This is a genomic window from Streptomyces sp. NBC_01244 (assembly GCF_035987325.1).
Lineage (GTDB): Bacteria > Actinomycetota > Actinomycetes > Streptomycetales > Streptomycetaceae > Streptomyces.
This window is the reverse complement of the sequence record NZ_CP108489.1, coordinates 225,353-283,023: the sequence shown is the minus strand read 5'-3', so window position 1 is coordinate 283,023 and position 57,671 is coordinate 225,353. Positions and strand designations below refer to the sequence as shown.

At 72.4% G+C, this 57,671-nt stretch carries 24 protein-coding genes (2 of these 24 running past the window's edge); 7 read left to right on the top strand and 17 right to left on the bottom strand.

Annotated features, from left to right (window positions below; translation table 11 throughout):
• The 4 genes in view from OG247_RS43520 to OG247_RS43505 are tightly spaced (each overlapping or abutting the next) and all read left to right on the top strand, a layout consistent with a single transcriptional unit that may run on beyond the window.
• Positions 1-17: the 3' end of a DUF3375 domain-containing protein gene (locus OG247_RS43520; protein ID WP_327258045.1), read on the top strand. It extends 1,453 nt beyond the left edge of the window; the window shows 17 of its 1,470 coding nt (coding positions 1,454-1,470); its start codon lies off the left edge, out of view; the stop codon is at positions 15-17.
• Positions 14-604, top strand: a complete 591-nt coding sequence (locus OG247_RS43515) for a DUF4194 domain-containing protein (RefSeq protein ID WP_327258044.1) — start codon at positions 14-16, stop codon at positions 602-604. Before OG247_RS43520 ends, OG247_RS43515 begins: the two co-directional genes overlap by 4 nt.
• Entirely contained in the window at positions 601-4,035 is a 3,435-nt protein-coding gene (locus tag OG247_RS43510) for an ATP-binding protein (RefSeq protein WP_327258043.1), read from the top strand. Before OG247_RS43515 ends, OG247_RS43510 begins: the two co-directional genes overlap by 4 nt.
• Complete coding sequence (locus OG247_RS43505) at positions 4,032-5,210, top strand: Wadjet anti-phage system protein JetD domain-containing protein (protein ID WP_327258042.1); 1,179 nt, start codon at positions 4,032-4,034, stop codon at positions 5,208-5,210. The genes OG247_RS43510 and OG247_RS43505 overlap by 4 nt, the downstream gene beginning before the upstream one ends.
• Before the next feature lie 232 nt (positions 5,211-5,442).
• Here the strand turns inward: OG247_RS43505 and OG247_RS43500 are convergent, their stop codons facing one another.
• Positions 5,443-6,318 carry a hypothetical protein gene (locus tag OG247_RS43500; protein WP_327258041.1) on the bottom strand — a complete coding sequence of 292 codons (876 nt, stop codon included), beginning with the start codon at positions 6,316-6,318 and terminating at the stop codon, positions 5,443-5,445.
• A gap of 349 nt (positions 6,319-6,667) precedes the next feature.
• Here OG247_RS43500 and OG247_RS43495 point away from each other — a divergent pair, with 349 nt between their 5' ends.
• On the top strand, positions 6,668-7,411 hold the full coding sequence (locus OG247_RS43495; protein ID WP_327258040.1) for a class I SAM-dependent methyltransferase: 744 nt from the start codon (positions 6,668-6,670) through the stop codon (positions 7,409-7,411).
• Between the two features lie 162 nt (positions 7,412-7,573).
• Here the strand turns inward: OG247_RS43495 and OG247_RS43490 are convergent, their stop codons facing one another.
• Positions 7,574-8,212 carry a sensor domain-containing protein gene (locus OG247_RS43490; RefSeq protein WP_327258039.1) on the bottom strand — a complete coding sequence of 213 codons (639 nt, stop codon included), beginning with the start codon at positions 8,210-8,212 and terminating at the stop codon, positions 7,574-7,576.
• A gap of 181 nt (positions 8,213-8,393) precedes the next feature.
• Here OG247_RS43490 and OG247_RS43485 point away from each other — a divergent pair, with 181 nt between their 5' ends.
• Together OG247_RS43485 and OG247_RS43480 are read left to right on the top strand one after the other, a co-directional pair.
• The gene (locus tag OG247_RS43485; protein WP_327258038.1) at positions 8,394-8,666 is read left to right on the top strand and encodes a hypothetical protein; all 273 of its coding nucleotides are present in this window, start codon (positions 8,394-8,396) and stop codon (positions 8,664-8,666) included.
• A 64-nt stretch (positions 8,667-8,730) separates the two neighbouring features.
• Entirely contained in the window at positions 8,731-9,441 is a 711-nt protein-coding gene (locus tag OG247_RS43480; protein WP_327258037.1) for a DUF4097 family beta strand repeat-containing protein, read from the top strand.
• Positions 9,442-9,502: 61 nt separating this feature from the next.
• On the opposite strand, the gene OG247_RS43475 is transcribed toward OG247_RS43480, so the two are convergent.
• The 15 genes from OG247_RS43475 to OG247_RS43405 form a co-directional block, all read right to left on the bottom strand.
• Entirely contained in the window at positions 9,503-10,555 is a 1,053-nt protein-coding gene (locus tag OG247_RS43475; protein WP_327258036.1) for a serine hydrolase domain-containing protein, read from the bottom strand.
• The gene (locus tag OG247_RS43470; protein ID WP_327258035.1) at positions 10,548-21,233 is read right to left on the bottom strand and encodes a non-ribosomal peptide synthetase; all 10,686 of its coding nucleotides are present in this window, start codon (positions 21,231-21,233) and stop codon (positions 10,548-10,550) included. The genes OG247_RS43475 and OG247_RS43470 overlap by 8 nt, the downstream gene beginning before the upstream one ends.
• Positions 21,217-22,500, bottom strand: coding sequence for an MFS transporter (locus OG247_RS43465; protein ID WP_327258034.1), 1,284 nt, complete (start codon positions 22,498-22,500; stop codon positions 21,217-21,219). Before OG247_RS43465 ends, OG247_RS43470 begins: the two co-directional genes overlap by 17 nt.
• Positions 22,497-23,420 (bottom strand): TauD/TfdA family dioxygenase, encoded by a 924-nt coding sequence (locus tag OG247_RS43460; protein WP_327258033.1) that lies wholly within the window; start codon positions 23,418-23,420, stop codon positions 22,497-22,499. Before OG247_RS43460 ends, OG247_RS43465 begins: the two co-directional genes overlap by 4 nt.
• Positions 23,417-24,178, bottom strand: coding sequence for a 4'-phosphopantetheinyl transferase family protein (locus OG247_RS43455; protein ID WP_327258032.1), 762 nt, complete (start codon positions 24,176-24,178; stop codon positions 23,417-23,419). Before OG247_RS43455 ends, OG247_RS43460 begins: the two co-directional genes overlap by 4 nt.
• A 7-nt stretch (positions 24,179-24,185) precedes the next feature.
• Positions 24,186-25,118, bottom strand: coding sequence for a TauD/TfdA family dioxygenase (locus OG247_RS43450; RefSeq protein ID WP_327258031.1), 933 nt, complete (start codon positions 25,116-25,118; stop codon positions 24,186-24,188).
• A 31-nt stretch (positions 25,119-25,149) separates the two neighbouring features.
• Positions 25,150-25,935, bottom strand: coding sequence for a thioesterase II family protein (locus OG247_RS43445; RefSeq protein WP_327258030.1), 786 nt, complete (start codon positions 25,933-25,935; stop codon positions 25,150-25,152).
• A complete protein-coding gene (locus tag OG247_RS43440) occupies positions 25,928-27,307 on the bottom strand; it encodes an MFS transporter (RefSeq protein ID WP_327258029.1) in 1,380 nt (459 codons plus the stop codon). Before OG247_RS43440 ends, OG247_RS43445 begins: the two co-directional genes overlap by 8 nt.
• Complete coding sequence (locus OG247_RS43435) at positions 27,304-28,260, bottom strand: ornithine carbamoyltransferase (RefSeq protein WP_327258028.1); 957 nt, start codon at positions 28,258-28,260, stop codon at positions 27,304-27,306. The genes OG247_RS43440 and OG247_RS43435 overlap by 4 nt, the downstream gene beginning before the upstream one ends.
• Before the next feature lie 34 nt (positions 28,261-28,294).
• The gene (locus OG247_RS43430) at positions 28,295-48,508 is read right to left on the bottom strand and encodes a non-ribosomal peptide synthase/polyketide synthase (RefSeq protein WP_327258027.1); all 20,214 of its coding nucleotides are present in this window, start codon (positions 48,506-48,508) and stop codon (positions 28,295-28,297) included.
• On the bottom strand, positions 48,505-53,571 hold the full coding sequence (locus tag OG247_RS43425; protein ID WP_327258026.1) for a non-ribosomal peptide synthetase: 5,067 nt from the start codon (positions 53,569-53,571) through the stop codon (positions 48,505-48,507). Before OG247_RS43425 ends, OG247_RS43430 begins: the two co-directional genes overlap by 4 nt.
• Positions 53,572-53,621: 50 nt before the next feature.
• The gene (locus tag OG247_RS43420; RefSeq protein ID WP_327258025.1) at positions 53,622-53,837 is read right to left on the bottom strand and encodes an MbtH family protein; all 216 of its coding nucleotides are present in this window, start codon (positions 53,835-53,837) and stop codon (positions 53,622-53,624) included.
• A gap of 95 nt (positions 53,838-53,932) precedes the next feature.
• Entirely contained in the window at positions 53,933-54,934 is a 1,002-nt protein-coding gene (gene sbnB, locus OG247_RS43415; protein ID WP_327258024.1) for a 2,3-diaminopropionate biosynthesis protein SbnB, read from the bottom strand.
• Between the two features lie 6 nt (positions 54,935-54,940).
• Positions 54,941-55,924 carry a 2,3-diaminopropionate biosynthesis protein SbnA gene (sbnA, locus tag OG247_RS43410; RefSeq protein ID WP_327258023.1) on the bottom strand — a complete coding sequence of 328 codons (984 nt, stop codon included), beginning with the start codon at positions 55,922-55,924 and terminating at the stop codon, positions 54,941-54,943.
• 197 nt (positions 55,925-56,121) lie between these two features.
• On the bottom strand, positions 56,122-57,671 hold the 3' portion of the coding sequence (locus OG247_RS43405; RefSeq protein WP_327258022.1) for an MMPL family transporter. The gene runs 733 nt beyond the window's last position; the window shows 1,550 of its 2,283 coding nt (coding positions 734-2,283); its start codon lies beyond the right edge, outside the window — the gene reads right to left on this strand; the stop codon is at positions 56,122-56,124.

Sequence of the window (57,671 nt, the reverse complement as noted above, 5' to 3'; positions counted from 1 at the left end):
AGGCCGACCCTCGATGAGCGATGCCCTCACCGCCCCCGTGGTCCACCTGCTGAAGGCGGGCGTGCTCTACCAGGGCGACACTCCGCTGGTGTGGGAGCAGATCCTCGCCCAGCAGGCGGCGATCGGCGACTACCTCGGCGTGATCGGCCTCGATGTCGTCGTCGACCGCGCCGAGGGCTACGCCTACGTGCGCCAGCAGGACAGTGAGGCCCGGGACGACGGGACCACCGTGCCGAGGCTGGTCACCCGGCACCGGCTCTCCTTCCCCGTCAGCCTGATGCTCGTCCTGCTGCGCGGGCGGCTGGCGGACAGCGACGCCGGCTCCGTCGATCCGCGCCTGGTGCTGAGCCGCCAGGACCTGGTCGAGATGGTCCGCAGCTTCCTGCCCCCACGCGGCAACGAAGCCCAGCTCGTCGACCAGATCGACGCCCACATAAGGAAGCTCGTCGACCTCAAGGTGCTGCGCCCGACGAAGCAGACCGCAACCTACGAGGTACGGCGGCACCTCAAGGCCCTGGTCGACGCCCAGGTTCTGAGCGATTTCAGCGACCTCCTCGCCACCTACCGCAGCGCTGTCTCCACCACGGTCAAGGACGACGCATGACTCTCACCACCGGCCCGGCGGCGCTCATCCCCCACCAGACGGCGCCCGGCCCGGCACACACCTACGACGTCGGCCCCGGATTCCGGCTCGCCCGCCTGGAGGTGCTGAACTGGGGCACCTTCCACCGCACCACCCGCACGTTCGCCGTCGACGGGCACAGCGCGCTGCTCACCGGCGGTGTCGGTTCGGGCAAGTCCACCCTGGTGGACGCGATCACGACACTGCTCCTGCCCGCCCACAAGATCGACTACAACAAGGCGGCGGGTGCCGAGGCCAAGGAACGCGACCTGCGCTCCTACGTCCTGGGCCACTATCGGAACGAACGTGTCGAAGCAACGGGCAGTACGCGCCCCGTGGGGCTGCGCGGCCATGCCTCCTACAGCGTGATCCTGGGCGTCTTCACCAACTACGCCCTCGGTACCCACCTCACACTCGCGCAAGTCTTCTACTGGACCTCTCCTACCAGTACCGGGCAGCCGGAGCGGTTCTATCTGACCGCCGAGCACCCGCTGTCCATCGACAGCGACTTCACCGGCTTCGGCACCGACATCACCGACCTGCGTCGGCAGCTGAAACAGCGTGGTGCCACCCTCCACGGCAACGCGTACACGCAGTACGGCAAGGCGCTGCGCCGCGGCCTGGGCATCCCCGGCGAGCAGGCTCTGGAGCTGTTCCATCAGACGGTGTCGATGAAGGCCGTGGGCAGCCTGGACGAATTCGTCCGCGAGCGGATGCTGGAGCCGTTCGACGCGCAGGCAGCCGTCGACAAAATCGTCGCTCACTTCGACGCACTCACCGCCAGCCACAACGAAGTGGTGCGGGCCCGCCAGATGATCGAAGGCCTGACCCCGATCGTCGAGGCGTGCACCCGGTACGACAACCTCCAGGAAGACCTCACCATCCTGGAAAGGCACCGCGGCGCCGTCCCCGCGTTCTTCGCCGGTCATCGCCAGCGCCTCCTCGGCGCACGCCACACGGCCCTGCGTGCCCGCACGATGGAACTGGAGGAACTTCAGTCCACCCGCGCGCGACAACTGGAGCAGCTGCGCGGTGCGGCCGACGGTCTGCAGCGCCGCATCGACGGCGCCGGCGGGGAGAAGCTCGTCCTGCTGACCGGCCGGATCGATGAGTTGGGCCGCGACCGCAAGCGGCGCCGAGACCGCGCCAGCGAGTACAACGACTGGCTCGCGCAAGCAGGCATGGACCCGGTCACCGACTCCGCCTCCTTCCACGAGCGCACGGAGCAGATCGCCGCCGCCCGTACCCGGGCCGGGGAACAGGAACGGCAGAGCCGCGAGGAACTGGACGGCCTCGCCGTCGCGCGCCGCGACAACACCGCCGCGACCGACGAGATGCGACGCGAGATCACCAGCCTGCAGCAGCAGCGCTCCAGCATTCCCGCCCATCTGCTGGACCTGCGCCGCGAACTCGCCTCCGCCACCGGCGTCGGCATCGACGTCCTGCCGTTCGCCGGCGAGCTGATCCAGGTCCGCGACGACGAGGCCGCCTGGGCCGGCGCCGCCGAACGCGTCCTGCGCGGGTTCGCCCTGTCCCTGCTGGTCCCGCACACTCACTACGATGCGGTCTCGTCCTGGGTCAACGGCCGTCACCTGGGAATCAGGATCGTCTACTACGAGATTCCCGCCGACACTCCGCGCACCGTGCTGCCCGACGACCGCACTCTGCTGACCGGCAAACTCGACCTCAAGTCCGACAGCTGGGCACGCGACTGGCTCGCCGCACGGCTACGCGCCCGCGCCGATTACCTGTGCGCCGAAGACCTGGACACCTTCACCCGCGCCACCCGGCCCGCCGTCACCCGGCAAGGCCTGGTCAAGGCCGGCGGGGGCCGCCACGAGAAGAACGACACCCACCGCATCGACGACCGGCGCAACTGGGTGCTGGGCTGGAGCAACCAGACCAAACTCGACGCCCTCCTCGCCGACGCCGACCGCCTCACCCGCGAGAGCGCCGCCCTCACCGCCGCCACCCGCGAACTCGAGACGCGGCAAAAGGCCCGCGCCAAAACCAACGGCGCCCTCACCCTCCTGACCAGCGTCACCGCCTACGCGGAACTCGACTGGCCGGCCAGCGTTGCCGACATCGAAGAGCTCGCACGGCAAAAACGCACCTTGGAGGCCGAAGCAGGCCTGGACGCGCTCACCTCTCAGCTCCAGCAAACCAGGAACGACATCAAGCAGAGCGAGGAGGCCTTCGGCCAGGGCCAGGAAGAACTGGGCGCGCTCCGCCACGACACCGAGGGCACCACCACGCTGCTGGAGAAGACCACGAGCCTGCTGGCGAAGTGCGACCTCGACGCCCTGGCGGAGCACGAAAGCGCCCTGAGCCGGTTCCTGCCTGCGGCCGGCAGCGAAGACAGCCGCCTGGAGGACCTGGACACCGCCGAGCGCGACGCCGAAGCACAACTGCAGCGCACGATCGGCAGACGCAACGACGCCCTGCGCCAGGCGAGCAACCAGGCAATCGGGCTGATGACCGCCTTCCGCGGCAGATACCCGGCCCACACCACCGAACTGGACAACTCCATGGAGTCGGCCGTCGGCTACAGATCCCTGCACCGCCATCTCACCAACGAGGACCTGCCCCGCTTCGAGCAGCAGTTTCTCCTCTACCTGCGTACGAATGTCATCCGGGACATCGCCTCCTTTCAAGGCCGGCTCACCGCCCAGGAGCAGCAGATCCGCGATCGCATCGACGTGATCAACGACTCGCTGGCCGGCATCGACTACAACCCGGGCCGCTACATCCAGCTGAACGCCGCCCCCACGCTGAACAGAGAGATCCGCGAGTTCCAGCACGACCTGCGAGCCTGCAGCAGCGAAGCGCTCTCCAACGACACCGGCGACGCCTACACCGAGGAGAAGTTCCTCCAGGTCAAAGCGCTCCTCGATCGGTTCAAGGGCCGTGCCGACCACACCCGAGTCGACGCCGGGTGGACCGCCCGGGTCTCCGACGTGCGGCGCTGGTTCGTCTTCTCCGCCAGCGAGCTCGACCGCGGCACCGGCAACGAGCACGAGGTCCACCCCGATTCCGGCGGAAAGTCAGGCGGCCAGAAGGAAAAGCTCGCCTACACCGTCCTCGCGGCCTCCCTCGCCTACCAGTTCCGCATCGACCCCACCACCGCCAAGGCCAAGACCTTCCACTTCGTCACCATCGACGAGGCCTTCGGACGCGGAGACGACTCCTCCGCCCACTTCGCCCTCGACCTGTTCCAGCGTCTGGGCCTGCAGCTCCTTGTCATCACCCCGCTCCAGAAGCTGCACGTCATCGAGCCCCACGTCACCCGCGTCGGCTACGTCGACAAGCCCGACGAGACCCGCTCCCGCCTGGTCAACCTCACCATCGAGGAGTTCCGCGCCCACAAACAAGCGGCCCGGCAGGCCCACCAGCCGCCCGCGGAGCAGTCATGACACCGGCCGGGTGGAGCCGCCCCGAGGACGTTGTCGAGACCCTGCGTCGCAAGTGGACCAGCGGCCGCTACCTCGCCGCCGCAGCAGGCGGACACCCCTTCGAACCCATCGCCGTGCCGCTCAAGGGCCCGACCGCAGCCGACACCCTGCACCATTACGAGCAGGCACTCGCCTGGGCGCAGTCCTGGGCCCCCGGCCTTCACCCCCAACTGCGCCTCCAGACCAGATCCATCGGCGGCCGCAACGGCCTTCCCTCCCACACCGTGCCAGCCCGGGCCTGGGTCGACACCCGCCTCGCCCTATGGGCACTGCTGGGCGTCACCGACCTGGTCGACCGCTTCCACACCCTGTACGAGCACACCGCACTTCATTACCCCGGCCTCGCCCGGTGGATGACCGACCACCCCATGAAGGTCCTCGTGCACACCGCGGCCTGGCACCAGCTCGTGCGCACCGTCCGCTGGATCCGCGACCACAGCGCACAACAGGTCTACCTGCGCGAGATCGACGTCCCCGGCGTGGACACCAAGTTCATCGAGACCCACAAGGCGATCCTCGCGGAGCTCCTCGACCATGCCCTCCCCGAGAACCGCATAGACACCGGCGCCCCGAAGAATGATCTCGCCGCCCGCTACGGCTTCCGCACCAAGCCCGTCTACATCCGCCTGCGCTACCTCGGCGCCTCTCCCCTGCCCTTCAGCGAACTCACCGTCCGCGCCCAGGAACTGGCCGAGTGGCCCCCGAGGGTACGCACGGTCTTCGTCCTCGAGAACGAGATCACCTATCTCTCGCTCCCGCCGGTCCCCGACGCCATCGCCATTCTCGGCTCCGGATACGCCGCTGCCCTGCTGCGTCACCTGCCCTGGCTCGACGACGTCGACCTCTGCTACTGGGGCGACATCGACACCCATGGCTTCGCCATCCTCGACCAAGTCCGAGCATGCTTCCCGCACACCACGTCACTACTCATGGACCGCGCCACCCTTCTCGCACACAAGTCCCACTGGAGCCAAGAGAAGACGCAAGCACGCGACGGCCTGACCAACCTCACACCCGAGGAGGCCCGCCTCTACCAGGACCTGCGGACCGGCACCTACCGGCCGCACCTACGCCTGGAGCAAGAGCGCATAGCCATCACCACCGTGCGAGAGGCACTGATGCGGCACCGGGGGTGATGCCCGGGGGCTGTGGACACCCGACTGCAGCAACCGGGGGCGATGGGCGTGAGCGTCTCCGGCACGGGGCACGGCGTGCATCCGGAACGACCCGGCGTCCTGCGGCACCTGCTCCGGGAGTTTTGCCTCAGGGCGTGGGAGCGGAAGGGGGCCGTGCCGGCAGAGTGTCGGCCGGGACGGCCCCTTCGGGGTGGTGCGGGTGGGGTGTCGGTCGGGGCGGGTCAGTGGGTGATCAGGCGTGGTTCCAGACCGGGGCGGTCTGACGGGAGATGCCGTAGACGAAGTTGGAGAGGGTGCCGTTCGCGTTCAGCACGATGATGGTGTTGTTGTCCTGGAGGATCGCGGGCTTGCCCTTGGCGAAGTAGGTCCAGTTGCTCCAGGAGCCGTGCGAGGTCATCTGGACGCCGTACAGACCGTCCTTCTTCACCAGGCGGACCTTCGTGCCGCCCGCGACGTTGTAGACGCCGAGCTTCGGGGAGGTGGTGGTGGCGCCGGTCCAGGTGTGGATCTCGCCGTCGACGGTGAGGCGGACGTAGCGCTCGCCGACCTTGCGGACGTCCTGGTAGGCGTTGCCCACCGGGTGCAGGAAGCCCACGCGCTTGCCGTTCTCGATGAGGTGCGAGCTGAAGAGCTGCGGGCCGGCCTTGTAGGTCTTGACGGTCAGGCTGCCGTACTTCGTCGTGGAGTAGAGGCTGCCGGCGGTGTTGCAGGCCTTGGGGAGCTTCGGGAACGCGGTGGCGGTCCACGGCGTGTCGCCGCCCTGGGTGCGCTGCTTGAAGACGGGCGCGGTGGACAGCACGCCGTCGATGCGCAGGCCGTTGGACAGGTCCTGCGGCTTGGACTGGTCGACCGTGGCCAGCACCTTGCCGCTCTCGTTGCGCAGCTGCGCCTTGGCGCCGGTGTGGGCGCTGTTGGTCAGCTTGACGGTGTAGCCGTCGAACAGCGAGGGGATGACCTGGCTCTTGATGCAGTTCTCGGCGACCACCTGGGTGCGCGCGGGGGAAGCCGCCTGGGCCGGGGAAGAGGCCGCGAACGCCGTGGCGGGGGCGGCGATCGCCGCGCCGAGGAGGACGAGGGCGGTGGTGGTGGCGCGGAGGGCGGTACGCATGACGACTCCTTGAAGCGGTGCACTGGGTGAAGGAGAGCCGTATGCCGTGGTCTCTTCCGGTGGAGGCCGTCGAGTTCGGGCTGCTGGCTACGGAATGAAAATTAGTGATCTTGTGTGGGTGGAATGGTCCGGTCCGCGTCACAGGCGTGTGACAGAGCATCGGGAAGCACTCGCTCTGCGGCAGGCGCCGGTGGTCGTAGAGGCGGGACGGGCCGCTGGTTTTCGTGGTTTTCGCCAAGGCTGGCTGGCCGGGCGATAGGGAGAGACTGCCAGGTAGAGGGCTCGGTCCGGCTCGATTCGGGGCGGGCGGCGGGGTCCTGACGGTGGAACTTACGGGGAGGACGGCACGGTGAGTGCACAGCAGCAGTACGACGAGATCGGTGAGGCTTACGAGGGCTTCAAGGCGCTCCCGCTGGAGCAGTACGCGGTGGTGCCGGGGTTCCTGGCACTGGTCGGGGATGTGAGGGGGAAGTCCGTTCTCGACCTGGCGTCCGGTACCGGCTTCTACAGCCGGGAGTTCAAGCGGCGGGGCGCCGGCGATGTCCTCGGGATCGACATTTCCGGTGAGATGGTCGCCGTGGCGCAGTCGATCGAGGAGCGCGATCCGCTGGGTGTGCGGTACGAGGTGGGGGACGCGGCGGAGTTGCGGGCCTTCGAGGAGCCCTTCGACATCGGGCTGGCCGTGCAGTTGCTCAACTACGCGTCGGACATCGCCACCACGGAACGGATGTGCCGCAACGTGCACCGGAGCCTGAGGCCCGGCGCGGAGCTCTTCCTGCTCAACCAGTCGCCCGACTACCGGTTCGACGGGCCGACCCCGGAGAAGTACGGCTTCCGTACCCAGCTCACCGGTGAGGAGGTCGAGACCGGGCGGCAGGTGCGGACCACTGCGCTGCTCGACCCGCCGGTCTCCTTCGTCGCCAACCTGCCGCGCCGCGAGGTCTACGAGAGCTGTCTGAAGGCGGCCGGGTTCAGTGATCTGCTCTGGACTCCGGTGACGGTGTCCGAGGCCGGTCTGCGGGAGTTCGGCGCGGAGCACTGGGCGAACCTTGCCGACAACCCCCCGCTGGAGATGCTGCGCTGCCGCGCCTGACGACCCGGCGTCGCCGGCCCCTCTGACGGGCCCCGAGGTCGGAGGGGAGGGGCAGGGTGTTGCCATCGCAGGGTGTTGCAGGGCGACACTCCCGGCGTGGGACTGCGTCGCCACGTTGAATTGATCGACGTGAGCGACGCAGAGCGGGGGCCCGTGGGCGGGTCAGGTGAGAAGGGTGCGGGCCCAGTGGGCGCGGGCGCCCGCCAGAGCCGTCAGGGCGTAGACCGCGGCGGGGAGCAGGAGGAGGCCGAGTGCGGCCATGCCCCAGGCCTCCGGGTAGGACGTGACCGCCCACTGCTTGAGCGCCATGGTGTGGTCGCCGTCACCGTAGGCGGCCAGCAGGTACGGGGTCGCCATCAGCCCGACCGGCACGGTGAAGGCGAAGACCACTGCCAGCAGGTCCAGCGGCCAGAGGACCGTCACGAACAGCAGTGTGTACGCGAGCTCGCGCCAGCTGGCGGCCTCCCTGAGTCTGGTGGCGGCCCAGGGCCGCAGGCCGGGCGCGTCGGGCAGTTCGTGCGGGGTGTGGACCTCCCGCCGGTCCAGGAGGCGCAGCCTGCGCCGCTCCACGGCCCCCATGGGTACGCCCGACAGGGCCACCGCGAGCAGCAGCGGTACTCCGACGAGCACGATCGCGAGCGCTCCGCCCACCGCGACCGCGGCGGTGATCGCGATGAGGCCGAGCAGGCCCACGGGGACGCCGCTGAGCAGGTACGCCATGGCCCGCCAAGGCCAGGACGACAGCAGGAAGGTGGGGCGCTTCAGCGCCGCCCAGAGTGTTCTCGATGCCATGGATGCCATGGATCCACCGTAGGAACGACCTGGTACCCGGGCCCAGCAGCCCAGTTCTACTTCGAAGGTATGCCTGGCCCTACCCCGAAGACTCGGTTCCGCCGCAATGTGCCGACCCCCCTGCAGACGGTTTTGTTGTGTCAGCAGTCGGAGCGCCGCAGCAGCGACGCCGAGTCATCCGGGAGAGCAGATGTCCGCAGCCGAGAACAGCCCGTGCTTCGTCGACGCGAGCGGTCCGCGTTCCGTGGCCGTCGGCCGGCTGCCGGCCGGTGTGGACACGCTGACCGTGGTGTTCTCGGGCCCGCTGCCCGGCACCGGCTCCACCCGCTCCGTCGTACGGGCTCAGGTGTTCGGCCGGGTGTGGATCGCCCGCACCCCGGGGGCGTTCTCGTACGCCGCCGGCCATCAGGCGTGCGGCCGGCGCAGCGCCGTGACCCTCCTGCCGGCCCCGGCCGCCGCCTGAACCGTCCCGCCCCCAGTTCCTTTTCCGTACGCCTCACCCCAGAACACACAGAGAAGAGTCAGCCATGAAGCTCGGCATCCGCCGCATGACGCTCGTCGCCACCGCCCTCACCGCCGGCTTCCTGATGACCGGCTGCAACGTCGACCAGGAGGGCTCGAAGAGCGAGAGTTCCTCCTACGAGATCACGGACAAGGTCACCACGCTGGACGTCCGGACGCCGGGCGGGGACATCAAGGTCGTCGCCGGCGACCAGGACACCATCCGGGTGACGGAGAAGCTGACCTACAGCGGCGACAAGCCGAAGACGCAGCACACCGCGTCCGGCGGCACTCTGAAGCTCGGCGCCGGCGAGGGCTGCGGCAAGGAGGGCGAGGCGTCCAAGTGCAAGGTGGACTACACGCTGGAAGTGCCCAGGGCCCTCGCCGCCGTGCTGGACAGCCGGGGCGGGAACGTCCAGGTGACCGGGCTGGCCGGCTCCCTGGAGGTCAAGGCCGGAGGCGGCAAGGTGACCGCGGACAACCTCGCCTCGAAGCGGCTGACCGTGGAGGCCAACGGCGGTGCGATCACGGCCGCCTTCGTGTCCGCTCCGGACACCGTGAACATCAACACCCGCTCCGGTGACGTGTCGGTCCAGGTCCCCAGCGCGGAGGCGTACGCCGTGAAGGCCACCACCAACAGCGGCTCCGAGAAGGTCTCGGTCAAGACGGACCCGGCTTCCACCCGCAAGATCACCCTTCACACGGACGGCGGGAGCGTGCAGCTGACCTCCGCGTGACCCGCACCTCGAACCCGCCGCGGGGCCCGGCACTCCCCAGAGTGCCGGGCCCCGCGGCGGGTCAGCGTACGGGCCCGAGGGCCGCCGTCAGCAGCGCCTGGACGGGCGGCGGGACGCGCGTGGTGCCGCGGGTGCGCGGGGCCGTCATGTAGACGACCCGGCGCTCCAGGCCGCGGGTGGCGCCGATGCCGGCGAGGTGGCCGTGGACCACTCCCGCCATGCCCCACACCGTGGGGCCGCCGGGCAGCGTCATGCTGTCCAGTCCCGCGCCGCAGAAGGCGCGGCCGCCCTTGGCGTACGGGACGTCGGGCACGCGGAACATGTCGGCGAGGCTCCCGGCGGTGAGGAGTTCGCCGCCGAACAGGGCCGTCAGGAAGCGGTCCAGGTCGGGGACGGTGGAGATCATCTCGCCGGCGGCGCCGTGGATGGTGGGGCTGTGCTCGGTGACGTCGGTGCCGTCCTCGTACCCGCGGATGTGCGGGCCGGGGATGGTGGGGTCGGTGCCCGGCAGGCTCGTCCCGGTCAGTCCGAGGGGGCGCAGGACGCGCTCCTCGACCGCGCGGGCGTACGGGCCCGCGGTCAGCCGCTCGACGAGCAGGCCTGCGATGACGTAGTTGGCGCGGGTGATCTGCTGCCGGGTGCCGGGGGCGAAGTCGAGCGGGCTGCGCAGGGCGAGGTCGATGAGCTGCCCGGGGGTGAACTCGTCGAGGCGGTGCCTCAAGAACCAGGGGGTGTCGTTGTACCGGACGTCGCTGTCGTCCACGAGCCCGCTGGTGTGGTCGAGGAGCATGCGTACGGTGACGGACTCCGGGAGCAGTCCGGGCAGGTGTCGGGCGACGGGTTCGTCCAGGCCGGTCAGGCCGTCGTCGACCAGGCCCAGTACGACGGCCGCGACGAAGGTCTTGGTGACCCCGCCGATCCGGAACCGGTGGTGCAGGCGGGCCGGTTCGCCGGTGGCGGCGTCGGCGACTCCGGCCGCGGCCGACCAGGATCCGTGCTCCCCGCCGGCCCGGACCAGTACGGCGGTGGCTTCGGCGTCGGGGCGGACTCCGACGGCCTCCTCCAGGGCCGCGGCCGCCGGATGCGGCCGGTTCGCGGTGCGCGCCTCAGCCACCGGACGCCGCCTTCTCCACCGGCTCGTCGTCGGCGTGCGCCCAGGTGGCGATCATCTCCCCGTGGCCGAGGCCGCCGCCGCCGCGCCGGACGGTGTCCGCGGCGAAGGTGTTGACCTGCTTGCCGTTCTCGGAGTTGGTCAGCACGATGAGGCCCTCGCCGCTGTCGATGCGGGTGAAGGTGCCCACCCGGTAGCCGACGGTCCGGCCACCGTGGCCGTACTCCACGTCCCCGGCGGTGGTGTCGACGACCGAGCCGAGCCCGTAGAAGCTGCCGGGATGCCAGACCGTCACCATCTGCTGGGCGAGCGGGCGGGCGATGAGGGTGCCGGGTGCGCCGAGGTGGGCGCGCCGGATCTCCCGTGCGACCTTCGCGAGGTCTGCGGCGCTCGCCCAGAGTCCGCCGGCGGCGATCTCGTTGCGGACCCGCCAGCGCCCCGGAATCGGTTCGCCGGCGGGGTCGTGGCCGATGGCCACCGGGGCGTCGGCGCGGGCCGGGTGGTCCTGGTCGAAGGTGCTGTCGGCCATGTCCAGGGGGTCCAGGACGAGGCGCCTCATCAGCTTCTCGAAGGGTTCGCCGGTGACGTCGAGGAGGAGCTGCTCCAGGACCGAGAAGTTGATGTTGCTCTTCTTGAAGGTGCTGCCCGCCGGGTGCTCGGCGCGTACCGGGGCGTTGGTCGCGGGCAGCCGTCCGTGGAGGACTTCGGGGATCGACGGCATGCGTTCGGTGGGCAGGTAGTTGGTCGGAGGGACGTGACTGAGGCCGGACTGATGGCTGATCAGTTCGCGCAGGGTGATCCGGGCGCCGTCGGGGACCTGCCAGGTGGTGAGGTAGCGGTTGATGTCCGCGTCGAGGTTGAGCTCCCCGTCCCCGACCAGGCGGAGCACGGCGAGCGTCGTGACGTGCTTGCTGACCGAGGCGACCTGGAAGGCGGTACGGGCGGTCACCGGCTCGGGACGGTCGGCGGCGGTCACTCCGTAGCCCTCGACGGAGACGATCTCCCCGTCGCGCAGCAGCGCGATGCTCGCGCCGGGCACCCGGTGGGCCGCCATGACCTCCAGGAGCGCGTCGCGGTCGATCCGCGGCGCGGGGGCGGCGGCGCGGGCCGGCCGGGCCGGCTCGGGGGCCGGCCCGGCTTCCCGTACGTCTGTGTCGTCGGTCGTCATGCCCTGTCCTTCCGTCAGCGAGTCGACGGCCTCGGCCAGGGCGGCCAGGGTGTCGTACTCGTACAACATGCGGAGGGTGAGGGGGAGGCCGCGGCGTCGCGCGGCGCCGATCACCCTGATGACCAGCAGGGAGTCCCCGCCGTAGTCGAAGAAGTTGTCGTCGGCGCTGACCTCTTCCCGGCCCAGCACCTGGGACCAGATCTCGGCGATCGCCCGCTCGACGGGGGTCCGCGGCGGGATGTGCGTACGGTCCGGTGCTGCTCCGGGTGCGGGCAGCGCGCCGCGGTCCGGCTTCCCGCTGGGAGTGAGCGGGATGCGGTCGAGGGGGACGAAGGCGGTGGGGACGAACGCCGGGGGCAGGGCGGCCAGGAGCGCGCCGCGCAGCTCGTCCGGTGTGCCGCCGCCCACCACGTAGGCGACGAGACGCTGTCCGCCCGGGCCGTCCCGCCAGGGCAGGACCACGGCGTCGCGCACTGCGGGCAGGGCCCGCAGGGCGGCCGCGCTCTCCGCCGGGGCGACCCGGACCCCGTTGACCTTGACCTCGTCGTCGCCCCGGCCCACGTACTCGACGGTGCCGTCGGGCAGGATCCGGGCCAGGTCGCCGGTCCGGTACAGCCGGGCGCCGGGCGGGCCGTACGGGTCCGGGCCGAACCGGTCCGCGGTCAGGTCGGGGCGTCCGGCGTAGCCGCGGGCCAGGCCCGCCCCGCCGATGTGGAGCTCCCCGGTGACGCCGACGGGGACCCGGCGCAGCGCGGAGTCCAGGACGCGGACCCCGGCGTGCGGCAGCGGGCGCCCGATGGGCACCGGCCCGGGCCCGGCCGGGTCCGGGACGCGGTGCGCGGTGGCGTCGACGGCGCACTCGGTGGGCCCGTACGTGTTCCACAGCTCCGTGTCGGGGCGCACCGAGCGGAACCGGTCGGCGAGTTCCCCGTCGAGCTGTTCGCCCGCCGAGCACAGCAGCCGCAGCGCGTCGCATCCGGCCCACCCGTCCTCCTCCACCAGGAGCCGCAGTACGGACGGCACCACTTGCAGCACCGTCACCCGCTGGTCGGCCGTGCACCGCAGGAGTGCGGCCGGGTCCCGTTCCGCCCCTGGCGGGGCGAGGACGACCGCGCCGCCGCTGACCAGGGGGGCGAACAGCTCCCAGCCGGCGGCGTCGAAGCCGATCGCGGTCTTCTGGAGGATGCGGTCGGCGGGCCCGAGGCCGTGCGCGGCGACCGCCCAGGCGACCCGGTGCGCGAGGGCGAGGTGGCTGATCTGGACGCCCTTGGGGCGGCCGGTGGAGCCGGAGGTGTGGACGGTGTAGGCGAGGTGCTGCGGGTCGGTGTGCCGGTCGGGGGCGGTCGCCGGCCATCCCTCGAAGGGCTCGTCGTCCAGGTGCACGGCGGGCGGCCCGGCGGGCCCGCCCGGCTCGGCCCGGCCTTCGGGGCCGTGGCCGCGCCGGGTCAGCAGGAGGGCCGCGCCGGAGTCCGCGAGCGCGAAGGCGGAGCGGGGGCGGGGGGACGCGGGGTCCAGGGGGACGTACGATCCGCCCGCCTTCCACACACCGAGCAGGCAGGCCACCAGGTCCGGTTCGCGTTCGAGGAGCACGCCCACCGCCGTCCCGGCCGTGACCCCCCGGGCCCGCAGGCCGTGGGCGATGCGGTTGGCGCGGGCGTCGAGCTGGGCGTAGGTGACGGTGGCCGTGCCGTGGACGACGGCGACCGCGTCGGGGGTGCGGGCGGCCTGTTCCTCGAAGAGGCCCGGCAGGTCGGGGCGCGGGCCGGCGGGCCCGGCCGGGCTGCCGAGTTCCACGAGCAGGTCCCGCTCCCGGTCGGAGAGGAAGACCTCCTCCCCCGCGTCGCCGTCGGGGTCGGCCGCCATGGCTTCCAGGACCGCGCGGTACATGGCGCCCACCCGGTCGGCCGACCGGCGGCTGAGGACGCCGGTGCGGGTGCTGAGCGCCAGGTACCCGTCCAGGGTGGTCACGGCGAGGCCGAACTCGGTGCCGCCTTCCCCGAGAGTGGGCGCCACGTCGACGAGTTCCCGGTCCACCTGCCGGAAGTCCAGGTAGTTGAACGACACGTCGACGATCCGGCGGCCGCCCGCCATCCGCTGCATCTGCGGCATGGGGAAGCGGCGGTGCGGCCAGAGTTCCACCTCCCGGTCGAAGACCGAGCGGACGAGCTCCTGCCAGCTGCCGGCCTCCTGGTCCCGGTCGTAGGGGAACGGCACCGTGTTGAGGTACATGCCGTGCACCCGGTCGGCGCCCGCCACCTCGGGCCGGGCGTCGCAGACGAGTCCGCTGGTGAAGGACGCGTCGGGGGTGAGCGTTGCCAGCACCTTCAGGTGGGCGGCCAGCAGGACGCTCTTGAGGGAGGCCCGGGCCCGGCTCGCGAGGGCGCGCAGCCCGGTCTCCAGGTCGCCGATGGGCACCCGTACGCGGACCCGGCTCCCGCCGTCCGCGCCGTCGGGCTCGCCCCAGCCGGCGGGCGGCGAGAACGGCGGCCGCTCCGTCACGGCCCGCTCCCAGTAGGCCCGGTCGGCGGCGGAGGCGAGGGAGCGCTGCTCGGCGGCGATGAAGTCGGCGTACCGGACGGACACCGGCTCGGGCCTGGCATCGGCCTCGGGATGGGGATCGGGATCGGGATCGGAGACCGTGCCGGTGTCGCGGAACCTCCGGTAGCGGGTCAGCAGCTCCATGAGGAGGTTGTAGTGGCTCCATCCCTCGGTGATCGCGTGGCAGCGGACCATCGACAGCCACCACGCGCCCCCGCCCTCCACGTGCGCGGCGAGGCGCAGCAGCGGCGGCGCGGAGAGGTCGAAGGGCCGGTCGCGCTCCGCCGCCTGGAACGCGCGGAGTTCCCGGTGGACGTCCCCTGCCGTGGCGTCGTGCACGGACACCGGGACACGCGCGGTCGGATGCACCAGCTGCACCGGTACCGAGCAGGTCGTGAGGTCGAAGGAGGTGCGCAGCACCTCGTGCCGTTCGACGACGCTCCGGGCGGCGGCCGCCAGGGCGTCGGCGTCGAACGGCCCGTCGTCCCGGATCCGGAAGGAGGTCACGCTGTGGTACGGGCGCAGCCGCTCGTCGGCGAGCATCTCGACGACCATGCCGGTCTGGGTCTGTGCCATCGGGTAGGCGTCGACGAGCCCGGCCGGGAGCCGTTCGCGATCGGCCGCGCCGAGCAGCTCGAACGGCTCCACCGGGCGCTCCACGGCCGCGGGGGCCCGGCCGGCCACGAGGACGGCCAGCGCGGCGACGGTACGGCGGTCGAAAACGTCCCGTACGTCGAGGTCCCAGCCCGCGGCGCGCAGGGCGCCGACGAGGGCGACGGCGCGGATCGAGTCCCCGCCCAGGTCGAAGAAGCTGTCTTCCGCCCCGACGCGTTCGCGTTGCAGGACAGTGCGCCAGGCCTCGGCGATGCGTTCCTCCACCGGTCCGCTCGGCGGTACGTGCCGGTCCGTGTCCTGGCCGGCGTCGGCTCCGGGGGTGGGGAGGGCGCGTCGGTCGACCTTGCCGTTGGCGTTGAGCGGCATGGCCTTCAGCGCCACGTAGGCGGTGGGGACCATGTAGTCGGGCAGGCGGAGCGCGGCGAACTTCGCCAGGTCGGCGTCTGTGACCTCGGTGTTCTCGGCGACGTAGTGGGCGACGAGCTGCTTTTCGCCTTCGGCGGGCTCGTGGACGCTGACGAACACCTCTCGGAGGGCCGGGTGTTCCGCCAGGACGGCCTGGATCTCGCCGAGTTCGACGCGGTAGCCGCGGATCTTGACCTGGTCGTCGATCCGGCCCAGGAACTCCACGTCCCCGCCCGGGCCACGGCGGACCAGGTCACCGGTCCGGTAGAAACGCGCACCCGCGTGCCCCGCGAAGGGATCCGGGAGAAAACGCTCCGCCGTCAGGTCCGCACGGCCGGCGTAGCCGCGAGCCACACCCGTGCCACCCACGTACAGCTCACCCGGCACACCCACCGGGACCGGCTGCAACCGGCCGTCCAGTACGTACATCGTCATGTTCGGTAGCGGCCGCCCGATCGGCAGGACCTCCACCACCGAATCCTCCGGAACCTCGAACACCGAGGTACCCACCGACGCCTCCGTCGGCCCGTACTCATTGATCAAACGCGTCCCCGGAGCCAGCGCACGCCACCGCTCCAACGTCCCCCGCGAAAACGGCTCACCCGCCACCACCAACACCGGAGCCAAAGCCCCCGCCTCAACCACACCCAACTGCAAGGACAACACATCCAAATGGCCCGGCGTCAGCTTGATGAAGCTGTACGGGGCTTCGGCCGCGAGGTGTCGGCCGAGGTCGGCCAAGTCGACGTCGGCCGAAACGGTGTGCACGGACTGCCCCGCCACCAGCGGAGCCCACAAGTTCGGCACGACCAGGTCGAAGGCGACCGAGGAGAACAGCGGCGCACCACCCGAACCCCGCGAAGCCAACTCCCGAGCCGCCCACCCCACATGGTTCACCAGACCCCGGTGGGTGACCTCCACGCCCTTGGGGGTGCCCGTCGAACCCGAGGTGAAGATGACGTACGCCAGGCGGTCGAGGTCCTCGATCCGGGCGGGCGCCGTGTCCGGATGGCCGTCCAGGTCCGGGAGCTCGCCTTCCAGCACCACGCGGGCGCCCGAGGTCCCCACGATCGCGGCGAGGCGCTCGGCCGGATAGGACGGATCCACCGGCACATAGGTGCCACCCGCCTTCCACACACCCAGCAGGGCCGCGATCAGATCCGGACCACGGTCCAGAACCACCGCCACCCGAGACTCGGCCTCCACCCCACGGGCACGCAGGAAGTGCGCCACCCGGTTAGCGCGAGCATCCAGCTCCGCGTAAGAGACGCTCCCCCACGCACCGCGAACGGCGACCGCATCCGGCGATTCCAGGACGCGGACCTCGAACAACTCCAGCACCGAGGCCGTTTCCGCCTCGACCGTGGAGTCGTTCCACTCCACCAGCTCCCGACGCACCTCCTCCACCGACAGGTGCGACGCCAGCGCGGATCCCTCCAGGTCCCCCGCCATCGCCTCCAGCACGGACCGGTAGAGGGCCGCGATCCGGGTGGCGTGGGCCTTGCTCAGCACGCGGGTGTTCGTCTTGAGGCCGATGCGCCGCGAGACGGTGGTGACCGCGAGGTCGAACTCCGTCGTCCCCGGTGCCATGAGGCTGTCCAGATCGACCGCGTCGCTCTCCAGCCGGTCGAAGTCCACGTGGTTGAGCAGTACGTCCACGAGCCGCCGTCCGCCCGCCGCGCGCTGCATCTCGGGCATCGGGAACCTGCGGTGCGGCCAGAGTCCGGCTTCCCGGGCGAAGGCCCCGGCCACGAGTTCCCGCCAGGTGCGGGCCGTACGGTCGAAGGCGAACGGGACGGTGTTGAGGTGCATGCCGTAGATCCGGTCCGCGCCGAGCACCTCCGGCCGGGTGTGCACGACGACCCCGCTGGAGAACTCCGGCAGGTCGGTGAGCAGGCTCAGCACCTTCCCGTGCGCGGCGACGAGCACGCTCTTGAGCGAGGCACCGGCCTTGGCGGCCAGGTCGCGCAGCTCGTCCTCCAGGTCGTCGAAGGGCACGGACACCCAGAAGTGCTCGGCGGGCCGGTCCGGTTCGCCCCAGGCCGCGGGGAGCGAGAACTTCGGGGTGGCGTCGACCGCCGCCGCCCAGTAGGACCGGTCCTCGTCGGAGGCCAGTGCGCGCAGTTCCCCGGCGATGGAGTCGGCGAACCGCACGCCCGGGGGGACGTAGGCCGGCGGGACGCGGCCCTCGCGCAGGGCCCGGTAGCACGCGAGCAGTTCCTGGACGAGGGAGTGGTAGCTCCAGCCCTCGACGATGCCGTGGAACTCGGTGACCGACAGCCACCACCCGCCGTCCACCAGGTGCGCCGTCAGCCGGAACAGCGGGGGTTCCGCGAGATCGAAGAGCCGGGCCTTCTCGGTGGCGTGGAAGGCGGCGAGGTCCCGTTCCACCTGCTCGGCGTCGAGCCCGCCGAGGTCGCGGACCTCGACCGGGATCCGCGCCGCGGCGTGCACGAGCTGCACGGGTACGGAGCAGGACGTGAGGTCGAAGGAGGTGCGCAGCACGTCGTGGCGGGCGGTGACCAGCGCCGCGGCCTCGCGCAGCGCGTCGAGGCCGAAGGTGACCTCGTCGCGCATCCGGGTGGAGGCGACGTTCTGGTAGTTGCTGTGCCGGTCGTGGGCGAGCGCGTCGACGACCATGCCGATCTGGGTCTGGGACATCGGGTACGCGTCGACGAGCCCGGCCGGAAGGCGTTCCCGGTCGGCGGCGGTGAGCAGCTCGAACGGTTCCACCGCGGCCTCTACGACGGCCTGCCCGCGCTCCGCGACCAGGCCGGCCAGTGCGCTGATGGTCCGGCGGTCGAAGACGTCCCGTACGGCGAGGTCGAAGCCGTGGGCGCGCAGGGCGCCGATCAGGGCCACCGCGCGGATGGAGTCGCCGCCGAGGTCGAAGAAGCCGTCCTCGACGCTGACACGGTCCAGGCCGAGGGCCTCTCGCCAGACGGTGGCGATCCGCTCCTCCACGACGGTGCGCGGGGCGACGTGGGGCCGGTCGCTGCCGACGGCGTCGCCGCCGGGGGCCGGGAGGGCACGCTTGTCGAGCTTGCCGTTGGTGGTCAGCGGCAGGGCCTCGAGCAGGACGAACGCGGCCGGGAACATGTACTCGGGGAGCGAGGTGGCGAGGTGGGCGCGCAGTTCGCCCGGCCCCGGGGGCTGTTCGTCGGCCGGGACGGCATAGGCCACCAGCCTGTCCTCCCGGACCACGACGACGGCTTCGCGCAGGGCGGGGTGGGCGGTGAGGGCGTTCTCGATCTCGCCGAGTTCGATGCGGAAGCCGCGGATCTTGACCTGGTCGTCGATGCGGCCCAGGAACTCCAGCTGCCCGTCCGGGAGACGGCGGGCCAGGTCGCCCGAGCGGTACAGGCGCGCCCCGGCCGGACCGTACGGGTCGGGGACGAAGCGGGCGGCCGTCAGCTCGGGCCGGCCCAGGTAGCCGCGGGCCACCCCGGGGCCTCCGACGTGGATCTCACCGGGCACCCCGACCGGGACCAGGCCCCCGTCGCGGTCGAGGAGGTGGGCGCGCAGGTCGCTGAGCGGCCGGCCGATGGGGTTGCCCGCCTGCGGGTCGAGGTCCGCCTCGGTGAGCCTGCGGTAGGTCGTGTGGACGGTGGTCTCGGTGATCCCGTACATGTTGACGAGAGCGACCCGGTCCAGGCCGAGGCGGTCGGTCCACGGCTTCAGCTCCGCGACCTCCAGCTTCTCGCCGGCGAAGACGACGGCCCGCAGCGCGAGCCGGTCCACGCGCGGGTCGCCGTCGCGGGCGGCGCCCACCAGGGAGCGGAACGCGGACGGCGTCTGGCTCAGGACCGTGACCTCCTCCTCGACCAGCAGGTCCAGGAACTCCTCCGGTGAGCGGGTGACGGCCTGCGGGACGACGACGAGCCGGCCGCCGTTGAGGAGCGCCCCCCACATCTCGAAGACGGAGACGTCGAAGGCGTAGGAGTGGAACAACGACCACACGTCCGTCTCGTCGAAGGCGTAGTGCTCCTGCGCCGTCGACAACAGCCGCACCACGTTCGCGTGCGTCAGCGCGACGCCCTTCGGCAGACCCGTCGAACCCGAGGTGTAGATCGTGTAGATCAGGTTGTCGGGACTTCCCGCCACCTGCGGGTCGGTGTCCGGCTGGGCTGCCAGGAGCTCCGCCGACTCCTCGAGCAGCTCATGCGTCAGGACCACCTTGGCCTCGGCGTCCCGCACGATGTAGGCGAGCCGGTCGGCCGGGTTCGCCGGGTCCAGCGGCAGGTACGCCGCCCCCGCCTTCAGCACGCCCAACAGCGCCGGCAGCAGTTCGCCGTCCCGCTCCAGGCACAGACCCACCAGGTCCTCCGGACCCACACCCATGCCGCGCAGGAGGTGCGCCACCCGGTTCGCCCGCGCGTTCAGCTCGGCGTACGTCAGATGCGTGCCGGCGCAGGACACCGCGACCGCGTCGGGGGTGCGCGCGGCCTGCGCCTCGAACACCTCGTGGACTCGGCGCTCTACGGGATCCACCTCTACGGGACCACCCGTGAGCAGCACCCGCTCGTCCGCGCCCAGCATCTCCAGAGCGGACACCCGGGTCGCCGGAGCCGCCACCGCCGACTCCAGCAGCCGGGTGAAGTGGGTCAGCATGCGTTCCGCGGTCGTCCGGTCGAACAGCGCGGTGGCGTACTCGAGGCGCGCGGACAGGGCGCCCTCACGTCCCGCGTTGACCACGAGGGAGAGGTCGAAGCGGGCCGGCGGGTCGGCGGGAGGGAGGGCGGTCATCGTGACGCCCGGCAGCCGGTAGTCGTCGTCGGTGTCCTCCCGGAGGGTGAACAACACCTGGAAGAGCGGGGTGCGCGACCGGTCGCGTTCGGGTTCGAGTTCCGTGACCAGGCGCTGGAAGGGCACTCCCTGGTGGTCGAAGGCGTCCAGCACGGTGGCGCGGGTCGCGGACAGCAGGTCCTCGAAGGCCGGGTCGCCGTGGAGGCGGGCGCGCAGGACGACGCTGTTGATGCCGTAGCCGAAGAGCCGCTGCCACTCGGGGCGGGTCCGGGCCGACAGGAGGGTGCCGACGGCGATGTCGTCGGCGCCGGTGTACCGGGCGAGGAGTGCCTGGAAGGCGGTGAGGAGCACGGTGAACGGGGTCGTTCCGCTTGCGGTGGCCAGCTCCCGGACGGCTTCGGCGAGTCGCGGGGCGAGCGGGCGTGCCACCGAGCCGCCGGAGGCGTCGCGTACGGCGGGGCGCGGCCGGTCGGTGGGCAGGTCGAGCGGGGTGAGGCCGGCGAGCTGCGCGCGCCAGTGGTCCAGGTGGCGGGCGCCGGCGGGGGCGGCGATCTGTTCCGCCTCCCAGGCCGCGAAGTCGGCGTACTGGTAGGGCAGTGGTTCGAGGGCCTGTTCGCCGGGTCCCGCCGCGTACAGGGCGCTGATGTCCTCGGCGAAGAGGTGTGCGGACCAGGCGTCGCAGGCGATGTGGTGGACGACCACGATCAGGACGTGTTCCTCGTCCGAGCAGCGCAGCAGGCGGCCTCGGATCGGCCATTCCCGTTCCAGGTCCACGGGGTGCGCGCGGGCGCGGGCGATCCGCTCGCGGACGGCGGCCGGCCGTTCGGCGGCGGGGACGGCGGACAGGTCCTCGACGGGCAGTTCGACGGGGCGGACGGGGTCGATCAGCTGGGCCGGCTCGTCGCCGAGGAGTTCGTACCGGGTGCGCAGGACCTCGTGCCGGTCCAGGAGCGCCTGCCAGGCGCGACCCAGGGCTGCCGTGTCGAGGGGGCCGCGCAGGTGCAGGGCGACGGGGACGAGGTATTCGGGGCTGTCGGGTTCGAGCCGGTTCAGAAACCACATCTGGCGCTGTCCCTGGGAGAGGCGCAGCGGGCCGGTCCGGTCGGCTCGGGACGGGCCGGAGCGGCGGGCGCCCCCGGATCCCGGCCGGGCGAGCCGCCGCCTGAACAGCTCCGCGCGGAGGTCGTCCCGTTCACCGTGCGTGTTCATGCCCGTGCTCCGTTTCCTTCGGTGCGGTGGGGGCGGTGTCATCCTCGGCCCGGAGCGCGGAGGCGGCCGCCGCCGTGGCGGCGAGTGCCGTCATCGTGATGCCGAGCGCCAGGAAGACGGGGGCCGCGCCCCAGGCGGAGAGGGCGAGGCCGCCGAGGAGCGCGCCCAGCGCGTTGGCTCCGGTGGCGAGGAGGTGTGAGGTGCCGCCGACCCGGCCCTGGAGTGCGTCGGGGGTGGTGCGGATCTGGTGGACGGCGGCGGCCACGTTGAAGACGCCGGTGAGGTATCCCGTTCCGGCGAAGAGCACACCGAGCGCGAGGGGGTGGCGGGCGAGGGCCATCGCGGTGATCAGGGCGGCCCAGGCGAACAGGCCGGCGACGAGGACCGTACGCAGGCTGATCCTGCGCTGCCACCAGTTCCCGGTCAGCGCGCCCGCGATGCCGCCCGCCCCGCCCAGTCCGACGATGACGGCGACGGCGTGCTGGGCACGGCCGTCCTCCTTGACGAGGACGAGCAGGGCCAGGGGCAGTACCTGGAGGAGGAGGTTGCTGCCGGCGACGAAGCCGAGTGCGGCGCGCAGGAACCGCCGGCGCGCGAGCCAGCGCATGCCTTCGGCGAGGTCGGCGCGCAGGCTCTTGGGGGTGCCGCGGCGCTGCTGGAAGTCCTTGCGGATCAGCAGCAGGGTGCACAGCGAGGCGAGTCCGGCGAGCGCCGAGAAGAGGAAGGGGGCCCAGCGGGCCGCGCTCTGCAGCAGGACGCCGCCGGGCTGGCCGATGAGTACGGCGGCCCGGCCGCGGGCCTCGTTCTGCGAGAGGGCGGCGGGCAGCAGGGCGGGGTCGACGACGTGGCGTACGGCTCCGCGCTCGGCGATGCGGTGGATGACGGCGAGGCTGGTCTCCAGGCAGGCCACGGCGGCGAGGTGGGCGACGGAGAACAGGCCCACGGCCAGGGCGAGGGCGGCGCTGGCCAGTGCCAGGGTCCGGCCGGTCTCGCAGAGGATCATCAGCCGCCGCCGGTCGAACCGGTCGACGAGGACGCCGGCGGGCAGCTGTACGAGGAGCAGGGGCAGCAGCGCGGCGAAGGAGACCGCCGAGGTCGCCAGGGGCGAGTCGGTGTGCCAGAGCACGACGAGCGGATAGGCGACGCCGGCGACCCGGTTGCCGAGCAGGGAGGCCGCGGCGCCGGACCACAGGAGCAGGAACTCGCGGCCCAGCCGCAGCGGGACCGGGCCGCCCGCCGGTGCCTCTCCGGGGGTTCCGGAGGTCATCCGTCCGATGCCTCGGCCATGGCCACGGCTATCTTGCGGGGTCCGGTGAAGGGTTCGCGGCCGTGGGCGGCCAGCATGTTGTCGACGATGAGGACGTCGTCGCGCTGCCAGTCGAAGCGGGTGGTGCTCGCCCTGTAGGCGGCCCGCAGGTGGTCCATCACCTCCTCGGGGATGCGCCCGCCGTCGCCGTAGTAGGTGTTGGTGGGCAGGTCCTCCTCCGTGAAGATCTCCCGCAGGCCCTCCTGGACCTCGGGGGCGAGCGTGGTGACGTGGAAGAACGTGGCGTGGTTGAACCAGACGGGGGTGCCGCTCCCGGGGTGGGTGTGGACGGCCTTGCGCACGGCGGTGGTGCGCAGTCCGCCGTCCGGCCGCCAGTACGGTTCGATGCCCTTGCCGCGGCAGTACCGCTCGACGGCGGCCCGGTCGTCGGTGCCGAAGGTCTGGTCCCAGGGGACGCCGAACTCCGGGTGGAAGTTGCGGACGACGCGCCAGCCGCGCCGCTCGAACTCCTCCCGCACCGTGGGGTCGATGCGCCGGTACACCTCGCGGATGTCGGCGAGCGGGGTCGCGCCCTGGGTGAGGGCCGGTTCGATGCAGAAGAAGTAGAGGGTGTGCGGCCAGACGGCCTGGTAGGAGTTCTCGTTGTGGAGGAAGATCTCCTCGGCGGGCGGGTAGTCGGTCGAGGTGTACACCTGCCCCTTGATGGTGGAGCGCGGTGAGGAGCGTTCGGCGTAGGTGAGGGGCGCGGAGCCGGAGAAGGCGCGGACGGCGCCGTCGAGGCCGTCCACGCCGCCGACTTCGAAGCCGCGCAACAGGATGGCGCCCTGTTCGGCGAGAACGCGGCGCAGTTTGTCGCGGTTCTCCGTGAGATAGGTGTCGGCCGGGGTGCCCGGCTGCGCGATGATCTCGGTGGCGGTCATGGGGCGCAGGCTCCTTCTGTTGCCTCGGTGCGGGTGTATGCGTGGAGCCGCACCGGTCCGGTGCAGGCGGCTTCGCGGGCGAGCGCCGCGAAGACCCCCGGTTCCGTTTCCAGGCTCTGGACGAGCCAGCGGTACGGGCCGTTCGGTTCGGTGTGGGCCACGTGGACGGGGCCGTCGGTGGCGGGCCGGACGTCGATGGAGCCGAGGTCGGCCGCGATGCCGACGCCGCTGGCCTTGACCACGGCCTCCTTCCTGGTCCAGCAGCGCAGGAAGACCTCCTGGCGCCGGCGTTCGTCGGGCTGGGCCCGCAGGTGGGCGAGTTCGGCGCCGGTCAGCACGATCACGGACGAGCCCTCGACGTCGACGGTGCGGCCGTCCTCGATGTCGGTGCCGACCTGGTGGCCGGCGGCGACGGCGACCAGCCACAGCGCGCCGGACCGGGAGAGGTTGAAGTCCAGGTCGGTGGGCGGCCAGTCGATGCGCGGCCGGCCGTGCAGGGGGTCCGCGCAGCGCGGGCAGGGCTGTCGCCCCAGTTCGATCTGCTCGGGCGGCACGCCGAGGTAGCCGGCCAGGATCCGGCGGAGCGCGGCGTGCGCGCCCGCGTACCTGGCGGCGACCTGTTGTGCCCTGCGCCGTACGGTCTCCAGTTCTTCGGCGGAGAGCACCGCGGCGTCCTGCGGGTCCAGCAGGTCCGGGGCCCGGCCCTGCCAGATGTGGACGGCGTCCTGCGCGCGCAGGCGCTCGTATGCGGCGGTCATGGCGTCATCAGTCCGACATCGCCACCAGCACCCGGCGGTTGCCGGTGAAGGGGCGGCGGCCGTGGGCGAGCAGCACGTTGTCGATGAGCAGCAGGTCGCCCTGGGCCCAGTCGACGTCGACGGCGTGTTCCAGGCCGCGGTCGCGGATCTGGGCGACGTACGCCTCGGGGATGGGGCTGCCGTCGGCGAAGGTGACGTTCTGCGGGAGCTCGTCCTCGGGGAGGATCTGGGCGAGCGCGGCGGCCGTGTCGTCGCCCAGGCCCGCCGGATGCCACTGATCGGCCTGGTTGAACCACACCTCGGCGCCCGTCACGGGATGCCGGGTCGTGGCGGGCCGGACGGACTCCACGCGGATGCCGCCGTCGCCCTTCCACTTCCAGATGGCCCCGGTGCCGTCGAGGAACCTCTCGACCTCTTCCTGCAGGTCGGTCTCGAAGGTGGCCTGCCAGGACTTGCCGAGGCCGTAGCCGTCGTGGAGGTTCTGCACGTAGCGGACGCCGCCGGCGAACGCCTCGCGCACCTCGTCGTCCAGGGATTCCAGCCAGCGGGCCGCGTCGAGGACCGGGGTGGCCCCGCCGCCGCCGGGACGGATCTGGCAGTAGAAGGCGAGGCGGGCCGGCCACGCGTACGCGTAGCTCATCTCGTTGTGCATGGAGATGGTGAACTCCGGCGGGTACTCCGTCGAGGTGTAGACGTTCCCGCCGACCTTCGTCCGCGGCGAGTTGCCGTGCACGTAGGCGAGCCGGCGCGGCAGCACCACGCCGAGTACGTCGTCGAGGTCGTCCGCGGGCACGTCGAACCCGCGGAAGACGAGTGCTTTCTCCTGCACCAGGAGGCTGTCGAGTTCGCCGCCGAGCGCGGTGAGACGGTCGACGAGCTCCTGTGCGCCGCCGGCCTGCTCCGCCTCGATCTCCAGCGGCGTCCAGGTCTGTTCGGTCATGTGACCCATCCCTCTACTTTTGTGCGGATGCCTACGGGAAAGCCATGGAGGTTCGATAGCGCCCCACTTCTTCCAGGCGTTGCGCGATGTCGGCGGTCAGTTCCGCTTCGCGCGGGGCGAGGTAGAAGTGGTCTCCGGGAAAGGCGCGCAGCACGAAACCGCCGGCGATGCTCAGCTCGGCCCACGCCTCCACGTCCGCGCGCACCCGCCCGGATCCGGGGTCGTCCTCGCCGATGTAGGCGGTGACCGGTGCCCGCAGGGGCGCCGGGCGGCCGGGGTGGTAGGACTCGATGAGCCGGTAGTCGGCGCGCAGCGCGGGGAGCAGCAGTTCCCGCAGTTCGGGGATGTCGAAGACCTGTGAGCCGAGGTCGCCCAGACTGCGCACGCCCGCGATGAGCGTGTCGTCGTCCGCGCGGTGCAGCCCGCTGGTCACGGCCCGGTGGGGCGCCGCCCGGGCGGAGACCAGCAGGCGGGCGGCCGTGGTCCCGTGCCGGGCCTCCATGCGGCGCGCGACCTCGTAGGCGACGGCGGAGCCCATGCTGTGCCCGAACAGGGCGACCGGCCGGTCCAGGTAGGGGACGAGGGCGTCGGTGATGCGGTCCGCGAGGGTGTCCATGTCCTCGACGCAGGGTTCGGCGAGCCGGTCCTGCCGGCCGGGGTAGCGGACGGCGAGGAGTTCGATGTCGGCGGGCAGCCGGGCGCGCCAGCCCTGGTAGAGCTGGGCGGTGCCGCCGGCGTGCGGGAAGCAGACGAGTCGCAGCCGCGGGTCGACGGTCTGGCGGTGGACCCGGAACCACTGCGCCGCGGTGTCAGTCATGCGGCTTCCCCCTTGGCTTTTCGTCGGTGTCTTCGGTGGCTTCGGTGTCATAGGTGCCGTAGGTGTCGTAGGTGGCTTTGTCGTCTTCGTCGTGGTCCTCGCCGGAGGCGGCGGGAGCCGGAACGGGGGCGTCCTCGGTGCGCAGCGCCGGGCTGGCGGCGGCGCCGAGGGCGAGCACGGCCATCGCGGCGCCGGTCAGCAGCACCGAGTGGGCGGCCCCCCACACTTCGAGGGCGAGCCCGGCGAGCAGCGCGCCCAGCGAGTTGGTGCCGGAGGAGATCAGGTTCGCGGTACTGGCGACGCGGCCCTGGAACTCGTCGGGCGTGGTGCGGACCTGGTAGACGGCGGCGGCCACGTTGAAGACCGCGCCGACCATGCTCGTACCGGCGAACAGGACGCCGAGCAGCACCGGTTCGGCGCTGCTGAAGGCGACCGCGGTGATCAGGGCGGCCCAGGCGGCCATGCCGCCGATGAGGACGGCACGCTGGCTGAGGCGGCGCATCCACCAGCCGCCGGTGAGGGCGCCGATCATGCCTCCGATGCCGCCGCCGGTGACGACGACGGCCAGGACGGCCTCGGACCGGCCCTCGTCCTTGATCATCAGGATCACGGCGAGGCTCAGCACCTGGAACAGGGCGTTCGTGCCGGCGACGAAACCCAAGGCCGTACGGAGGAACCGCTGTCGCCACAGCCAGCGCATGCCCTCGGCGACCTCCCGGCTCAGCCGCTGGCGCTCTCCCACCCGCTCCTGCTGGAACTCCTTGCGGATGAACAGCAGGCTCAGCAGCGAGAGCAGGTAGGCGGCCGCGCCGAAGAGGAACGGGACCCAGCGCAGCGCCGTGTAGAGCAGGATCCCGGCGGGCTGGCCGAGCAGGCCGGCCGCCCGGCCGCGCGCCTCGTTCTGCGCGAGGGCCTGCGGCAGCTGCGCCTCGGGCACCACGTTGCGTACGGCGCCGCGCTCGGCGAGCCGGTAGAAGACGGTGAAGCAGGACTCGGCGAAGGCCACGGCGGCGATGTGCGCGACCGAGAACCGCCCGGCGAGCACGGCGGCGGCGACCGTGCCCAGCGCCAGCGCCCGGCCCGCCTCGCACACGACCATGAGCCGGCGCCGGTCCCAGCGGTCCACCAGCGCCCCGGCCGGCAACTGGACCAGCAGCATGGGCAGCATGGCGGAGAAGGCCACCAGCGACATGGCCATCGGCGATCCGCTGTGCCAGAGCACCAGCAGCGGATAGGCGACCGCGGTGACCCGGGAGGCGAGGAAGGACATCCCTGCGCCGGACCACAGGAGAACGAAGTCGCGGTTCTTGCGCAGCGGCGGCGGGGGCGGCGACGGCCGGGATCCGGCCGTCGCCTGGGGGGCGGTCGTCACGGCTGCCGCCCGTCCTCTTCGTCACCGGCGGCCACCGGCCCGCGGCGGCACCATTCGAGGACCGCCATCGCGCTGTGCATCTTGTTCTCCGCCTGGTGGAAGGCGATGCTCGCCGGACCGTCCAGGACCTCGGCGGTGACCTCGTCGCCGCGGTGGGCGGGCAGGTCGTGGAGGAACACGGCCTTGGGGCTGTCCTCCCACAGCCGCCGCGTCACCTGGAAGGGCGCGAAGATCCGCCGCCAGTCCGGGTCGGCCTTGGCGGTGCCGGTGGTCTGCCAGCGCGTGGTGTAGATCGCGTCCTGGTCGGCGGGCAGGTCGTCCATGTCGTGGCGTTCGGTGAACCGGCTGCCGTACCGGGCCGCCTGCTGCTCGGCGCGGACCCGGAACCGGTCGGCGAGCCCGTAGCCCGGCGGTGTGCGCAGCTCCAGTTCGGCGCCGGGGAACCGGGTCATGGCCAGCGCGAGCGCGGACACCGTGTTGTTGCCCTCGCCGATGTAGAGGAGGCGCAGACCCTCGATCCGGCCGAACCAGCGCTGCAGGGTGGTCAGGTCGGTGAGCGCCTGGGTGGGGTGCTCGTCGGCGCACATCGCGTTCACCACCGACATCCGGTCCTGGGCGGCCCAGGCCCGCATTTCGGCGGGGTCGTCCGCCGTCCGCGCGACCAGGACGTCGAGCATCCGGGAGAGCACCCGGCCGGTGTCCTCGCTGGTCTCGCCCGTGTTGAGCTGGAGGTCCCCGGGCCCGTACGAGACGATCTGTCCGCCGAGGCGCAGCGCGCCGGCCGAGAACGCCGTACGGGTCCTGGTCGACGTACGGCTGAAGTAGACGCCGACGACGTCCCCTTCCAGCGGGCGGGACCCGTCCCGGCTCCCGGTCGAGAACCGGGTTCCGCGGGCGACGATGGACCGCAGGTCCTCGTCGCCGAGGTCGTCGATGGATATCAGGTGGCGCATGGCGCCCGTCCTTCCCTGGGCTGGTCGGTGTCGGTCATGGGCGGTCCCGGCCCCACTGGCCGGCGAGCTCTCCGCCGCCGAGGCCCGACTGCTCCCTCAGCTGCGCGGACACGGCCTTGATCGCCGCGCGGCCCGATTCGGCGTTGGTGAGGACGACGAACCCGGCGCCGTCCGACATCCGGACGATCAGCATGTTGCGGTAACCGTGCGGCTCCCCGCCGTGGCCCGCCTCCAGGTCGGGGGCCCGGCCGTCCACGACCGCGCCCAGGCCGTAGAAGGTTCCCTCGCCGACGGGGGTGAGCAGCCGTTCGGCGAGCGGCCGGGACAACAGCGCACCGGCCTCTCCCAGATAGGCCCGGCGGAGTTCGACCGCGGCCTTGGCCAGGTCGGCGGCGGTGGACCACAGGCCGGAGGAGGCCATGTGCGGTCCGACCCGCCAGCCGCCGTCCACGGGCCGGCCGACCGGGTCGTGGCCGGCGGCCGGCGGCTTGCCGGAGGTGGCCGGGAAGTCCGGCTCGAAGCCGCTGGACGCCATCCGCAGGGGCTGCAGGACCGTGGTCCGCATCAGCTCGGCGAACGCGGTGCCCGTCACGTCCTCCAGCAGCTGCTGGATCACCCAGTAGTTGGTGTTGGAGACGAGGAACCTGGTGCCCGGCGCGACCTCGCTGTGCACCTGCGCGAGCAGGTCGGAGAGCGGGGGTACCGGGACGCCGGGGGCGACGCCCGCGTACGGGACGGAGACCAGGCCCGACCAGTGCGAGAGCAGTTGGGCGAGGGTGACGGCGACGGGATTGCCGTCCCGGTCGGTCAGTTGCCGGCCGGTGAGGTAGGTGTTGACGTCGGTGTCGAGGTCGAGCCTGCCCTCGTCCACGAGGCGCAGCACGCCCAGGGCGGTGATGTGCTTGCTGATGGATCCGGCCGGGAAGAGCGTGCCCGGGGTGACCGGGTCGGTGCCGCCGGCCTCCCGTACGCCGTAGGCGTGCAGGGAGGCGACCTCGCCGTCGCGGAGCACCGCGAGGCTCATGCCGGGGATGTGGTGCTCGGTCATTGCGGGCAGCCGGTCGTCGGCCACCGGGCGGGCCGCGGGCGCGGCGGCGGGTCCGGTTCGGGGTTCCGGTCGGGAGGCGGCCGCGGTTTCGGCGTCGATCTCCGCGGCGAGCTCCGCCAGGGTGTGGGTCTGGTAGATCATCCGCAGGGAGAGGGGCAGCCCCTGCTTCCGGGCGGCCGCCATGACCTTGATGACCATCATCGAATGGCCGCCGACGGCGAAGAAGTTGTCGTTCGCGCCGACCCGTCCACGTCCGAGGACCTGCTCCCAGATGCCGGCGAGCGCCTGCTCGGTCGCGGTCTCCGGGGCGGTGTAGGCCGCCTGCCGGTCGTCGGTCCCGTTGGCGGGGAGGCCGGTGCCGGGGGTGGGGAGGGCGCGTCGGTCGACCTTGCCGTTGGCGTTGAGGGGCATGGCTTCCAGCGCCACGTAGGCGGTGGGGACCATGTAGTCGGGCAGGTGGAGCGCGGCGTGCTCGGCGAGGTCGGCGTCCGTGACCTCGGTGTTCTCGGGGACGTAGTGGGCGACGAGTTGCTTTTCGCCTTCGGCGGGCTCGTGGACGCTGACGAACACCTCTCGGAGGGCCGGGTGTTCGGCCAGGACGGCCTGGATCTCGCCGAGTTCGACGCGGTAGCCGCGGATCTTGACCTGGTCGTCGATCCGGCCCAGGAACTCCACGTCCCCGTCCGGGCGCCGGCGGACCAGGTCGCCCGTGCGGTAGAAGCGGGCACCGAGCACCCGGGCGAAGGGGTCCGGGAGGAAACGTTCCGCGGTCAGGTCCGCCCGGCCGGCGTAGCCGCGGGCCACACCGGTGCCACCCACGTACAGCTCACCGAGGACACCCACCGGGACCGGCTGGAGCCGGCCGTCCAGTACGTACATCGTCATGTTCGGCAGCGGCCGCCCGATGGGGACGACCTCGGAAAGCTGTTCGGCCTCGACGGGGAAGATGCAGGAGCCCACCGAGGTCTCGGTCGGGCCGTACTCGTTGATCAGCCCGCCCGGGCCCAGCAGCTCCAGCCACCGGTTCGCCAGCCCGCGGGGCAGTGCCTCGCCGCCGACGACGACCTGTCGGGTGAGCGAGGCCAGGGTCGGGGTGTCGAGCTGGTGGACCAGGAGTTCGAGGTGGGCGGGGGTCAGCTTGAGGAAGCTGTAGGGGGCCCCGGCGGCCAGTTCTTCGCCGAACTGTCCGGGGTTGGTGTCCTGGGAGACGGTCAGTACGGGCTCGCCCAGGGTCAGAGGCACCCAGATGTTCGGCACGACCAGGTCGAACGCGACCGAGGAGAAGAGGGCCGTGCCCCCGGTGCCGCGGCGGCTGAACCGCCCTGCGGCGGCGGCCACGTGGTTGGCCAGGCCCCGGTGCGGGAGCTCGACGCCCTTGGGGGTGCCGGTCGATCCCGAGGTGAAGATGACGTACGCGAGGCGGTCGAGGTCGTCGATCCGGGCGGGCGCCGTGTCCGGATGGCCGTCCAGGATCGGGAGCTCGCCCTCCAGCACCACGCGGGCGCCCGAGGTCTCCACGATCGCGGCGAGGCGCTCGGCCGGATAGGACGGATCCACCGGCACATACGTGCCACCCGCCTTCCACACACCCAGCAGGGCCGCGATCAGATCCGGACCACGGTCCAAGACCACCGCCACCCGAGACTCGGCCTCCACCCCACGGGCACGCAGGAAATGCGCCACCCGGTTAGCGCGAGCATCCAGCTCCGCGTAGGACACGCTCCCCCACGCACCGCGAACGGCGACCGCATCCGGCGATTCCAAGACGCGGACCTCGAACAACTCCAGCACCGAGGCCGTTTCCGCCTCGACCGTGGAGTCGTTCCACTCCACCAGTTCGCGGCGCAGCTCCTCCGCCGACAGGTGGGGCTGGAGCGCGGATCCTTCCGGGTCCTGCGCCATGGCCTCGAGGACGGACCGGAACAGCGCGGCAATCCGGTCGAGCTGCTGCAGGCCGACCACGTGGTTGCTGGCGTGGAGGTTGATCGAGCCGCCCAGTGCCGAGACCCGGAGCCCGAATTCGAGGGCGCCCTCGCCGACCGTGGCCTGCGTGTCGATCAGGTCGTGGTCGATCTGCCGGAAGTCCTGGTAGGTGAACGGGGCTTCGATCAGCCGCTCGCCGTCGGCGAGGCCGTGCTGGATGGCGGGCATCGGATAGGCCCGGTGCGTCCACAGCTCGGTCTCGCGGGCGTAGACCTGCTCGACGAGTTCCCGCCAGGTGCGGGCCGTGCGGTCGAAGGCGAAGGGGAGGGTGTTGAGGTGCATGCCGTAGACCCGGTCCGCCCCCAGCACCTCGGGGCGGGCGTTGCACACCAGCCCCGAGAAGAAGGCCTGCTGGTCGGTGATCAGGCTGAGCGTCTTCAGGTGGGCGGCGTGCAGCACGCTCTTGAGCGACCCGCCGGCCTTGGCGGCGAGTGCGCGCAGCCCGTCCTCCAGGTCGGCGTACGGGATCCTGCTGCGGCGGGCGACGGGCGGGGTGTCCGCCGGTTCGCCCCAGACCGCGGGGAGGGTGAACCGCTCGTGGTTCTCGACGATGCCCTGCCAGTAGCCGCGGGACTCCTCGGAGGCGAGCGTGTCGAGCTCGGCGGCGATGAAGTCCGCGAAGCGCACGGCGATGGGCTCCCCGGTCTCCGCGGCCGGCCCGCCCTCGCGGATGCGCCGGTACTCGCCCAGCACCTCCATCAGGAGGTTGCTGTGGGACCAGCCGTCGAGGATGACGTGGCACTGGGTCACCGACAGCCACCAGGCTCGGTCGCCCTCCACGTGGGCGCCGATCCGCAGCAGCGGGGCCTTCGAGAGGTCGAACAGGTCCGCCCGCTCGTCGGCCGTGAACTGCCTCATGGAGTCGGCGAGTCCCTGCTCGTCCAGGGTGCTCAGGTCGCGGACGGCGACCGGGAGGTCGGCCGTCTCGTGTACGAGCTGCATCGGCACGGAGTACGAGGTGAGGTCGACGGAGGTGCGCAGGACCTCGTGACGCTCCACGACCAGGGACACCGCGGTGCGCAGGGCCCCGGCGGAGAAGGGTTCCTCATCTCGGATCCGTACGGAGACCACGTTGTGGTACTTGTGCCGTGCGTCGCCGTTCTGCATTTCGACGACCATGCCGGTCTGTACCTGGGACAGCGGGTAGGCGTCCGCGAGCCCGGCCGGCAGCTTGGTGCGGTCCTCGTCGGTGAGCAGCGCGAACGGCTCGACGGCGGTGTGCGCGGTGGCCGGCGCCGGGCGCCCGGTGGCCAGTTCGGCGAGGGCCGCCACGGTGCGGGCGGCCAGGACGTCGCGGACCGCGAGGTCGTGGCCCGCGGCGCGCAGGGCGCCGACCACGACCAGGGCGCGGATGGAGTCGCCGCCGAGGTCGAAGAAGCCGTCTTCGACGCCGACCCGGTCGACGCCCAGGGCGTTCTGCCAGATGGCGGCGATCTCCCGCTCGGCCGGGGTGCGCGGGGCGACGTACGGCCGGTCGCTGCCGAGGGCGGCCGAGCCGGGGGCGGGCAGGGCCCGCTTGTCGAGCTTGCCGTTGGTGGTCAGCGGCAAGGCCTCGAGCGGGACGAACGCGGCCGGGACCATGTACTCCGGGAGGCCGGCAGCCAGGTGCGCCCGCAGCTCACCCAAGCCGGGAGCCGGGGCTCCCGGCGCGGTCACGAAGTAGCCGACGAGCCGCTTGTCCCCGGGGGTGTCCTCACGGACCACGACCACCGCCTCCCGCAGGGCGGGATGGGCGGCCAGGACGTTCTCGATCTCGCCGAGTTCGATGCGGAACCCACGGATCTTGACCTGGTCGTCGATCCGGCCCAGGAACTCCAGGGTGCCGTCGGGCAGGCGGCGGGCCAGGTCGCCCGAGCGGTAGAGGCGCGCCCCGGCCGGACCGTACGGGTCGGGGACGAAGCGGGCGGCGGTGAGCTCGGGGCGGCCTAGGTAGCCGCGGGCCACACCGGGGCCTCCGACGTGGATCTCGCCGGGGACGCCGATCGGCACCAGGTCCCCGTTGCCGTCGAGGAGGTGGACGCGCAGGTCGCTGAGCGGGCGGCCGATGGGGTTGCCGGCGCCGGGCTCGAAGTCGCGCCTGGTGAGCCGGTGGTAGGTGGTGTGGACAGTGGTCTCGGTGATCCCGTACATGTTCACGAGGGCGGTGCGGGCGAGGCCGAGGCGGTCGGTCCACGGCTTCAGCTCGGCGACCTCCAGCTTCTCCCCGGCGAAGACGACCGCCCGGACGGACAGCTGCTTGATCCTGCGGTCGCCGTCGGCCGCGGCGGCGACCAGGGCGCGGAAGGCGGACGGCGTCTGGCTCAGGACCGTGACCTCCTCCTCGACCAGCAGGTCCAGGAACTCCTCGGGGGAGCGGGTGACCGCGTACGGGACGACGACGAGGCGGCCGCCGTTGAGGAGGGCCCCCCACATCTCGAAGACGGAGACGTCGAAGGCGTAGGAGTGGAACAACGACCACACGTCCGTCTCGTCGAAGGCGTAGTGCTCCTGCGCCGTCGACAACAGCCGCACCACGTTCGCGTGCGTCAGGGCCACGCCCTTCGGCAGACCCGTCGAACCCGAGGTGTAGATCGTGTAGATCAGGTTCTCCGGGGTGCCCGCCACGGCCGGGTTGCCGTCCGGCTGGGCGGCCAGTGCGTCGCCCGCCCGGTCCAGGATCACCAGCTCGCCGTCGAAGCGGCCCTCCAGGACCGGAGCCAGCGCGGAGGTGGTCAGGACGACTTTCGCCTTCGCGTCGCTCACGATGTAGGCGAGCCGGTCCGCCGGATTCGCCGGGTCCAACGGCAGGTACGCCGCCCCCGCCTTCAACACGCCCAGCAGCGCCGGCAGCAGCTCGCCGTCCCGCTCCAGGCACAGACCCACCAGGTCCTCCGGACCCACACCCATGCCGCGCAGGAGGTGCGCCACCCGGTTCGCCCGCGCGTTCAGCTCGGCGTACGAAAGGCTCGAACCCCCGAACGACACCGCGGGCCCGTCGGGCGTCCGCGCCACCTGCTCCTCGAACACCTCGTGGACGCGGCGCACCACCGGTTCGGCGGTGTCGGTGGTCCGCTCGCCGAGGAGGCGTTCGCGCTCCCCGGCGGGCAGGTACGCCGCGCGGGCGTCGCCCTCCGGGTCGGCGGCCATCGCCTCCAGGACCGCCCGGTACATGCCCGCGAGGCGTTCCGCATGGGCCTTGCCGAGCACCCGGGTGGTGGTGGAGAGCACGATGTCCCGGGTGGTGGCGTGGACCGAGAGGCCGAATTCGGTGGGGGTCTCGCTGATGCGGACGTTCGAGTCGACCTGCTCGCCGTCGATCTGGTGGAAGTCGACGAAGTTGAACAGGACGTCGATGAGCCGGCCGGCGCGCGCCGTGCGCTGGATGGCGGGCATCGGGTAGCGCCGGTGGTCCCAGACCTCCAGCTCCCGCTCGAAGACCTGGCGTACGAGCTCTCCCCAGGTGCGGGAGCGCCGGTCGTGGGCGAACGGCAGCGAGTTCAGGTGCATGCCGTAGACCTGCTCGGCGCCCGCGATCTCGGGCCGGGCGTGGCACACCAGACCGGTGAAGAAGGCGGCTTCGCCGGTGAGCTGGCTCATCACCTTCAGGTGCGCGGCGTGCAGGACGCTCTTGAGGGAGACCCCCTTCGCCGCGGCGAGTGCGCCCAGCCCGTCCGCCAGGTCGGCGAACTCGATCCGGGCCCGGTGCGAGCCGGCCGGTGCGCCCTCGGCCTCGGCCCAGCCGGCCGGCAGCTCGAACTTGGCGTGCTCGGCGAGGATGCCGGACCAGTAGGCGCGGTCCTCCTCGGACGCGAGGGATTCCAGCTCGCCCGCGATGAAGTCGGCGTAGCGCACCGGGAGCCGGTCGTCGTCGGGCCGGCCGCCGTCGCGGATGGTCCGGTAGGTCTCCAGCAGCTCCATCACCAGCGAGGCGTGGCTCCAGCCCTCCAGGATGACGTGGGATTCGGTGAGGCTCAGCCACCAGGCGCCGGAGCCCTCGACGTGGGCGGCCACCCGCAGCAGCGGTGCCCGGTCCAGCTCGAAGAGGTCCTCGCGCTGTGCGCGGACGTAGCCGCGCAGCGCCTGCTCCAGGCCTGACCGGTCGAGGCCGGTCAGGTCGTGTACGGGGACGGGGACGTCGACCTCGCCGTGAACGACCTGCATCGGGACGCCGTAGCCGACGGCGTGCACGGAGGTGCGCAGGACGTCGTGCCGGGCGACCACGTGCCGGACCGCCGCGGCGAGCGCCGGGCCGTCGAACGGGGTTTCGTCCTTGATCCGGAACGAGGTGACGTTGTGGTAGTTGCTGCGGCCGCCGTCGTCGAGGAGCTCGACGACCATGCCGGCCTGGATCTGGGAGAGCGGGTAGGCGTCGTCGGCGCCCGGCGGCACCTTCGCCCGGTCCTCCTCCGTGATCAGTGCGAACGGCAGCACCGCCGCCTCCTCCTGGGTGGTGTCCTGCGCGGTGGCGTGCTCCGCCGTCCGCGCGACGGTCCGGTACTCGAAGACCTCGCGGACGCCGATGGCGAATCCGGCCGCCCGCAGCGCGCCGACCAGCGGAACGGCTCGGATCGAGTCGCCTCCGAGGTCGAAGAAGCTGTCGTGGACGCCGATCCGTTCGACGCCGAGGACCTTCTGCCAGATCTCGGCGATCCGCCGCTCGGTCTCGTCGCGCGGGGCGACGTAGGCGGTGTCGGAGGCCAGCGCGGCGTCGCCGGGGGCGGGCAGGGCCCGCCGGTCGGTCTTGCCGTTGGCGTTGAGCGGGATGCGGTCCACGGGCACGAAGGCGGCGGGGACCATGTAGTCGGGCAGTGCGGCGGCCAGGTGGTCGCGCAGGTCGCTCAGGCCCGGGGCGGCTCCGTCGGCGGGCACGAAGTAGCCGACCAGCCGCTTCTCTCCCGGGGTGTCCTCGCGGACCAGGACCACCGCGTCGCGTACGCCGGGGTGGGTGCCCAGTGCGGTGGAGATCTCGCCGAGTTCGATGCGGAAGCCGCGGATCTTGACCTGGTCGTCGATCCGGCCGAGGAAGTCGAGGCTGCCGTCGGGGAGCCTGCGGGCCAGGTCGCCGGCCCGGTAGAGGCGGGCTCCGGGCTCTTCGCCGTAGGGGTCGGGGACGAACCGCTCCGCGGTCAGCGCGGGGCGACCCAGGTAGCCGCGGGCCACGCCCGGGCCGCCGACGTGGATCTCGCCCGGCACGCCGAGCGGCACGAGGTGGCCGTCGCGGTCCAGCAGGACGGTCCGCAGGTCGTCGAGGGGGCCGCCGACGGGGCTGCTCAGTGGGCGGGCGATGTCCTCGGCCGTCAGGCGGTGGTGGGTGACGTGGACGGTGGTCTCGGTGATCCCGTACATGTTGACCAGCTCGGGGGCGTCGAGCCCCAGCCGGTCCGTCCACGGCGCGAGTTCGCCGACCTCCAGCTTCTCGCCGCCGAAGACGACGGTGCGCAGGGCGAGCCGACCGGTGCGCGGGTCGCCGTCGCGGGCGGCGCCGACGAGCGAGCGGAACGCGGACGGGGTCTGGTTGAGGACGGTGACCCGCTCCTCGGCGAGGAGGCCGAGGAACTCGTCGGGGGAACGGGTGACGGACTGCGGGACGACGACCAGCCGGCCTCCGTACAGCAGGGCTCCCCACAGCTCCCAGACGGAGAAGTCGAAGGCGTAGGAGTGGAAGAGCGTCCACACGTCGCCGGGGCCGAAGTGGAAGGCGTCCTCGGTGGCGGTGAACAGGCGCAGCACGTTGGCGTGGGTCAGGCAGACGCCCTTGGGCTTTCCGGTGGATCCGGAGGTGTAGATGACGTAGATCAGGTCCTGCGGGCCCGCGGCCGACCGCGGGTCGGAGTCCGGCTGCGCCGCCAGTTCCGCGGCGAGCGCGGGCGCGTCGAGGACGAGCAGCTCGCCCTCGTAGCGCCCTTCGAGTGCGCCGGCCGCCGCGCGTTCGGTGAGGACGACGGGGGCGGCGGCGTCCTCGGCGATGTAGGCGAGCCGGTCCGCCGGGTAGGACGGGTCGAGGGGGACGTAGGCGCCGCCGGCCTTGAGGACGCCGAGGAGTGCGGGCACGAGTTCCGTGCCGCGTTCCAGGCAGACGCCGACCAGGGTGCCGGGGCGGACGCCCCGGGCGCGCAGCAGGTGGGCCACCCGGTTGGCGCGGGCGTTGAGCTCCGCGTAGGTGAGGCGGATGCCTTCATAGGTGACGGCCGTCGCCGCGGGGGTGCGTCGGGCCTGCTCCTCGAAGGCGCCGTGGACGGTGCGTGCGGGGGCGACCGCGGTGGCCGGCCGGGCGCCGGTCCAGTCGGCGATCAGCAGCTCCCGCTCGCCGGCCGGGAGGTACGCGGCCCGGGCGTCGCCTTCGGCGTCGGCGGCCATCGCTTCGAGGACGGCCCGGTACATGGCGGCGAGCCGTTCGGCGTGGGGCCGGGACAAGACGGCGGTGTTCGTCTTCAGGTTGAGGTGTCCGGCGAGGGTGGTGACCGCCAGCGCGAACTCGATGCCGCCGGATCCGACGCCGGACTCGACGTCCACCAGGTCGGTGTCGACCATCCGGAAGTCCTGGTAGTTGAAGACGACGTCGACGAGGCGCCGGCCGCCGGCCTGCCGCTGCATGGCGGGCAGCGGGAACTGGCGGTGCGGCCAGAGCGCGACTTCCTGGGCGAAGACCTGCCGGACCAGTTCCCGCCAGGTGCGGGCCGTGCGGTCGACGGCGAACGGCACGGTGTTGACGTACATGCCGTAGACGCGGTCGGCGCCCGCCGCCTCGGGGCGGGTGTCGCAGACCAGGCCGGTGAAGAAGGAATCCTCGACGGTGAGCTGGCTCATCACCTTCAGGTGGGCGGCGTGCAGCACCGCCTTGAGGGAGGCCTGCGCGGTGGCGGCCAGGTCCCGCAGCCGCGGTTCCAGGTCGAGCAGGGGCACCCGGATCCGGTAGGCCTCGGCCCGGTCGGTGGCTTCGGTCTCGCCCCAGCCTGTGGGGAGTTCGAACTTCTCGTGGTCCGAGGTGAGCCGCTGCCAGTGGCCGCGGTCCTCCGCCGAGTCCAGGGAGGCCAGCTCGGCGGCGATGAAGTCGGCGAAGCGGACGGACGGGGCGGGCTGCTCGTCCGTGTCCGGCCGGCCGTCCCTGATCTGCTCGTAGGTGCGGAGCAGTTCCATCATGAGCGCGTGGTAGCTCCAGCCCTCGGTGATGGCGTGGGACTCGGTGAGCGCGAGGTGCCAGGCCCGGTCGCTCTCGACGAGGGCCGCGACCCGCAGCAGTGGGGCCGTGGACAGCTCGAAGAGGTCGGCCTTCTCGGCATCGACGAAGCGGCGTACGGCCTCGTTCTGCGCCGGGGCGTCCAGGCCGCGCAGGTCGTGCACGGCGAACGGGGTCCGGGCCTCGGTGTGGACGAGCTGCAGGGGTGTGGAGAACCCGGTGAGCCGGAAGGAGGTGCGCAGCACGTCGTGCCGGGCGGTGACGAGGCGGGTCGCGGTGCGCAGCGCCTCGGCGTCGAAGGGGACTCCGTCGCGGATCCGGTTGACGCTGACGTTGTGGTACTTGGCTCCGGCGTGGTCGGCGAGCATCTCGACGGCCATGCCGATCTGCACCTGGGAGAGGGGGTAGCCGTCGTCGAGGCCGGCGGGCAGCAGTTGCCGGTCCGCTTCGGTGAGCAGGGCGAAGGGGGCGATGCCGGGCTTCGGCTCGGCGGGTGCGGGGCGGCCCGTGGCGATCTCGGCGACGGCCGCGACGGTGCGGCCTTCGAATATCTCGCGGACGCCTATGTCGAATCCGGCTTCGCGCAGGGCGCCGATCAGGGACACGACCCGGATCGAGTCGCCGCCCAGGTCGAAGAAGCCGTCGTGCACGCCGACCCGTTCGACGCCGAGGACCCGCTGCCACACCTCGGCGATGCGCTGCTCGGCGCTGGTGCGCGGGGCGGTGTAGGAGGTGGTGGCGGCGAGCGCGGAGCGGTCGGGGGCGGGCAGGGCCCGCCGGTCGGCCTTCCCGTTGGCGGTGAGCGGGATGGCGTCCAGGACGACGAAGGCGGCCGGGACCATGTGCGGGGGCAGGGCGGTGGCGAGGGCGGCGCGCAGGGCGGCCGGGGACGGTTCGTGGCCGTCGGCGGCGCGGACGTACGCGACGAGCTGCCGGTCGCCGGGGGTGTCCTCGCGTACGACGGCGACGGCGTCGCCGACCTCGGGGAGCCGGGCGAGGGCGTCCTCGATCTCGCCGAGCTCGATCCGGAAGCCGCGCAGTTTGACCTGGTGGTCGACGCGGCCCAGGAAGTCGATCTGTCCGTCGGGCAGGAGGCGCACCGAGTCGCCGGTGCGGTAGAGCCGGGCGCCGGGTTCGGCGGCGTAGGGGTCGGGCAGGAAGCGGTCGGCGGTCAGGTCGGGGCGGCCCAGGTAGCCGCGGGCGAGGCCTGTGCCGGCGATGTACAGCTCGCCGGGTACGCCGGCCGGGACGGGCCGCAGGGCGGCGTCGAGAATGCGCAGGGCGGAGCCCGGCACGGGCCGGCCGATGGGCGGACGGACGGCGCCGGCCAGTGGGTCGCTCATCGAGGCGCACACGGTGGTCTCGGTCGGCCCGTAGGCGTTGACCATCCGGCGGCCGGGTGACCAGGCGGCGACCAGGTCCGGGGTGCAGGCCTCCCCGGCGACCACCAGGGTGGCGGCGGCGGGCAGTCCGCCGTCCGCCGGCAGCACGCTCAGCACGGAGGGGACCAGCGTGAGGTGGGTGATGTCCTGCTCGAAGGCGAGCCGGGTGAGCTCCGGGCCCGGCCGGAGCCGGTCGGCGGGGGCGAGGACGAGCGTCGCTCCGGAGAGGACGGACTGGGCGAGGTCGGCGAAGGCCGCGTCGAAGCTGGCCGACGCGAACTGCAGGACCCGGTCTCCGGCGCCGATGCCGAACGCCTCGGCCTGCGCGGCCGCGAGGTTGGCGGTGCCGCGGTGGGTGACGACGACTCCCTTGGGACGGCCCGTCGATCCCGAGGTGTAGATGACGTAGGCGGCGTGGTCGGGGGTGAGCCCGGTCGCGGGGGCGGTGGCGGGCAGGGCGGCCAGGGCGTCCGCGTCCCGGTCCAGGCAGACGGTGGCGGCCCCGTGCTCCGGCAGCCGCTCCAGCAGGTGCTCCTGGGTGACGAGGACGGGCGCGCCGGAGTCGGCGAGCATGTACGCGAGTCGGTCGGCGGGGTAGGCGGGGTCGAGCGGGACGTAGGCGCCTCCGGCCTTCATGATGCCGAGCAGGCCGACGATCAGGTCGGGGCCGCGTTCGGCGCTGATGGCGACGAGCGTCTCCGGGCCGACGCCGAGTTCGGTGAGGCGGTGCGCCAGCCGGTTGGCCCGCGCGTCGAGTTCGGCGTAGCTGAGGACCGTGCCCTCGTGGGCGACGGCGGGCGCGTCCGGGGTGCGGGCGACGTGCGCGGCGAACTGCTCGGGCACGGTGCGCGGGGTGCCGGACGGGGCGCTGCCGGTCAGCGGTGCCAGCAGTTCCAGCTCCGCGGCGGGGAGGGTGAGGGCACGGGCGTCGCCGTCGACGCCTGCGGCCATCGCTTCGAGGACGGCCCGGTAGAGGCCGGCGAGGCGTTCGGCGTTGGTCTGGCTCAGGGCGTGCGTGTGGCTGCTGAGGCCGAGCCGGCCGCCGAGCACGGAGACGTGCAGGGCGAACTCGGTGGCGGCGTCGTGGACGGCGCCGGCCATGTCCACACGGTCGGTGTCGACCTGGTGGAAGTCGAGGTAGTTGAAGACCACGTCGATGAGGCGGTGGCCGTCCGCGAGGCGCTGGATCGCGGGCAGCGGGTAGCGGCGGTGCGGCCAGGTCGCGGCCTCGCGGGCGAAGACCTGCTGGGCCAGTTCGCGCCAGGTGCGGGCGGAGCGGCTGTCGTGCGGGTGGGGCAGCGTGTTGAGGTGCATGCCGTACACGCGGTCGGCGCCGAGGGCTTCGGGGCGGCCGTGCGAGACGACGCCGGTGTGGAACGCCGGCTCGTCGGTCAGCATGCTCATCACCTTCAGGTGCGCGGCATGCAGGACGCTCTTGTACGAGACGCGGGCGGCGGCCGCGAAGGCCCGCAGCCCGCGCTCCAGCGGGACCAGGTCCACCCGGGCGCGGGAGGCGCGGCGGGGGGTCGCCGGGTCGCCGGCCCAGCCGGCGGGCAGGGTGAAGGGGACATGGGTGTCCAGGGTCCGCTGCCAGTGGGCGCGGTCCTCGGCGGAGTCGAGGGATTCCAGCTCGCCGGCGATGAAGTCGGCGTACCGGACGGGGACCGGCTCGGGCTCGGAGGCCGTGCCGGTGTCACGGAGCTGCCGGTAGCAGTCGAGGATCTCCATGAGGAGGGAGTGGTGGCTCCAGCCCTCGGTGACGACGTGCGGCTGGGTGAGGCCCAGGTACCAGGAGTCGTCGCCGTCGATGAGGGCGGCGACGCGCAGCAGTGGGGCCCGGTTCAGGTCGAAGAGCCGTGCGCCCTCCTCCGTGCGGAAGGTGCCCAGGGCGGCGGACCGCTCGTCCTCGCCCAGGAGGCGCAGGTCGTGGACGGTGACGGGGACTTCGGCGGTGGTGTGCACGAGCTGCATGGGCACCGAGTACGCGGCCAGCTCCACCGAGGTGCGCAGGATGTCGTGGCGGGCGGTCACGGTGCGGGCGGCGGCGCGGAGCGCCGGCTCGTCGAAGGCGGTGCCGTCGGGGTCCTGGATCCGGAAGAGGCTGACGTTGTGGTAGCGGTTGGCGCCGTCCTCCGCGAGCATCTCGACGACCATGCCGGTCTGGACGAGGGACAGCGGATAGGCGTCCTGGACCCCGGCGGGCAGCGCGGCCCGGTCGGAGGCGGTGATGAGCGCGAAGGGCTCCACACCGGTGAAGGCCGTGCTGTCGGGGGCGGGACGGCCGGTCAGCAGCTCGGCGAGGCGAGCCGTGGTGCGGTACTCGAAGACGTCCCGGACGCCGATGTCGAAGCCGGCGGCGCGCAGGGCGCCGACGAGGGCGACGGCGCGGATGGAGTGCCCGCCGATGTCGAAGAAGTCGTCGTGCACGGAGACGCGTTCGCGTTGCAGGACGGTGCGCCAGACCGAGGCGATCCGCTCCTCGGTGTCGGTGCGGGGCGCGGTGTGGGTGTCCTGGCTGGCGTCGGCTCCGGGGGTGGGGAGGGCGCGTCGGTCGACCTTGCCGTTGGCGTTGAGGGGCATGGCTTCCAGCGCCACGTAGGCGGTGGGGACCATGTAGTCGGGCAGGCGGAGTGCGGCGAACTTCGCCAGGTCGGCGTCTGTGACCTCGGTGTTCTCGGGGACGTAGTGGGCGACGAGCTGCTTTTCGCCTTCGGCGGGCTCGTGGACGCCGACGAACACCTCCCGGACGGCCGGGTGTTCCGCCAGTACGGCCTGGACCTCGCCGAGCTCGACGCGGTAGCCGCGGATCTTGACCTGGTCGTCGATCCGGCCCAGGAACTCCACGTCCCCGCCCGGGCCACGGCGGACCAGGTCACCGGTCCGGTAGAAACGCGCACCCGCGTGCCCCGCGAAGGGATCCGGGAGGAAACGCTCCGCCGTCAGGTCCGCACGGCCGGCGTAGCCACGGGCCACACCGGTGCCACCCACGTACAGCTCACCGGGCACACCGACCGGGACCGGCTGGAGCCACCGGTCGAGGACGTACATCGTCATGTTGGGCAGGGGAAGGCCGATCGGGACGACCTCGGAGGGCTGCTCGTCCTCGACGGGGAAGACGCAGGAGCCCACGGAGGCCTCGGTCGGGCCGTACTCGTTGATCAGCCCGCCCGGGCCCAGCAGGTCCAGCCACCGGTTCGCCAGCCCGCCGGGCAGCGCCTCGCCGGCGACCACGATGACACCGGCCAGTGCGGCCGCGGTCTCGTCGTCGAGCTGGTGCCCCAACATTTCCAGGTGGCCGGGGGTGAGCTTGATGAAGCTGTACGGGGCTTCGGCCGCGAGGTGTCGGCCGAGGTCGGCCAAGTCGACGTCGGCCGAAACGGTGTGCACGGACTGCCCCGCCACCAGCGGAGCCCACAGGTTCGGCACGACCAGGTCGAAGGCGACCGAGGAGAACAGCGGCGCACCACCCGAACCCCGCGAAGCCAACTCCCGAGCCGCCCACCCCACATGGTTCACCAGACCCCGGTGGGTGACCTCCACGCCCTTGGGGGTGCCGGTCGATCCCGAAGTGAAGATGACGTACGCGAGCCGGTCCAAGTCCTCGATCCGGGCGGGCACCGTGTCCGGATGGCCGTCCAGGTCCGGGAGCTCGCCCTCCAGCACCACGCGGGCGCCCGAAGTCTCCACGATCGCGGCGAGGCGCTCGGCCGGATAGGACGGATCCACCGGCACATACGTGCCACCCGCCTTCCACACACCCAGCAGGGCCGCGATCAGATCCGGACCACGGTCCAAGACCACCGCCACCCGAGACTCGGCCTCCACCCCACGGGCACGCAGGAAATGCGCCACCCGGTTAGCGCGAGCATCCAGTTCGGCGTAAGAGACGCTCCCCCACGCACCGCGAACGGCGACCGCATCCGGCGATTCCAGGACGCGGACCTCGAACAACTCCAGCACCGAGGCCGTTTCCGCCTCGACCGTGGAGTCGTTCCACTCCACCAGCTCCCGACGCAGCTCCTCCACCGACAGGTGGGGCTGGAGCGCGGATCCCTCCGGGTCCCCCGCCATCGCCTCCAGTACCGAGCGGAGCAGCGCCGCCAGCCGGTCGGTGGCGGTCCTGCTCAGGGAGCGCGGGCTCGCGGTCAGCACGAGGTGGCCGATTCGGGCCGAAACGCCGAGCGGGAACTCGGTGGGGCTGTCGTCGATGCTGGCGAGGTAGTCGACGCGGTCCCGGTCGACCTGGTCGAAGTCGTGGTAGCTGAACCGCATGTCGATCAGCCGCTCGCCGTCACTCAGCTCGCGCTGGATGACGGGCATGGGGTAGCCGCGGTGGGGCCAGAGCTCGATCTCGCGGGCGTAGACCTGCTCGACGAGCTCCCGCCAGGTGCGGGCCGTGCGGTCGAAGGCGAAGGGGAGGGTGTTGAGGTGCATGCCGTAGACCCGGTCCGCCCCCAGCACCTCGGGGCGGGCGTTGCAGACGAGCCCCGAGAAGAAGCGTTCCTCCTCGGTGATCAGGCTGAGTGTCTTGAGGTGCGCGGCGTGCAGCACGCTCTTGAGCGACCCGCCGGCCTTGGCGGCGAGTGCGCGCAGCCGGTCCTCCAGGTCGTGGAAGGGCACGGGGACGCGGTACGGCCGGCCGTCGTCCGCCGGGTCGCCGGCCCAGGCGGCGGGGACCGCGAGGCGGGCGTGGTTCTCGACGATGCCCTGCCAGTAGCCGCGGGACTCCTCGGAAGCGAGCGTGTCGAGCTCGGCGGCGACGAAGTCCGCGAAGCGCACGGTGGTCGGCTCCGCGGTCTCCGCGGCCGGCCCGCCCTCGCGGATGCGCCGGTACTCGCCCAGCACCTCCATCAGGAAGGAGTGGTGGCTCCAGCCGTCGAGGATGGCGTGGCACTCGGTGTTGGTGAGCCACCAGCTGCCGTCGGCCGCGGTGTGGGCGTGCAGCCGCAGCAGCGGGGCATTCGACAGGTCGAGAGGGTCGGCCCGCTCGGCGACCGTGAACTCCCGCAGCGAGGCGAGGAGCTCCTCCTCCGCCAGGTGTCGCAGGTCTCGGACGCCGACCGGGATCCGCGCCGCGGCGTGCACCAGTTGCATCGGCACGGAGTAGCCGGAGAGGTCCACGGAGGTCCGCAGCACGTCGTGGCGGGCGGTGACCAGGTCCGCTGCCGCGCGCAGCGCCTCCTCGTCGAAGGGGCGGTCGTCGCGGATCCGGAAGGAGGTGACGTTGTGGTACGGGTGGCGGCCGTCGTCGGTCAACATCTCGACGACCATGCCGAGCTGGACCTGGGACAGCGGGTAGGCATCCGCGAGCCCGGCCGGCAGCTTGCCGCGGTCCTCGTCCGTGAGCAGCGCGAACGGCTCCACGGCCGTGTGCGCGGTGGCCGGCGCCGGGCGCCCGGTGGCCAGTTCGGCGAGGCGGGCGACGGTCCGGTACTCGAAGACGTCGCGGACGGCCACGTCGTATCCGGCCTCGCGGAGACGTCCGACGAGGTTGACCGCGCGGATGGAGTGGCCGCCGAGGTCGAAGAAGCCGTCCTCGACGCTGACCCGGTCCAGGCCCAGGACGTCCTGCCAGACGGCGGCGATCCGCTCCTCCACGACCGTGCGGGGGGCAACGTGGCGGGAGGAGCCGACGGCGTCGCCGCCCGGGGCCGGGAGGGCCCGCTTGTCGAGCTTGCCGTTGGTGGTCAGCGGGAGGGCCTCGAGCGGGACGAACGCGGCCGGGACCATGTACTCGGGGAGTGCGGCGGCCAGCAGGGAGCGGAGCTCGGCGGGAGCCGGTCTGTTCTCCGCGTCCGAGGTCACGTAGGCGACGAGCCGCGCGTCGCCCGGCTCGTCCTCGCGGACCACGACGACGGCGTCACGGACCGCCGGGTGCCCGGCCAGGATGTTCTCGATCTCGCCGAGTTCGATGCGGAAGCCGCGGATCTTGACCTGGTCGTCGATGCGGCCCAGGAACTCCAGCTGCCCGTCGGGCAGACGCCGGGCCAGGTCCCCCGAGCGGTAGAGGCGCGCACCAGCCGGACCGTACGGGTCGGGGACGAAGCGGGCGGCGGTGAGCTCGGGGCGGCCTAGGTAGCCGCGGGCCACACCGGGGCCTCCGACGTGGATCTCGCCGGGGACGCCGACCGGCACCAGCCGGCCGTGGGCGTCGAGCAACTGCACCGTCAGGTCGGCGAGGGGATGGCCGACGGGGTTGCCGGCCTGCGGGTCGAGGTCCGCCTCGGTGAGCCTGCGGTAGGTCGTGTGGACGGTGGTCTCGGTGATCCCGTACATGTTGACGAGAGCGACCCGGTCCAGGCCGAGGCGGTCGGTCCACGGCTTCAGCTCCGCGACCTCCAGCTTCTCGCCGGCGAAGACGACGGCCCGCAGCGCGAGCCGGTCCACGCGCGGGTCGCCGTCGCGGGCGGCGCCCACCAGGGAGCGGAACGCGGACGGCGTCTGGTTCAGGACGGTGACGCCCTCCTCGACCAGGAGGTCGAGGAACTCCTCGGGCGAGCGGGTGACCGCGTACGGGACGACGACCAGCCGGCCGCCGTGCAGCAGCGCCCCCCACATCTCCCACACGGAGACGTCGAAGGCGTAGGAGTGGAACAGCGGCCAGACGTCGGTCTCGGCGAAGGCGTAGTGCTCCCGGCCGCGCCGCATCAGCCGCGCGACGTTCTCGTGCGTGAGCGCGACGCCCTTGGGGCGGCCCGTGGAGCCGGAGGTGTAGATCGTGTAGATCAGGTTCTCCGGGGTGCCCGAGAGGTCCGGGTTGGTGTCCGGCTGCGCGGCGAGCACCTGGCCCGCCTGGTCCAGCAGCACCCGCTCGCCGTCGAAGCGGCCCTCCAGGACCGGAGCCAGCGCGGAGGTGGTCAGGACGACTTTCGCCTTCGCGTCGCTCACGATGTAGGCGAGCCGGTCGGCCGGGTTCGCCGGGTCCAACGGCAGGTATGCCGCCCCCGCCTTCAACACGCCCAGCAGCGCCGGCAGCAGCTCGCCGTCCCGCTCCAGGCACAGACCCACCAGGTCCTCCGGACCCACACCCATGCTCACGAGCAGGTGCGACACGCGGTTCGCCCGCGCGTTCAGCTCGGCGTACGTCAGATCGGTGCCGGCGCAGGACACGGCCACCGCGTCGGGGGTGCGCGCGGCCTGCTCCTCGAACACCTCGTGGACGCGACGGACCACCGGGTCCACCACCGCGGGACCACCCGCGAGCAGCACCCGCTCGTCCGCGCCCAGCATCTCCAGACCCGACACCCGAGCCCCCGGAGCCACCACCGCCGACTCCAGCAGCCGGACCAGGTGACCGGCCATGCGCTCCACCGTCTCGCGGTCGAACAACGCCGTCGCGAATTCCAGATGGCCGCCGAGCGAGCCGTCGGGCGCTTCCCGCAGCTGGAGGTCGAGGTCGAACTTCGCGCTGCGGTTGGTGCCGTGGTACGGCTCGGCCGTCACCCCGGCCAGTTCGAAGGCGCTGGTCCGCTCGCCGTGCATGGTGAACGCGACCTGGAACAGCGGGGTGCGCGACAGGTCCCGCTCGGGCTGGAGCTCGTCGACGAGCTGCGCGAAGGGCACGGCCTGGTGGTCGAAGGCGTCGAGCACGGTGGCGCGGGTCGCGGACAGCAGGTCCTCGAAGGCCGGGTCGCCGTCGAGGCGGCCGCGTAGGACGAGGCTGTTGATGCCGTATCCGATGAGGCCCTGGAGGTCGGGGTGGCTGCGGCCGGAGCTGATCGTGCCGACCGCGATGTCCGTACGGCCGCTGTAGCGGGCGAGCAGGGTCTGGAACGCGGCGAGCACCACCATGAACGGGGTGGCCTCGTGGCGTGCGGCGAGCGACCGGATGCGGGTGGCGAGGTCCGTCGGCAGGGCGAAGGCCACCGAGTCGCCGGAGGCGTCGCGCACGGCGGGGCGCGGCCGGTCGGTGGGCAGTTCGAGGGGTTCCAGGCCGGCCAGCTGCTGCTTCCAGTGGTCGACCTGGTTCGCGAGCGCGCCGCCGTTCAGCTCGGCGCGCTGCCAGGCCGCGTAGTCGGCGTACTGGACGGGCAGCGGGGCGAGCGGCTGCGTGCTGCCGCCTTCGGCGAACGTCCGGTACAGGACGGACAGTTCCTGTCCGAAGACGCTGGTGGACCAGGCGTCGCAGGCGATGTGGTGGAAGACGACGGCGAGGACGTGGTCGTCGGCGGTGTGGCGCAGCAGCCGGCCGCGTACGGGCCATTCGGCGGCCAGGTCGAAGGGGCGCGACATGTCGTGCTCGACGGCGGCGAGGATGCTGCTCTCGTCGGGCGTCTCGGTGACCGTCAGCGGTGCGGGGCGGGGGGCGTCGATGATCTGGGCCGGCTCGTCGCCGACGAGCGCGTACCGGGTGCGCAGGACCTCGTGCCGGTCGAGCAGGGCCTGCCAGGCGCGGCCCAGGGCGTCGGTGTCGAGGGGGCCGCGCAGGCGCAGGACCAGCGGTACGAGGTACTCGATGCCCTCGGGCTCCAGCCGGTTCAGGAACCACATCTGCTGCTGCCCGTACGACAGCGGCAGGGCGGCGTCGCGGTCGGCACGCGGGATGGAGTTCCGGCGGGCGGCGCCGCGGCGGCCGGCGAGGCGGCGACGCAGCAGCTCCTCGCGCAGGGTGTCGGCGCCGCTGTCGGCGCCGGTGTCGGCGCCCGGAACGATCTGGCCTGTGTCACCGGTCGTCGTCATGCTTCGAGCTCCTTCACCAGCAGTTCGTCATTCACCAGTTCCGAGTCGGTGAGCGCGGCGATCTCCGCCCTGATGCGCTCCTCGACGGTGGCCGCCAGCCGGGCGACCGTGGGGCCCTCGAACACCGTCCGCACCGCGAAGTCGATCTCGAACTCCTCCTGGATGCGGGAGATGAGCCGGATCGCGAGGATCGAGTTGCCGCCGATGTGGAAGAAGTTGTCGTGCGCGCCGACCTGGGCGCCCAGCAGATCCGTCCAGATCTCGGCGATGCGTTCCTCCACCGGTCCGCTCGGCGGTACGTGCCGGTCGGCGTCCTGGCCGGCGTCGGCTCCGGGGGTGGGGAGGGCGCGTCGGTCGACCTTGCCGTTGGCGTTGAGGGGCATGGCTTCCAGCGCCACGTAGGCGGTGGGGACCATGTAGTCGGGCAGGCGGAGTGCGGCGTGCTCGGCGAGGTCGCCGTCCGTGACCTCGGCCCCGCTGTTCTCCGCCACGTAGTGGGCGACGAGCTGCTTTTCGCCTTCGGCGGGCTCGTGGACGCCGACGAACACCTCTCGGAGGGAGGGGTGTTCCGCCAGGACGGCCTGGATCTCGCCGAGTTCGACGCGGTAGCCGCGGATCTTGACCTGGTCGTCGATCCGGCCCAGGAACTCCACGTCCCCGCCCGGGCCACGGCGGACCAGGTCACCGGTCCGGTAGAAACGCGCACCCGCGTGCCCCGCGAAGGGATCCGGGAGAAAACGCTCCGCCGTCAGGTCCGCACGGCCGGCGTAGCCGCGAGCCACACCCGTGCCACCCACGTACAGCTCACCCGGCACACCCACCGGGACCGGCTGCAACCGGCCGTCCAGTACGTACATCGTCATGTTCGGCAGCGGCCGCCCGATCGGCTGGACCTCCACCGCCGAATCCTCCGGAACCTCGAACACCGAGGTACCCACCGACGCCTCCGTCGGCCCGTACTCATTGATCAAACGCGTCCCCGGAGCCAGCGCACGCCACCGCTCCAACGTCCCCCGCGAAAACGGCTCACCCGCCACCACCAACACCGGAGCCAAAGCCCCCGCCTCTGCCCCACCCAACTGCAAGGACAGCACGTCCAAATGGCCCGGGGTGAGTTTGACGAAGCTGAAGGGCTCGGCCGCCGCGAGGTGCTTGCCGAGGTCCGCGAGGTCCGTGTCCTGGGGCAGCAGGAACAGGCGCTGGCCGGTGACGAGCGGCACCCACAGGTTCGGTACGACGAGGTCGAAGGCGATCGAGGAGAACAGCGGGGCTCCGCCGTTGTCGGTCGGCGCCAGCTCCCGAGCGGCCCACGCCACGTGGTTGACCAGACCGCGGTGGGTGACCTCGACGCCCTTGGGCGTACCCGTCGAACCCGAGGTGAAGATGACGTACGCGAGCCGGTCCAGGTCCTCGACCCGCTCGGGCGGGGTCGTGGGCCGGGCCGCGATGGCGGCCGCGTCCGCGTCCGTGTCGACCAGGACCGCTCCGTCGCCGGCGTGCCCGGCGTAGGCGGTGCTGGTGACGATGGTCCGGGCGTCGGCGGTCGCGCGGATCGCGGCGAGCCGGTCGGGCGGGCAGGTGGGGTCGACCGGGACGTAGGCGGCGCCGGCCTTCCACACGGCCAGCAGGGTGACGATCAGCTCGGGGCTCCGGTCGAGGAGCACGGCGACCCGGGATTCGGCGCGCACGCCGCGGGAGCGCAGCTCGTGGGCGAGCCGGTTGGCGCGGGCGTCGAGGTCGGCGTAGCGGACGGTCTCGGAGCCGTGGGCGACGACGGGGGCGTCGGGGTCCGCGGTGGCCCATGCCTCGAAGAGGCCGAGGACGCTCTCCGACTCGGCGGCGATGCCGGTGTCGTTCCAGCCGGCGAGCAGCTGGTGCCGCTCTTGGCCGTCGAGCAGGTCGAACGCGGCCAGCGGCAGGTCCGGGCGGGCGGCGGCCTCTCGGAGCAGCGCCACGAAGTGCCGGGCCATCCGCTCCGCGGTGGTGTGGTCGAAGAGGGAGGCGGCGTACTCCAGGACGCCGTCCAGGGCCCCGTCCTCGGTGTGCCGCATGAACAGCGACAGGTCCGTCTTGGCGACCTGCCAGGCGGCGGTGAAGGCCGCCATGTCGGTGTCCTCGGTGGCGACGCTGGTGACGCCCTCGCTGTGCAGGTCGAAGGCGACCTGGTAGAGGGGCGTGCGCGAGAGGTCCCGCTCGGGCTGGAGCTCGTCGACGAGCCGCTCGAAGGGGAGTTCCTGGTGGGCGAAGGCGGACCGGGCGGTCGCCCGGACCCGGTCCAGGGCCTCGGCGAAGTTCAGGCCGGGCTCCAGCCGGCAGCGGACGACCAGCGAGTTCAGGAAGAAGCCGACGGTGCCCTCGGTCTCGGGGTTGCCGCGTCCGGCCACCGGGGTGCCCACCGGAACGTCCCACTGGCCGCTGTAGCGGGCGACGAGCGCGGCGTAGGCGGTGAGCAGGGTCATGAAGGGCGTGGCGCCGTGCGCGCGGCCCAGCTCGGTGAGGCGGGCGGCCAGTTCGGGGGCCACCTGGAAGGGGACGACGGCGCCGCGCGGGTCGCGTTCGCCCGGGCGCGGCCGGTCGGTGGGCAGGTCGAGGGGGGCGATGCCGTCGAGGGCGCCGCGCCAGTGGTCGAGCTCCCGCGCGATGAACTCCTCGGTGTGCCGGGCCTGCTGCCAGGAGCCGTAGTCGGCGTACTGGACGGCCGGGTCGGTGAGGCGGGGTGCGCGTCCCTCTGCGTGGGCCGCGCACAGCTCGCGCAGTTCGCGCTCCAGGATGACGGTGGACCAGCCGTCGACGGTGATGTGGTGGAGCGTCAGCAGGAGGACGTGGTCCTCCCCCGGGGTCCGGGCGAGCAGGGCCCGCCACAGCGGGCCGCGCGCCAGGTCGAAGCCGCGCCGGAACTGCTCGCCGAACAGGGCTCCGAGGCCGTCCCGGTCGCGGTCGGCGATGTCCTCGACGCGCAGTTCGACGCGGTCGGCAGCCGGCTCGGCGATGACCTGGTACGGCTCGCCGCCCCGGTCCGGGTAGCGGGTGCGCAGCGCCTCGTGGCGGGCGGTGAGGGTGTCGAGGGCGTGCCGCACGGTATCGGTGGCGGTGGTGGCGGGCAGCCGCAGGAACAGCGGCGCCACCCACTCGGGGCTGCCGGGGTGCATGCGGTCGAGGAACCAGAGGCGGCTCTGCCCGGAGGAGAGCGGCAGGGCGCCGTCGCGGGGCACGGGCAGCAGCGGCGGCTCGTCGGCGGGGGCAGCGCCGCCGAGCAGGCGGGCCTGCGCCTCGACGGTCGTACCGGTGAGCAGTCCGCGCAGCGAGATGTGCTCGCCGGAGGCGGCACGCAGCCTGGCGGCGAGCCGGGTCAGCTGGAGGGAGGTGCCGCCGAGGGCGAAGAAGTCGTCGTGGGCGCCGACCCGGTCGAGGCCGAGGAGGCCGGCCCAGGCGTCGGCGACGAGCTGTTCCCCCGGGGTGCGGGGGGCGGTGAAGGCGGGCTGCTCGGCGGCGGCGATCTCGCCGGGGGTGGGCAGCAGGGCGCGGTCGACCTTGCCGTTGGCGGTCAACGGGAAGGCGTCGACGGTGTGGAAGAAGGAGGGGACGTGGCTGTCGGGCAGCCGGTCGCGCAGGAAGGTGCGCAGGGCGTCCGCGGTGAGTTCGGCGGTGGTGGCGAGGTGCGCGGCGAGCCGCTTGCTGCCGCCCTCGGCCTCGTAGGGCAGGACGACGGCGCCGGTCACCTGGGGGTGGGCGGCGAGGACGGCCTCGATCTCGGCGGGCTCGATCCGTACGCCGTTCACCTTGACCTGGTGGTCGATGCGGCCGACGTAGTCGAGGGTGCGGTCGGCCCGCCAGCGGACCAGGTCGCCGGTGCGGTAGAGGCGGGAGCCGGGCTCGGCGGCGTAGGGGTCGGGGACGAACCGCTCGGCGGTCAGGTCGGGGCGGCCGAGGTAGCCGCGGCCCACGCCGACGCCGCCCGCGTAGAGCTCGCCGGTGGTGCCGATCGGCACGGGGTCGCCGTTGGGGTCGAGGACCAGGACCCGGGTGTGGGGAAGGGGGCGGCCGATGGGGATCGGCCCGCTGGTGGTGGACGGGTCCACCGGCTGGGCGGTGATGTCGATGGAGCACTCGGTGGGGCCGTAGGTGTTCCAGACCCGGGCGGCGGAGCCGGCCCGCTCGCGCAGCCGGGCCACGAGCTCGCCGTGCAGGGGCTCGCCCGCGGAGAAGACCAGCCGCAGCGCTTCGCAGCCGCTCCAGTCGCTCTCCTCGACCAGGGCCCGCAGTACGGACGGTACGACCTGGAGGACGGTGGCCCGGCTGTCGGCGACGGAGCGCAGCAGCGCGGCCGGGTCGCGTTCGGCGCCGTGCGGGGCGAGGACCACGGTGCCGCCGCTGACGAGGGGCGCGAAGACTTCCCAGGCGGCTGCGTCGAAGCCGATGGAGGTCTTCTGCAGGATGCGGTCCGCGGCGCCGAGGTGGTGCGTGCGGACCGTCCACCTCACGCGGTTGGCGATGCCGGCGTGGGTGACGACCACGGCCTTGGGGGTGCCGGTGGAGCCGGAGGTGAAGACCGTGTAGGCCGCGTGGTCCGGTCCGGTGCCGGGCTCGGGCGCGGTCTCGGGGAGCCCTGCGGGCATGTCCTCGAGGCCGGTGCGGCGGGCCCCGGCGTCGCGGAGGGCTCCTTCGAGGGCGGGGCCCGCGAACACGGTCCGGACGCCCGCCCGGCGGACCAGGCCGGTCAGCCGTGCGGGCGGCTGACCGGGGTCGAGCGGCAGGTACGCCGCTCCGGCCTTCCACACCCCGAGCAGGGCCACGACCAGGTCGGTGCCGCGCTCGAGGGCCACGCCGACCACGGACTCCGGGCCGGCGCCCAGGCCGCGCAGGTGGTGGGCCGTGCGGTTGGCCGCCCGGTCCAGTTCCTCGTACGTCAGCGTGCGCCCGCCGTCGGCCTCGGCGACGGCGACGGCCCGCGGGGTACGGAGGGCCTGCGCGGCGAAGGCTTCGTGCAGCAGCTCGGTGGCTCCGGCCGCCGACGGCCGGGGACGGATGTCGGGGGCGTCACCCGACCGGTGTTCGGCGGTCACGAGATCTCCTGTTCCGGGTCTGGGGGTGCGGGGGGCGGGGGCGGGTGCGGTCAGGCCGCGGCGGAGTCCATGCGCTCGCGCAGGCTGCGCGGGCGCATGTCCGTCCAGACCTCGGCGATCCGGGCCAGGCACTCGTCCTTGGAGCCCTGGGTGCCCTCGGCGGTCCAGCCGGCGGGCAGCTCGCGCTCGGCCCACCAGATCGAGTACTGCTCCTCGTCGTTGTGGACGACGAGGTAGGTGCGGTCGTCGGTCTGCTCGGTGCTCATGTCTGCTCCTTGGATTCCGCGGGAACGAAAGGTGTCGGACGGGCGGGTGGGGGGCGGGGGGGGTGGGGTGCGGGCGGGGCCGGGGGCGCCGGGTGTCAGGCGCCGGGTCCCGGCAGGAAGCCGTCGACCGGTACGCCGAGGCCCTGGCGCACCGCCTCGCCGTGCACGTGGTCGGCGAGGGCCAGGTCCAGCACGCCGAGCCCGAACGGCGAGAAGACCACCGTCCGGCCGGGCTGCCGGGTGAACTCCACCTCGCCGGTGAGCAGTTGACCGATGGACGCGTCGATGAAGGCGCGTCCGCCGGTGAGCTGCTCGGCCAGGTGGAGGGAGGTGCGCTCGCGGCACACGTGGTCGGCGTCGTCGACGATGTTGTGGGCGTCGAGCAGGGCCTCGGGCCGCAGGTCGCGCAGAGAGACGTGCAGGACCACGCTGCCGGGCCGCACGGCGTCCAGTCCGGTGTGCGGCACTCCGGCCGTGGTGGCGAAGGAGACCAGCCGGTGCGCGCCGAGGGCCTCGTCGAGGCTGTCGGCCCGGGAGACCGTGAGCCCGGGGGCGTAGGCGGCGGCGTCGGCCGCGAACCGGGTCGCGCGCTCCGGAGAGTGGTCGTACAGGGTGACGGCGGTGAGGGAGGGCAGCGCGGCGGCCAGGTGGCGCAGGATCGCCGCGTTGATGACGCCGCAGCCGATCAGCGCGACGCCCTCCGGCCGGTCCGCGCGGGTCAGCAGCTCGGCGGCGAGCGCGGCACTGGCCGCCGTGCGACGGGCCGAGATCACCGAGCCCTCCACCAGGGCCTCCGGGTGGCCGGTGGCCAGGGAGTTGAGGAGGATCGCGGCGCTGGCGCGCTCCAGTCCGGAGTCGACGTTCGCCGGGAAGGAGGAGATCCACTTCATTCCGGCGACGGGCCGGTCGCCGCCGCGGTAGGCCGGCAGTCCGATGATGCGGTCCCGTTCCCGGCCGGGGAAGCGCAGGAAAACGGAGTGCGGGACGGCGGTCTCACCCGAGGCGTGCAGCCGGTATGCCTCGGCCACGGTACGGATGTTGTCCGTCTCACGGCCTTCGAGGAGTTTCTCGACGTCGGCGTGCCGGATGACGATCATGGGATTTCAGCCCTTCCAGAGGTGGGATACCTCGCCGAAATGACGGAGGACCCACTCGTCGGAATAAATCGTGTCGAGATAGCGGTCCCCACCGTCCGGGAAGATCAGGACGCAATGGGATCCGTCGGGAATCCGCTCCGCGTATTTCTGGAGGGCGGCGACGGTCGCGCCGGACGATCCGCCGGCCAAAATGGCCTCCCGGTCCACGAGCCGGCGGCAGGCCGCGACGCATTCGAGGTCGGAGATGTGGACGACGTCGTCGGCGGCGTCGGGGTCCATCAGCGGCGGCACGACGGAGGCGCCGTGTCCGGGGATCAGCCGCACGCTGGACTCGTGTCCGAAGATGGCGCTGCCCAGGGCGTCCACGGCGACGACCGTGGTGCCCAGGCCTTCGTTGCGGATGTGGTCGGAGCAGCCCTTCAGGGTGCCGAAGGTGCTCACGGAGGCGAAGAGGTAGTCGACGGTCCCGTTCAGCGACGCGGCGATCTCCCGCATCGTGATCTCGTGGGCCCGCGGGTTGAGCGGGTTGGCGTACTGGTTGGGCCAGAAGGCGTGCGGGACGGTTGCGACCAGCTCGCGCACCCGGCGCAGCCGGGCCGGCAGGTATTCGCCGGTGGCCTCGTCCCGTTCGGTGACGACCTCCACCTCGGCTCCGAAGGCGTTCAGGATGGCGAGGTTCTGGCCAGTGGTCTTGCCGTCCACCACGCACACGAAGCGCAGTCCGAAGTAGCGGCACATCTGGGCGAGTCCGACGGCGAGGTTGCCGGAGCTGGACTCGATGACGACTGACTTGCCCGGCTTCAACTCGCCGGAGCGCACCGCGTCGATCAGCATGCGTTGCGCCGACCGGTCCTTGATGCTGCCGCCCGGGTTGAATCGCTCGACCTTGGCGAAGACCTTGGACCCGAAGCCGGGCAGCAGGTTTTCCAGGCGAACCAGAGGGGTGTTCCCTATGGTCTCCAGAATTCCTGAGTACGGTTTCTCGGGCACGAATTTCCCTTCGTGGCAGGCTCCGATGGCAATCATTCGGCCTGACGTCTGAAATCTTCCGAGATCCCGCTATACACCGCCTATACGGTCCGACCTGCGGACGTTTCCCGGCGGGAAAAGACGAGGGGCCGGGGTGCGCCCGAATTCGGCGCACCCCGGCCCCTCGCTCTTCCCCTGCGGGGGATTGACGGGGAAGGTCAGCTCCGGACGGTGTCCGGCGCGACGGCCAGCGGCCGCGGGTCCTGCTCCTCGCGGCCCGCCGGCTCCTCGTCGGCGCCCTCCAGGCTGATGCCGGGCAGCCAGCGCAGCCAGCTCGGCATCTTCCAGGTGGCGTCGCCGAACATCGTCAGCGTGGCCGGCAGGAGCACGCCGCGGACGATGGTGGCGTCGATGAGCACCGCCGTGGCCAGTCCGACGCCGACCATCTTGAAGTCGATGGCGGACATCGTGCCGAAGACCGAGAACACGGCGATCATCACGGCGGCGGCGCTGGTGACGACGCCGGCGCTCCTGGTGATGCCCTCGACCACCGACTGCTTGGTGGACAGTCCGCGGCCCCGGTACTCGCGCACCCGGCTCAGGATGAAGATGTGGTAGTCCATGCTGAGGCCGAACAGGGTGACGAACATGAACAGCGGCAGCCAGCTGACCACGGCGCCGTAGGAGCGGAAGTCGAGGACGGAGGAGAGGTGCCCGTCCTGGAACACCAGGGTCAGCACCCCGTACGCCGCCCCGATCGACAGCAGGTTGAGGACGATCGACACGATGGGGATGAGCAGCGATCGGAACGCCGACGCCAGCAGGACGAAGGCCAGGACCATCACGAAGCCGAGCACCCACGGGGCGCTGTCGGTCAGGGCCGTGTTGAAGTCCTCCTGCTTGGCGGTGTCGCCGGCGACCGCGAACTCCAGGCCGTCGACCTTGCCGAGCGAGGCGGGCAGGGCCACTTCCCGAAGTTCCTTCAGCGCGGCGACGGACGTGCTGTCCTTGCCGTCGCCGTCCATCGGGACGCGGACGACCATCAGCTTGCCGCCGGGGATCATGCTGGCCTCGACGGGCTCCTTCAGCTTGCCGCCGCTCGCGGCGACCCGCTCCTTCAGCGCGGCGATGCCGGCCTTGACCTCGGCGCCGTCCAGGTTGGAACCGCGGACGACCACCTCGGCCGGCTGGGTGCTGACCGGGAACGCCTTCTGGACCCGCTCCAAGGCCTGGAGGGCCGGCACGTCGGTGGGCATCCGGTGCTTGAGGTCGGGGTCGGACAGCTTCATGCCCAGGGCGGGCACGGCGAGCAGGACGAGGACGCCCGTGCCGACCGCGGCCCACAGAACCGGGGCCTTGACCACCTGGCGCACCACGGAGGCCCATACCCGGGAGTCCTTGACCTCGGTGCGGCGGGCGCCCAGCCACGGCACCTTCCAGTTGTCGACCCGCTCACCGAGCCAGGCCAGTACGGCGGGCAGCGCCGTGACCGCGCCGAGCATCGCGATGCCGACGACGGCGATGGTGCCGATCGTCATGCCGGTGAACGTCTCGATGCCGGTGAACAGCAGGCCCGCCAAGGCGATCATGACGGTGAGTCCGGAGACCACGACCGCCTTGCCCGACGTACGGCCCGCGATGATCAGCGCGGTCTCGTTGTCCCGGCCGGCGGCCCGCTCCTCACGGGCGCGGCGCAGGTAGAACAGCGAGTAGTCGACGCCGACGGCCATACCGATCAGCAGCACGACCGAGGGGGTGGAGTCGCCGA

Excerpts from the sequence above, each read along its gene's own strand:
- OG247_RS43515 (WP_327258044.1), top strand. The coding sequence starts at position 14 with ATGAGCGATGCCCTCACCGCCCCCGTGGTCCACCTGCTGAAGGCGGGC.
- OG247_RS43510 (WP_327258043.1), top strand. The coding sequence starts at position 601 with ATGACTCTCACCACCGGCCCGGCGGCGCTCATCCCCCACCAGACGGCG.
- OG247_RS43505 (WP_327258042.1), top strand. The coding sequence starts at position 4,032 with ATGACACCGGCCGGGTGGAGCCGCCCCGAGGACGTTGTCGAGACCCTG.
- OG247_RS43500 (WP_327258041.1), bottom strand. The coding sequence starts at position 6,318 with ATGCGTACCGCCCTCCGCGCCACCACCACCGCCCTCGTCCTCCTCGGC.
- OG247_RS43490 (WP_327258039.1), bottom strand. The coding sequence starts at position 8,212 with ATGGCATCCATGGCATCGAGAACACTCTGGGCGGCGCTGAAGCGCCCC.
- OG247_RS43485 (WP_327258038.1), top strand. The coding sequence starts at position 8,394 with ATGTCCGCAGCCGAGAACAGCCCGTGCTTCGTCGACGCGAGCGGTCCG.
- OG247_RS43480 (WP_327258037.1), top strand. The coding sequence starts at position 8,731 with ATGAAGCTCGGCATCCGCCGCATGACGCTCGTCGCCACCGCCCTCACC.
- OG247_RS43470 (WP_327258035.1), bottom strand. The coding sequence starts at position 21,233 with ATGAACACGCACGGTGAACGGGACGACCTCCGCGCGGAGCTGTTCAGG.
- OG247_RS43465 (WP_327258034.1), bottom strand. The coding sequence starts at position 22,500 with ATGACCTCCGGAACCCCCGGAGAGGCACCGGCGGGCGGCCCGGTCCCG.
- OG247_RS43460 (WP_327258033.1), bottom strand. The coding sequence starts at position 23,420 with ATGACCGCCACCGAGATCATCGCGCAGCCGGGCACCCCGGCCGACACC.
- OG247_RS43455 (WP_327258032.1), bottom strand. The coding sequence starts at position 24,178 with ATGACCGCCGCATACGAGCGCCTGCGCGCGCAGGACGCCGTCCACATC.
- OG247_RS43450 (WP_327258031.1), bottom strand. The coding sequence starts at position 25,118 with ATGACCGAACAGACCTGGACGCCGCTGGAGATCGAGGCGGAGCAGGCC.
- OG247_RS43445 (WP_327258030.1), bottom strand. The coding sequence starts at position 25,935 with ATGACTGACACCGCGGCGCAGTGGTTCCGGGTCCACCGCCAGACCGTC.
- OG247_RS43435 (WP_327258028.1), bottom strand. The coding sequence starts at position 28,260 with ATGCGCCACCTGATATCCATCGACGACCTCGGCGACGAGGACCTGCGG.
- OG247_RS43430 (WP_327258027.1), bottom strand. The coding sequence starts at position 48,508 with ATGACGACGACCGGTGACACAGGCCAGATCGTTCCGGGCGCCGACACC.
- OG247_RS43420 (WP_327258025.1), bottom strand. The coding sequence starts at position 53,837 with ATGAGCACCGAGCAGACCGACGACCGCACCTACCTCGTCGTCCACAAC.
- sbnB (WP_327258024.1), bottom strand. The coding sequence starts at position 54,934 with ATGATCGTCATCCGGCACGCCGACGTCGAGAAACTCCTCGAAGGCCGT.